Consider the following 41,374-nt stretch of genomic DNA (forward strand, 5'->3'; position numbering starts at 1 on the left):
CCGCCGCCATCGTCTACACCCACTACCAGCGCACGCTCAAGGCGTTCAACGCGGTGGACTTCGACGACCTGATCCTGCTGCCGGTGAAGCTGTTCGAGGAACACGCCGACATCCTCGAAAAGTGGCAGAACAAGGTGCGCTACCTGCTGGTGGACGAATACCAGGACACCAACGCCAGCCAATACCTGCTGGTGAAAATGCTGATCGGCAAGCGCAACCAGTTCACCGTGGTAGGCGACGATGACCAGTCGATCTACGCCTGGCGCGGCGCCCGCCCGGAAAACCTGATGCTGCTCAAGGACGACTACCCGTCCTTGAAAGTGGTGATGCTGGAGCAGAACTACCGCTCCACCAGCCGCATCCTGCGCTGCGCCAACGTGCTGATCTCCAACAATCCACACGAATTTGAGAAACAGCTGTGGAGCGAGATGGGCCATGGCGACGAGATTCGCGTGATCCGCTGCCGCAACGAAGACGCCGAAGCCGAGCGCGTGGCCGTGGAAATCCTCAGCCTGCACTTGCGCACCGACCGGCCCTACAGCGATTTCGCGATCCTGTACCGCGGCAACTACCAGGCCAAGCTGATCGAGCTGAAATTGCAGCACCACCAAGTGCCGTATCGCCTGTCAGGCGGCAATAGCTTTTTCGGACGCCAGGAAGTCAAGGACCTGATGGCCTACTTCCGCCTGATCGTGAACCCGGACGACGACAACGCCTTCCTGCGCGTGATCAACGTGCCGCGCCGCGAAATCGGCTCCACCACCCTGGAAAAGCTCGGTAACTACGCCACTGAACGCAAGATCTCGATGTATGCCGCCACCGACGAAATCGGCCTGGGCGAACACCTGGACACGCGCTTCACCGATCGCCTGTCGCGCTTCAAGCGCTTCATGGACAAGGTGCGTGAGCAGTGCGCCGGCGAAGACCCGATCAGCGCCCTGCGCAGCATGGTCATGGACATCGACTACGAAAACTGGCTGCGCACCAACAGCTCCAGCGACAAGGCCGCGGACTACCGCATGGGCAACGTCTGGTTCCTGATCGAAGCCTTGAAGAACACCCTGGAAAAAGACGAAGACGGCGAGATGACCGTCGAAGACGCCATCGGCAAACTGGTGCTGCGCGACATGCTCGAGCGCCAGCAGGAAGAAGAAGACGGCGCCGAAGGTGTGCAGATGATGACCTTGCATGCATCCAAGGGCCTCGAATTTCCCTACGTGTTCATCATGGGCATGGAAGAGGAAATCCTCCCGCACCGCTCCAGCATCGAAGCCGACACCATCGAAGAAGAACGTCGCCTGGCCTACGTGGGCATCACCCGCGCGCGCCAGACACTGGCCTTCACCTTTGCCGCCAAGCGCAAGCAATACGGCGAAATCATCGATTGTGCCCCCAGCCGGTTCCTGGACGAGCTACCACCGGACGATCTGGCCTGGGAAGGCAATGACGACACCCCCACCGAGGTGAAGGCCGTTCGCGGCAACACCGCCTTGGCGGACATACGCGCGATGTTAAAGCGCTAGAATCGACTACTTTTTAATCTACTTTCGGCGCGCACCGCGCCATTAGAGGAAGCTTTCCGTGGAAGCACTGCATAAGAAAATTCGCGAAGAAGGCATCGTGCTTTCCGATCAGGTACTCAAGGTCGACGCCTTTTTGAACCACCAGATCGACCCGGCACTGATGAAGCTGATCGGCGACGAATTCGCCGCGCTGTTCAAGGACTCGGGCATCACCAAGATCGTCACCATCGAAGCCTCGGGCATCGCCCCGGCGATCATGACCGGCTTGAACCTGGGCGTACCGGTGATCTTCGCGCGCAAGCAGCAATCCCTGACCCTGACGGAAAACCTGCTGTCGGCGACGGTGTATTCCTTCACCAAAAAAACCGAGAGCACCGTGGCGATCTCCCCGCGCCACCTGACCAGCAGCGACCGCGTGCTGGTGATCGATGACTTCCTGGCGAACGGCAAGGCGTCCCAGGCGCTGATTTCGATCATCAAGCAGGCCGGCGCGACCGTGGCCGGCTTGGGGATTGTGATCGAGAAGTCGTTCCAGGGCGGCCGTGCGGAGCTGGATGCGCAGGGATACCGAGTGGAATCCCTGGCACGAGTCAAATCCCTCGCCGGTGGTGTGGTCACCTTCATCGAGTAATTTGTTGCACCAAGTGAACACCGATCAAATGTGGGAGGGGGCTTGCCCCCGATCGCGGTGTATCAATCACCCAATGGGTTGGCTGACCCACTGCTATCGGGAGCAAGCCCCCTCCCACATTTGGTTTTGTGTTGGTTTTTAGTGTGTGGTGGCCTGGAGGCCGGCGAGCAGCAGCCGCTGATATAAATCTTCTTTCAAACCTTCCGGGTTATCCAACCGCATCCGCTTCAAATGCTCAGGAAACGCCTCCGGCTCCGGCGCATCCAACGCCGCCTTGCCCAATTCCAGAATCTCCGTGAGCTTGAACTTGCTCTTGAGCCAGTTCAGCGCGCGCAGCAAATCGCGCTCCTCATCCGTAAAGTCGCTGCCCAGCGGATACTCCGGAAACAGCCGACGATGGCGCGCTTGAATGGCCTGAAGCCGCTCCGGCGTGTTATCGGCGAAGCGCGGATCCAACTGGAAACCCTTGGGCAGCTTGCCGGCCTTTTGCGCCTGCTCAATCAAATCGTCCTGGAACCGTGAGTCGGTGATATTGAGCAACGCCTCGATCACCTTGGCATCCGTCTGCCCCCGCAGATCGGCAATGCCGTACTCGGTGATGACAATGTCCCGCAGGTGTCGAGGAATCGTGCAGTGCCCGTAGTCCCACACGATGTTGGAACTGACCTCCCCCGCCGACTCGCGCCAACTGCGCAAAATCAGGATCGACCGCGCGCCTTCCAGCGCATGGCCTTGGGCGACAAAGTTGTACTGCCCGCCCACGCCGCTGAGTACGCGACCGTCCTCCAGTTGATCGGCGACGCCGGCACCGAGCAATGTGACGATGATCGCGCTGTTGATAAACCGTGCGTCCAGGCGTTGCAGGCGCTTGAGTGCTTCCTGGCCGTACAGCTCGTTGATGTAGCTGATGCGGGTCATGTTGAATTCAAGACGCTTGGCGTGGGTCATTTCCTGCAGGCGCTGGTAAAAACTTCTTGGGCCAAGGAAGAATCCGCCGTGGATGGAGATGCCGTCGGGCTGTGCGGCGTCGTCAAGCGTGCCGGCGTTAGCCTGTTCCTGCGTTGCCACATCCGGGTAGACCTTGCGGCGGATAATCCCCGCGTCCGCCAGCACCAACAGGCCGTTGACGAACATTTCGCTGCAACCGTAGAGGCCGCGGGCGAAGGGGTCGACGCCGCCTTCTCGGCTGATCAACGGTGCCCATTGGTACACATCGAGGTCGGTCAGCAGCAATCGATAGGCTTCGTTGTCGGCCTGGCGCGCCAACAGCGCGGCCGTCAGCGCATCCCCCATGGAGCCGATGCCGATCTGCAAGGTGCCGCCATCGCGCACCAGGGTGCTGGCATGCAGGCCGATAAAGTGGTCTTGGAAACCCACCGGCATATTCGGCGTCGAGAACAGCGTGGTGCTGTCTTTTTCATCGAGCAGGTAGTCGAAGGCGTCCATGCCCAACTCGGCATCCCCTGGCATGTAGGGCAACTCGCTGTGGACCTGGCCGACGATCAGCACGGTTTCACCGGCCTCACGGCGCTTGGCGATCATGGGCAGCAGGTCGAGGGTGATATCCGGGTTGCAGCTCAGGCTCAGGCGATCAGGATGCTCGGCGCTGCTGGCAACCAATTGCGCCACCAGGTTCAAGCCGGCTGCGTTGATGTCGCGGGCGGCGTGGCTGTAGTTGCTGCTGACGTAGTCCTGCTGCGCCGACTCGCTATGGAGCAGGCTGCCGGGTTGCATGAAGAACTGCTGTACATGGATATTTTTTGGAAGCGTGTCTTTGTGCAGGTCGGCGAGGAAATCCAGCTCGGGGTAATCGCCAAACACCCGCTCGATAAAGGGTTCGAGAAAGCGTTTCTGCAAGCCATCGCCCAGCGTTGGCCGGCCCAGGCTCAAGGCGGTATAGATCGTCAGCGACCGCTCCGGCAATTTGGCGATGCGCCGGTACAGCGCGTTGGCGAACAGGTTCGGCTTGCCCAGGCCAAGCGGCATACCCATGTGGATATGCGCCGGCAACCGTTCCAGTACGTCGTCAACTGCTTGCTCGATTGAACACAACTGCACCATCCGACCCTCCTGAACATTCCATGATTAGGGGTTGGACCGAGCTTGCAGGGTCTTTGCTGCAAAGAACAGTGTTGAAACACAAATCGCGGCCACAAAAAAGCCGCCCGTAAGCGGCTTTTTGGCGAAGATTGGTTTATTTCAAACCCGACATCTTCTCGATCGCACCTTTCAGGTCATCATCCGAGCAATCAGAGCACGTGCCTTTTGGCGGCATGGCATTGATGCCCGTGATCGCCTTGGCCAGGATCCCATCCAGGCCGCCCTGATGGTCGGCGCGCTCTTTCCAGGCGGCGGTATCGCCGATTTTCGGCGCGCCCAACAGGCCCGTACCGTGGCAAGCGTTGCAGTGCTTGGCGATGATCTCATCCGGCGTCTTCGCCGCGCCGCCGCCGGCGGCTACCGCCACTTCCATGCCCTTGCATTCCTGGCCCTGGACGCAAACCTGACCCACAGGCTCCAGGCGCTTGGCAATGTCGTCGTTGGTCGCAGCTTGAGCGCTGACAGCCCATAGGGCCAGTACGGTTGCTGGTGCAGCCAGCATTTTCATAATTAGGTTCACGCGTTCACCCTCAATGGTGGCTATTCACGCCTGCGGCCACGGTTTCGCAGGCGGCGAAAGTATAACGGTTAGCCCGCCTGGCCGAAACAACCCTATTAAATAAAGGGAGATTCGGCCTCGCGGAATACAGCTGCGGGAACCTCTGCAACGCTGGCAGGGCGCCTCTATTCTTAAAAGTTCGCGGGCGTGGCTGCGCTGATTAGTCGCGCCGGCACATCGAACGGGTTGCGAAAACGATGCGGCTTGGTGCTTTCAAAGTAGTAGCTATCGCCGGCTTCGAGCACAAAAGTTTCAAGACCGACCACCAACTCCAGGCGACCTTCCACCAAAATCCCGGTTTCTTCGCCTTCGTGGGTGAGCATTTCTTCGCCCGTGTCGGCGCCCGGTGGGTAAATCTCGTTGAGAAATGCAATCGCCCGGCTGGGGTGCGCGCGGCCTACCAGTTTCATGGTGACGGCGCCGTCAGAGATATCGATGAGCTCATTGGCTTTATAGACGATCTGCGTCGGTATTTCCTGGAGGATCTCCTCGGAAAAGAACTCGACCATCGACATGGGGATGCCGCCCAGCACCTTGCGCAAGGAGCTGATCGAGGGGCTGACGCTGTTTTTTTCGATCATCGAAATGGTGCTGTTGGTGACACCCGCGCGCTTGGCGAGCTCGCGCTGGGAAAGACCCTTCAGTTTACGGATGGATTGCAGTCGTTCGCCGACGTCCAATGCAGGAGCCTCCTAGGATTCAGGCTTTGTTGTAATTGAGCGTTATCATGGCGACAGCGTTCAGTATTTACAACACTTGGGCCTAAATCCCAGGCGGTTGGGTTCGTACCTGGCGATCAAGCGCCGCAATAGAGCCTTGGCACGCGGCGCAGGTTGCAGAAAATCTGGTAGGGAATGGTCTCGGCGGCGGTGGCGATATCACTGGCGAGGATGTTTTTGCCCCACAACTCCACCGTGGCACCAAGGCCGGCCTGAGGCACGTCCGTCAGGTCGACACACAGCATGTCCATGGAGACACGGCCCAATAGCTGGCTGCGCTGCCCAGCGACCAGTACCGGCGTGCCGGTGGGGGCGTGACGCGGGTAGCCGTCGGCATAGCCCATGGCGACCACGCCGATGCGCATCGGTTTTGGCGTGATGAACTTGGCGCCATAACCCACCGGCTCACCGGCCGGCAGTTCGCGCACGCAGATAACCTTGGATTCCAGGGTCATCACCGGCTGCAAACGCGCGGCGAGGGCCTGGTCTTCGCCAAACGGCGTGGCGCCGTAAAGCATGATGCCCGGGCGCACCCAGTCGCTGGACACACTCGGCCAGCCCAGCACCGACGGCGAATTGCGCAAGCTGACCTCGGCCGAAAGGCCCTGGCGCGCCGCCTCAAACACCGCGACTTGTTCATCGCTGCTGACGCAATCGAGCTCATCGGCGCGGGCGAAGTGGCTCATCAACACGATCTTGGCCACTTTTCCGCTGGCCAACAGGCGCTGGTACGCCTCCTGGAAATCCTTGGGGTGCAGGCCGACACGGTGCATGCCCGAATCCAGCTTGAGCCAGACGGTCAGCGGCGCACGCAACTGCGCCTGCTCAATCGCTTCCAGTTGCCACAGCGAATGCACCACGCACCACAAATCGTGCTCGAGGATCAGCGGCAGCTCGTCGGCCTCGAAAAAACCTTCCAGCAGCAGCACCGGCGCACGAATCCCGGCGGCGCGCAGCTCCAAAGCCTCTTCGATGCACGCCACGGCAAACCCATCGGCGTCGGCTTCCAACGCCTGGGCCACGCGCACGGCACCGTGGCCATAAGCGTCGGCCTTGACCACGGCGAGGGCCTTGGCCCCCGTGACTTCACGGGCCAGTTGGTAGTTGTGACGCAGGGCTTGGAGGTCGATCAAGGCACGGGCAGGACGCATGGCGGCACGCTTCTAGGCAGCAAAGTGAAGAAAAAACCGGCACCCACCGACGGCTTCGGCACCGGAAGAAGGATCGTTGTTTAAGGCAAAGCCGCCACGACAGACAGCTCTACCAGGATTTCCGGTTCGCACAGCTTGGCTTCCACCGTGGCGCGGGCCGGGGCGACGCCTTTGGGCAGCCACTTGTCCCATACCGCGTTCATGCCGGCGAAATCGGCGTCGATGTCTTTCAGGTAGATCGTCACCGACAGCAATTTGGATTTGTCGGTACCGGCCAGGTCCAGCAAACGCTCGATATTGACCAGGGTTTCACGGGTCTGCTGCTCAATCCCGGCGCTCATGTCGTCGCCGACTTGGCCTGCCAGATACACGGTACCGCTGTGAACAACGATCTGGCTCATGCGCTCATTGGTGAGCTGGCGCTGGATTGACATGTTTTGCGGACTCCTGGTGGTTGCCATAACGGGAAATATCGAGGCCTTCGGCGCTGATCTGCGGGGTTTTCTTCGCCATCAGGTCGGCCAGCAAACGACCGGAACCACACGCCATTGTCCAACCGAGGGTGCCATGGCCGGTATTCAGGAACAGGTTCTTGAATGGGGTGGCACCGACAATCGGCGTGCCGTCGGGTGTGGTCGGGCGCAGGCCGGTCCAAAAGGTGGCTGCGGACAGATCGCCGCCCTGAGGATAAAGGTCGTTGACGATCATCTCCAGGGTTTCGCGCCGACGCGGGTTAAGCGACAGGTCAAAACCGGCTATTTCAGCCATGCCACCGACGCGAATGCGGTTGTCGAAGCGGGTGATTGCGACCTTGTAGGTCTCGTCGAGGATGGTCGACGTCGGCGCCATCGCCGAATGAGTAATCGGCACGGTCAGCGAGTAACCCTTGAGCGGGTATACCGGTGCCTTGATTCCCAGCGGCTTGAGCAGCTTCGGCGAGTAGCTGCCGAGGGCCAGCACGTAGCGGTCGGCGGTTTCCAGCTTGCCGTCGATCCACACGCCGTTGATGCGGTCGCCCGCGTAATCGAGGCGCTGGATGTCTTGTTCAAAGCGGAATTCAACGCCCAATTGCTTGCACATATCGGCCAGGCGGGTGGTGAACATCTGGCAGTCACCCGTCTGGTCGTTGGGCAATCGCAGGGCACCGGCGAGGATATCGGTCACGCTGGCCAGGGCCGGCTCAACGCGGGCAATGCCGGCGCGGTCGAGCAGCTCGAACGGCACACCGGATTCCTTCAACACGGCGATGTCTTTAGCGGCCCCGTCGAGCTGAGCCTGGGTGCGGAAGAGTTGGGTAGTCCCGAGGCTGCGGCCTTCGTAGGCAATGCCGGTCTCGGTGCGCAATTCGTCGAGGCAGTCACGGCTGTACTCGGACAGGCGCACCATCCGCTCCTTGTTCACCGCGTAACGGCTGGCGGTGCAGTTGCGCAGCATCTGCGCCATCCACAGGTATTGGTCGATATCGGCGGTGGCCTTGATCGCCAGCGGCGCGTGACGCTGCAGCAGCCATTTGATGGCCTTGAGCGGCACGCCCGGTGCGGCCCATGGCGAGGCGTAGCCTGGGGACACCTGGCCGGCGTTGGCGAAACTGGTTTCCATGGCAGCGGCGGGTTGACGGTCGACGACGACCACTTCAAAGCCGGCCCGCGCCAAATAGTAGGCACTGGTCACCCCAATGACACCGCTACCCAAGACCAGAACGCGCATTTTTATATCCTCATCGCGGGCATGGCCGCTGACGTGTGTTATTCGAGCAATGATGAGCGCAGTGTAAAAAACAATTGCCAGTGCATTTCACTATATAACTGCCTATATTTGGCGACAATTCTCGGCAAAAACCCTTTTCACAGAGGCGTATCCCCTATGCGTACCAACACCCAGACCAAGCGCGAGCTGGACAAGATTGATCGCAACATCCTGCGCATCCTGCAAACCGATGGACGTATTTCGTTCACGGAGTTGGGGGAAAAGGTCGGGCTGTCGACCACGCCGTGTACCGAGCGCGTGCGTCGGCTGGAGCGTGAAGGGATCATCATGGGCTACAACGCGCGGCTCAACCCCCAGCATTTAAAGGGCAGTTTGCTGGTATTTGTCGAGATCAGCCTCGATTACAAATCCGGCGACACCTTTGAAGAGTTCCGTCGTGCGGTACTGAAACTACCGCACGTGCTGGAATGCCACTTGGTGTCCGGGGACTTCGACTACCTGGTGAAGGCGCGGATTTCCGAGATGGCCTCGTACCGCAAATTGCTTGGCGATATCCTGCTCAAACTGCCTCATGTGCGGGAGTCGAAGAGCTATATCGTGATGGAAGAGGTGAAGGAGAGCCTGAACCTGCCGATCCCGGATTGAATCGAGCACAACCGTTAGACGAGTACCTGCCGGGTGCTGGCCATGTATTCATGGATCTGTTTTTCCACCCGCGGGTGAATCAGCTCAACAGGCCCACGCCCATTGGGGCACGGCAGGGTCTTTGTCGTGCCGAACAGCCTGCAGATCAGCGGACGCTCGTCATACACGGTGCAACCATTGGGCCCCAGGTGCACGCAATTCAACTCGTCCATGGCCGCGTCCTGCTCGGCCGCCGTCTTACGCGGCAGGCGCGACATTTCCTCGGGCGAAGTCGTCACTGGCCCACAGCAATCGTGGCAACCGGGAACGCACTCGAACGAAGGAATCTGCCTGCGCAGCGCGCTGATTTTCTGGCTGTTGCAACTCATCGAAACACGTACCGAACGGCGAATAGACGTGGATTCTGCCGCAAAACGCCCTGCGCAGACAGCTTCGTCCGACCGCTGTATCCTGCGTCAAATTTTCCAAACAGGGATTTTCCCCATGACCGCCAGCGCCCGGCACACCACTTCCTACTACGCGGCCAGCAGCGTGCCGCACCCCGATTACCCGGTACTGACCGGCGAGAACACAGCGGATGTGTGCGTGGTAGGCGGTGGTTTTTCCGGGCTCAACACGGCGCTGGAGCTGGCCGAACGCGGTTTCAGCGTGGTGTTGCTGGAAGCGCGCAAAGTCGGCTGGGGCGCCAGCGGGCGTAACGGCGGCCAGTTGATTCGCGGCGTGGGCCACGGCCTGGACCAGTTCGCCAACGTGATCGGGACCGAGGGCGTGCGCGAGATGAAGCTGATGGGCCTGGAAGCCGTGGAGATCGTGCGCGAGCGCGTCGAGCGCTTTCAGATCCCTTGCGACCTGACCTGGGGTTACTGCGACCTCGCCAACAAACCTCGCGACCTGCAAGGCCTGGCCGAAGACGCCGCAGAACTGCGCAGCCTCGGCTATCGCCATGAAGTGCGCCTGCTGCAGGCCAGCGAGATGAGCAGCGTAATCGGCTCCGACCGCTACGTGGGCGGTATGATCGACATGGGCTCCGGCCACTTGCATCCGCTCAACCTGGCCCTCGGCGAAGCCGCCGCGGCGCAGCAATTGGGCGTGAAGTTGTTCGAACAGTCCGAAGTCACGCGCATCGACTACGGCCCCGAGGTCAACGTGCATACCGCTCAGGGCAATGTACGCGCCAAGACCCTGGTACTCGCCTGCAATGCCTACCTCAATGACCTCAACCCACACCTGAGCGGCAAAGTGCTGCCCGCCGGCAGCTACATCATCGCCACTGAGCCGTTGAGCGAAGCCCAGGCCGCCAACCTGCTGCCACAGAACATGGCGGTGTGTGACCAGCGCGTGACCGTGGACTACTTCCGACTGTCTGCCGACCGCCGATTGCTGTTCGGCGGCGCGTGCCACTACTCCGGTCGCGACCCCAAGGACATCGGCGCGTACATGCGTCCGAAGATGCTGCAGGTGTTCCCGCAACTGGCCGATGTAAAAATCGATTACCAATGGGGCGGCATGATCGGCATCGGCGCCAACCGCCTACCGCAGATTGGCCGACTGGCCACCCAACCCAACGTGTATTACGCCCAGGCCTATGCCGGCCATGGCCTCAACGCCACGCACCTGGCGGGCAAGCTGCTGGCCGAAGCCATCAGTGGCCAACAACAGGCGCGCTTTGATCTGTTCGCCCAGGTGCCGCACCTCACCTTCCCCGGCGGCAAGCACCTGCGCTCGCCACTGCTGGCATTGGGGATGCTCTGGCACAGGCTCAAAGAGCGGGTGTGAATCAACTGCGCCAGAACGGTTTCACCCCTTCCTGGCGCGCCTGCTCCTCGGTCAGCCCGACGTCACGCAACTGCTCGCGGCTCAGGTGCAGCAACGCCCTGCGCGTGTGACGGCGGTGCCAGAACAGGCTCCAGCGGCTGATATCCCGCGGCGCCGTCGCGCGCGCTTGCCCTGCCTCCAACTCCTGACTGTGTAACGCCAGCCGCACATCACTCATACCGCTCATGGTGTTGCCCCTCGATTGCTTGTTGCTACGAGTGACAAGCATGAGTGCAGGGGCAAAAGCATTACAGATTCAACTTAACCTTATTAAATCCATACAGACACTGCCTGCGGACGCCTGAATCCTGTATTTTCCCCCTATCTGTACTGGTCTCTCGGGAGCGACCGCCATGACCCTCTACGTCAACCTTGCCGAACTGCTGGGTACACGCATCGAACAGGGCTTCTACCGCCCCGGCGATCGATTGCCTTCCGTACGGGCCCTGAGCGTGGAGCACGGGGTCAGCCTGAGCACCGTGCAACAGGCTTATCGATTGCTGGAAGACAATGGCCTGGCGATGCCCAAACCCAAGTCTGGCTATTTTGTGCCGGTCGGCCGAGCGCTGCCGGCCCTGCCCGAAATCGGTCGACCCGCCCAGCGCCCGGTGGAGATATCGCAATGGGACCAAGTGCTGGAGCTGATTCGCGCCGTCCCCCGCAAAGACGTCATACAGATGGGCCGTGGCATGCCGGACGTATTGTCACCTACGATCAAGCCTCTGCTGCGCAGCCTGGCCCGTGTAAGCCGGCGCCAGGACTTGCCGGGGCTGTACTACGACAACATCATGGGCTGTATGGAATTGCGCGAACAAATTGCGCGACTGTCATTGGATTCCGGCTGCCAACTGACCGCCGACGATATCGTCATCACCACCGGCTGCCATGAGGCGCTGTCCGCCAGCATCCATGCCATTTGCGAGCCGGGTGATATCGTCGCGGTGGATTCACCGAGCTTCCACGGCGCCATGCAGACCCTCAAAGGGCTGGGCATGAAAGCCCTGGAAATCCCTACCGACCCCATCACCGGCATCAGCCTCGAAGCCCTGGAGCTGGCACTGGAACAGTGGCCGATCAAGGTCATCCAGCTCACGCCCAACTGCAACAACCCCTTGGGCTACATCATGCCGGAAGCGCGCAAACGTGCGCTGCTGACCTTGGCCCAGCGCTTTGACGTGGCGATCATCGAAGATGACGTATACGGCGAACTGGCCTACAGCTACCCACGCCCGCGCACCATCAAGTCCTTCGACGAAGACGGCCGAGTATTGTTGTGCAGTTCGTTCTCGAAAACCCTGGCGCCCGGATTGCGCATCGGCTGGGTTGCTCCCGGCCGCTACCTGGAGCGGGTGCTGCACATGAAGTACATCAGCACCGGATCAACCGCCACGCAGCCGCAGATCGCAATAGCCGAATTCCTCAAAGGCGGCCACTTCGAGCCCCATTTGCGGCGGATGCGCACGCAATACCAGCGTAATCGCGACTTGATGCTTGACTGGGTCAGCCGTTATTTCCCGGCAGGTACGCGGGCGAGTCGCCCCCAGGGCAGTTTCATGCTGTGGATCGAACTGCCGGAAGGCTTTGATACGTTGAAGCTCAACCGTGTGCTGATGGAACAAGGCGTGCAGGTGGCCGTAGGCAGCATCTTTTCCGCATCGGGCAAGTACCGCAACTGCCTGCGCATGAACTACGCTGCCAAGCCAACCGCACAGATTGAAGAAGCCGTGCGCAAGGTCGGTGCCGCCGCCAGCAAAATGCTCGCTGAGGTGGCCGACTGACCTTTCGCGGGAAATTGCCGTCATATGCCGACAACCGCCCTGATCTGGAAGCAGCTCCCTTGATGATTCAACGGCTATTACCGTTTTTCCTGTTGGGAGCCCTGGCCCTGGGTGGCTGCGCCACGGTGAGCGTACCGCGCATCCCCAGCGACGCCCTGCCCGCCGCGCAATCGTCGTTCGGCCGGTCGATCCAGGCCCAGGCCGCGCCCTATCAAGGGCGCTCCGGTTTTCGCCTGCTGCCCAACAGCAGCGAGGCGTTCATGGCACGTGCCGAGCTGATCCGTAACGCCCAGACCAGCCTCGACCTGCAGTACTACATCGTGCACGACGGCATCAGCACCCGCATGCTGGTGGACGAACTGCTCAAGGCCGCTGACCGCGGCGTGCGCGTGCGTATCCTGCTGGACGACACCACCAGTGATGGCCTGGACCAGATCATCGCCACCCTCGCCGCCCACCCCAAGATCGAGATTCGCCTGTTCAACCCGCTGCACCTAGGGCGCAGCACCGGCGCGACACGGGCCATGGGCCGCTTGTTCAACCTGTCGCTGCAGCATCGGCGCATGCACAACAAGCTGTGGTTGGCGGACAACAGCGTGGCCATCGTCGGCGGGCGCAACCTGGGGGATGAATATTTCGACGCCGAGCCCAACCTGAACTTCACCGACATCGACATGCTCAGCGTAGGGCCGGTGGCTGAGCAGCTCGGCCACAGCTTCGACCAGTACTGGAACAGTGCCCTGAGCAAGCCCATTGATGACTTCGTGTCTATTGCGCCGACCCGAGGCGACCTGGCCGCCGCACGCGTGCGACTGGAAGCCTCGCTGGCCGAGTCGCGCCAGCAGAATCACGCGCTGTACAACCGCTTGCGCACCTACCAGACCCAACCGCGCATGGACATCTGGCGCCGCGAGCTGATCTGGGCCTGGAACCAGGCGCTCTGGGATGCGCCGAGCAAGGTGCTGTCCAAGGCCGACCCAGACCCTCGGCTGCTGCTCACGACGCAACTGGCGCCGGAACTCGAAGGGGTCAACCACGAGCTGATCATGATCTCGGCCTACTTCGTGCCGGGGCAACCGGGGCTGGTGTACCTGACCGGGCGCGCCGACGCCGGCGTGTCGGTCAGCCTGCTGACTAACGCGCTCGAAGCCACCGACGTGCCGGCTGTGCACGGCGGTTACGCGCCCTACCGCAAGGCCCTGCTGGAACATGGCGTGAAGCTCTATGAGCTGCGCCGCCAACCCGGGGACGGCGGCGGCAGCGGCCCACACCTGTTTCGGCGCGGTACCTTCCGTGGTTCGGACTCCAGCTTGCACAGCAAGGCGATGATTTTTGATCGGACGAAATCGTTTATCGGCTCCTTCAACTTCGACCCGCGCTCGGTGCTGTGGAACACCGAAGTGGGTGTGCTGGTCGACAGCCCGGAGTTGGCGGAACACGTGCGTAACCTGGCGCTGCAAGGCATGGCCCCGGCCTTGAGCTATGAGGCGAAATTGCAGGATGGCCAGATCGTGTGGGTCACCGAGGACAACGGCCAATTGCACACCCTGACCCGCGAGCCGGGCAACTGGTGGCGGCGGTTCAATGCGTGGTTCGCCACCAGCGTTGGCCTCGAGCGGATGCTTTAAGAAAGACGAGGCCCCACACGCGATTGCATGTCAGGTCAGGCTGGCTGTGCTGCGCCGAAGGCGCCTTGGCGCAGCAACAGCACCACCAGTCCCAGCGCGCCCGCCGCCATCAGCCACGGCAGCGCATGCCCGCTGACCCACTGGCTGCCGGCACCCGCAACCAACGGCCCGATCAGGCAGCCGATACCCCACAACTGCGCCACATGGGCATTGGCGCGCACCAGCGCATCGTCACGGTAACGCTCGCCGATCAGGATCAGCGACAGGGTGAACAAACCGCCGGCACTGGCGCCGAACAGCACCCACACCGGCCAGATCAGCGGCGTGTGCATCAACGGCGCAATGGCCAGGCTCGATGCCAGCAACAGCAGCGCACAGCCCAGGAACAACGTGCGTCGCGGCAGGTAGTCGGCCAGCGCACCGATGGGCAGTTGCAGCAGCGCATCGCCGACCACCACCGTGCTGACCATGGCCAGGGCAACTTCGGCGGTGAAGCCTTGCTGCAGGCAATACACCGGCAGCAACGTGAGGATCATCGCCTCGAATGCGGCGAACAGCGCCACCGCCCAGGCAATCGCGGGCAGGCTCAGGCAGAAGCGCCACAGTTGCGCGAAGGTCACGCTGAAGGACTCGGCGCTCGGTGCGCCGGAGCGTCCCAGCAGCAACAGCGGCGCCACCATCAGCAGGGCTACGCCCACCCAGAAACCATAATCATGGTCGGTACCGATCAGGCCCAGCAGCAACGGGCCCGACAGTTGGCTCAAGGCATAACTGCAGCCATACAGGGCCACCAGCCGGCCGCGCCACTGCTCCACTACCAATTGGTTTATCCAGCTTTCGCCGAGGATAAATACGATGGTGAGGATCACGCCGATCATCAGCCGCAACACCAGCCAGACCGGATAGCTGGGCAGGATCGCCAACAAGCCGATGGACACCGCGCCCGCCCACAGGCACAGGCGCATGAGGTTGGCCGTGCCGAGCCAGGAGGCCATGCGACTGGAGACCTTGGCGCCCAGCAGCACACCAAACGCGGGCATAGCCGCCATCACACCAATGGCAAAGCTGCCGTAGCCCCAGCTTTCAAGGCGCAGGGACACCAGCGGCATGCTGACACCCAGCGCCAGGCCGACGCTGAGTACCGAGGCCAGGACGGCGAAATAAGTCGCCCAACGCATTGCCACGCTCCTGTGGATAAGTTTTCGGGCTTGCAAAACGAACTGTAGGAGCGAGCTTGTGTGGGAGTCGGGCTTGCCCGCGATGCAGGCACCCAAGCGTGTCAGGCACACCTAGGTGATGCTATCGCAGGCAAGCCAGCTCCCACACAAGCTCGCTCCTACAGGGGATCAGCGGTGTGGCTTAGAGCTTGATCCAGGTCGACTTCAGCTCGGTGTACTTGTCGAACGCATGCAGCGACTTGTCGCGACCGTTACCCGATTGCTTGAAGCCACCAAACGGCGCAGTCATGTCGCCGCCGTCATATTGGTTGACCCACACGCTACCGGCGCGCAGGGCCTTGGCGGTCAGGTGCGCCTTGGAGATATCGGCTGTCCACACGGCGGCGGCCAAGCCATAGACGGTGTCGTTGGCGATCTTGACCGCTTCCTCGGCGCTGTCGAAGGTGATCACCGACAGGACGGGACCAAAGATCTCTTCCTGGGCGATCTTCATCGCATTGGTCACGCCGTCGAAAATCGTCGGCTCGACATAAGTACCGCCGGTTTCTTCCAAGGTGCGCTTGCCACCGGCGACCAACTTGGCGCCATCGGCATGCCCGGCTTCGATGTACGAGAGCACGGTGTTCATCTGCTGGGTGTCCACCAACGCGCCGACGTTAGTGGCCGGGTCCAGCGGGTTGCCTGGCTTCCAGCCCTTGAGGGCCTCGATCACCAGTGGCAGGAATTTATCCTTGATGGAACGCTCCACCAGCAGGCGCGAACCGGCGGTGCAGACTTCGCCCTGGTTGAAGGCGATAGCGCCGGCGGCGGACTCGGCGGCGGCTTGCAGGTCCGGTGCATCGGCAAACACGATGTTGGGGCTCTTGCCGCCCGCTTCCAGCCATACACGCTTCATGTTCGACTCGCCGGAGCGGATCAACAGTTGCTTGGCGATCTTGGTCGAACCGGTGAACACCAGGGTGTCGACGTCCATGTGCAGCGCCAGCGCGTTGCCCACGGTGTGGCCGTAGCCCGGCAGCACGTTGAACACACCTTTTGGAATACCGGCCTCAACGGCCAGGGCCGCGATACGGATGGCGGTCAGTGGGGATTTTTCGGACGGTTTGAGGATCACCGAGTTACCGGTGGACAGCGCCGGGCCGAGTTTCCAGCAGGCCATCATCAGTGGGAAGTTCCACGGCACGATGGCGCCGACGACGCCGACCGGCTCACGAGTCACCAGGCCCAGTTGGTCGTGCGGAGTGGCGGCGACTTCGTCGTAGATTTTGTCGATGGCTTCGCCGCTCCAGCTCAGGGCATTCGCCGCGCCGGGTACGTCGATGTTCAGGGAGTCGCTGATCGGCTTGCCCATGTCCAGGGTTTCAAGCAGCGCCAGCTCTTCGGCATTGGCCTTGAGCAACGCGGCGAAGCGGATCATGGTGGCTTTGCGTTTGGCTGGCGCCAGGCGCGACCACACACCGGAGTTGAACGTGGCACGCGCGTTTTCAACGGCGCGCTGGGCGTCGACGGCGTCACAGCTGGCAACAGTGGCCAGCAAGCGACCATCGACCGGGCTGATGCACTCGAAGGTGTCACCGGAAACAGCGGCGGTGTACTCGCCATTAATGTAGGCGCGGCCTTCGATCTTCAGATCCTTGGCGCGTTGTTCCCAGTCGGCACGGGTCAGGGTGGTCATGCGAGTGTCCTCCTCTTATGGAATACAAGGGCCAGGCGATGTCCCCCGGCAGCCTCAAAGAATGCGTGCCCCGCCAGCCAGCTGTTCGGCTCAAGGCAGCTGCCACCCTAAACCAGCGGCTGGGGATGTTTCAATATATTTGACATAACGTAGGAAAACGCCCTTGCGATGTTCATTTTAATAAACATAGACTTTGGGCTCTCCAACCGCAGGCCAGACGGGACACGCACATGAGCATCCAGGATATCGTCGACTTCAGCCAAGCCAGCACCGCCCCAGACCGCTACCGCCCCGCCGCCGAAAAAATCCTCAAGGGTGATCCCGAGCAAACGATCTACAACCACTACAACAGCCCGTGCGGCCAGATGAGCGCCGGGGTGTGGGAAGGTGAGGTCGGGCAATGGAAGGTCAACTACACCGAGCATGAGTACTGCGAGATTGTGCAAGGTGTGTCCGTGCTACGTGATGCAGACGGCAATGCCAAGACCTTGCGCGCGGGTGATCGCTTCGTGATCCCCGCCGGCTTCAGCGGCACCTGGGAAGTGCTGGAGCCTTGCCGCAAGATCTACGTGGTGTTCGAACAGAAAGCCTGACCGGCAAATCGCAGGCAAAAAAAAGCCCGGATCGTGAGATACGGGCTTTTTTTCACAAGGAGGAAAATCAATTACTTGATTTTGCCTTCTTTGTAGATCACGTGCTTGCGAACGCGCGGGTCGAACATTTTCTTTTCGAGCTTGTCCGGGGTAGTACGCTTGTTCTTGTCGGTAGTGTAGAAGTGACCAGTACCGGCGCTAGAGATCATTCGAATCAATTCACGCATGATAGAGCTCCTTAGATCTTGCCAGCGGCACGGATTTCGGCCAGCACGACAGTGATGCCACGCTTGTCGATAATGCGCATGCCTTTAGCGGATACGCGCAGACGGACGAAACGTTTCTCTTCTTCAACCCAGAAGCGGTGATGCTGCAGGTTCGGCAGGAAACGACGACGGGTTTTGTTATTTGCGTGGGAAATGTTATTCCCAGTCACCGGACCCTTACCGGTAACTTGACAGACTCTCGACATGCCTCAGCCCTCTAAAACCACATGCCCAACCCGGCATGGGTTGGCCGCTTAATCTCTCAGTCATTTGGCGCCAGGCGCCGCGTTTCTTTAGGGTCTTACCGGCTACACCTACAAGCGAAGGAACCGGGCCCCTAGAAAAGAGCGCTGCTTTATACCAGAAAGACCCCAGTGCAACAACAGCCCGCGTGTTTTTACTGGCGTAAATCTTGGCGACAGACGCCTGAACCGCTGCCAGGAGGGGCCGCTGTCATAGCCGACCGCTCGTCGCACAGAATGATTTACAGCGCGCGCGAACACCGTGAAGTGCTCGACGAAACGCGATGAGGCGCCATCAAAACAGCATTTGGGGCAAAAGCACAGCCAAAAATGGGCTAGTCATTTACCTATCAGACCACTACGGTAGGACTTTTCCAGACTGCACTCGCAGATGGGCCTTCGATCTGCAAAGGAAACCGAACATGCGCCTCGCTGCCCTACCGCTATTGCTAGCCCCTCTATTCATCGCCCCGCTGGCCTCTGCCGCCAGCAATTTGAGCGTCTGCACCGAGGCCAGCCCCGAAGGGTTCGATGTGGTGCAATACAACTCGCTGACCACCACCAACGCCTCGGCCGATGTGCTGATGAACCGCTTGGTGGACTATGACGCGACCAGCGGCAAACTGGTGCCCAGCCTGGCAGACAGTTGGGACGTCTCGCCGGATGGCCTGACCTATACCTTCAAGCTGCACCCGGATGTGAAATTCCATCGCACCGATTACTTCACCCCAAGCCGCACCCTGACCGCCGAAGACGTGCGCTTCAGCTTCGAGCGCATGCTCGACCCGGCCAACCCATGGCACAAGATCGCCCAGAGTGGCTTCCCCCACGCGCAGTCGCTGCAACTGCCGACGCTGGTGAAGAAAATCGACGCCCTCGACCCGCTCACCGTGCGCTTCACCCTGGACCATGCCGACTCCACCTTCCTCGCCGCCCTGAGCATGGGTTTTGCCTCGATCTACCCGGCGGAATACGCCGATAAACTGCTCAAGGCTGGCACGCCGGAAAAGCTCAACAGCCAACCGATCGGCACCGGTCCGTTCATCTTCAGCCGTTTCCAGAAAGACGCCGTGGTGCGCTACAAAGCCAACCCGGACTACTTCGCCGGCAAACCGGCTGTGGATAACTTGATCTTCGCCATCACCCCGGACGCCAACGTGCGCCTGCAGAAGCTGCACCGTGATGAATGCCAGATTGCCCTGTCGCCCAAGCCGCTGGACGTGGGCGAGGCCGAAAAAGACCCGGCGCTCAAGGTCGAGAAAACCGCTGCCTTCATGACCGCCTTCGTGGCCATCAACAGCCAGCACCCGCCCCTGGACAAACCTGAAGTGCGCCAGGCGATCAACCTGGCCTTCGACAAGGGCAGCTACCTCAAAGCCGTGTTTGAAGGGACCGCCGAGGCCGCCAATGGCCCTTACCCGCCCAACACCTGGAGCTACGCCAAGGACTTGCCCGGTTACCCGCAGGACCTTGCCAAGGCCAAGGCACTGCTGGACCGCGCCGGTCTGAAGGAGGGTTTCAAGACCACCCTCTGGACCCGCCCCACCGGCAGCCTGCTGAACCCCAACCCGAACCTCGGTGCCCAACTGCTGCAGGCTGACCTGGCCAAGGTCGGCATCCAGGCCGAGATCCGTGTGATCGAATGGGGCGAGCTGATCCGCCGCGCCAAAGCCGGCGAACACGACCTGCTGTTCATGGGCTGGGCCGGCGACAACGGTGACCCGGATAACTTCCTGACCCCGCAGTTCTCGTGCGCGGCAGTGAAATCCGGCACCAACTTCGCCCGCTACTGCGACCCAACGCTGGACAAGCTGATCAGCGCCGGCAAGACCACCAGCGAGCAAGGGGTGCGCAGCAAGCTCTACCAGCAGGCCCAGGCGCAGATCCAGCAGCAGGCACTGTGGCTGCCGCTCGCGCACCCTACGGCGTTTGCCCTGGCTCGGAAGAATGTCGAGGGCTACCAGGTGAGCCCATTCGGGCGCCAGGATTTCTCGAAGGTCAGCGTCAAGCCCTAAGCTGCACGCTGCAAGCCCACTTGAGGCTTGCAGCTTCACCCGTTCATTTGCTGCCTCTACAGCCACCCATATTCCGCCATCGACAACGGGTCGCCGTCCCCTACGATGATGTGATCGAGGACTCGCACATCCACCACTTCCAAGGCCTTTTGCAGCAACTTGGTCAATTTTCGATCAGCTGCGCTCGGCTCAAGGCTGCCGGAAGGATGGTTATGGCAAAGGATCAGCGCCGCCGCATTATAGGCCAGGGCGCGCTTGACCACCTGCCGGGGGTAAACCATCGCCGCGTCGATGGTGCCTTGGGACAAGGCCTCGAAACCCAGCACCCTGTGCCTTGAATCAAGGAACAGACAGCCGAAGATTTCGTGGGGCTCGTGCCGCAGCATGGCTTTGAGGTAATCGCGCACGGCCTTCGGGCTCTCCAGCACCGAGTCATGTCGCAGGCGTTCGGCCATGTGCCGCTTGGCCATTTCCAGTACCGCCTGCAACTGGGCAAACTTCGCCGGCCCCAAGCCCAATTGTTGGTTGAACAGTGCCTGACTGGCCTCCAACAACGGGCGCAAGCCGCCGAATTGCGCCAACAGATGGCGCGCCAGGTCCACTGCGCTCCTGCCGGAAACCCCTGTACGCAAGAAGATCGCCAGCAGCTCGGCATCCGACAGACTCGCCGCGCCCCATTCCAAAAGCTTTTCTCGCGGCCGCTCCGCCGCCGGCCAATCGCGAATACTCATCCCTGCTCCCTCTCCCTATACGCCATGTGCACCGCTGTTGACTCGCGGACGCTGTGTTATCGTAGGCCCTCTTTTTTGCATGTGATTTCCCCTGGGGAGGGGGCATCGCAGGCGTCACTGAACTGGCATCACTGAACTGGAAAGGCAAACCAATGCAGCGTCTGTATCGGAAACGCATCGTTCTCGGCGTTGGCGGCGGCATTGCCGCCTACAAGAGCGCAGAGCTGGTCCGCAGGCTCCTGGACCAGGGCGCCGAAGTGCGCGTGGTCATGACGCGCGGCGGCAGTGAGTTTATTACTCCACTGACCATGCAGGCGTTGTCCGGGCACCCGGTTCACCTGGACCTGCTGGACCCCGCGGCCGAAGCCGCCATGGGCCATATCGAGCTGGCCAAATGGGCCGACCTGGTGCTGATCGCCCCCGCCACCGCCGACCTGATCGCGCGACTGGCCCAAGGCATTGCCGATGACCTGCTGACCACCCTGGTACTGGCCACCGACGCCACCGTCGCCATCGCCCCGGCCATGAACCAGGCCATGTGGCGCGACCCGGCCACCCAGGCCAACACTCAACTCCTGCAAAGCCGTGGCCTCAAGGTGTTCGGCCCGGCGTCCGGCAGCCAAGCCTGCGGCGACGTCGGCATGGGCCGGATGCTCGAAGCCACCGACCTGGCGCTGTGCGCCGCCGAGTGCTTCCAGCACCTGGCCCTGACCGGCAAGCACGTGCTGATTACGGCTGGCCCGACCCAGGAAAACATCGACCCGGTGCGCTACATCACCAACCATAGCTCAGGAAAAATGGGCTTCGCCTTGGCCGAAGCGGCGGTCGAGGCAGGCGCACGTGTCACCTTGATCACCGGCCCGGTGCATTTGCCGACCCCTGATCGGGTCACGCGAATCGACGTAGTCAGCGCCCGCGACATGCTGGCGGCCTGTGAGGCCGCTATTCCGTGCGACCTGTTTATCGCCTCGGCAGCGGTTGCGGACTACCGCCCGGAAGTCGTCGCCCCGCAAAAACTCAAGAAAGACCCTACAAGCGGTGATGGCCTGCTCCTGCAAATGGTGCGCAACCCAGACATCCTGGCCACCATCGCCACGCGTCCGGACCGTCCGTTCAGCGTCGGCTTCGCCGCCGAGACCGAGCATTTGCTGGATTACGCCGCACGCAAATTGAAAGACAAAAACCTCGACCTGATCGTGGCCAATGATGTCGCCAACCCGAGCATCGGCTTCAACAGCGAGGAAAACGCCTGCAGCGTGATCGACCGCGAGCTGCACGCCACCCTTTTCGCCCAGACCAGCAAGGGCAAGATTGCCCGCCAACTGATCTCTTTTATCGCCCAACGGCTGAACCAGGTTTAATTTCCATGCACGCTTTGCAAGCCAAGATCCTCGATCCACGCATCGGCAACGAATTCCCACTGCCGGCCTACGCCACACCGGGCTCCGCCGGCCTCGACCTGCGCGCCATGCTCAAGGAAGACACCGTGCTTGAGCCGGGCCAGACCCTCCTGATCCCGACCGGCCTGTCGATCTACGTCGGCGACCCTGGCCTGGCGGCGCTGATCCTGCCGCGCTCCGGCCTGGGCCACAAACACGGCATCGTGCTGGGCAACCTGGTGGGCCTGATCGACTCGGACTACCAGGGCGAGCTGATGGTGTCGTGCTGGAACCGTGGCCAGACCGCGTTCAACATCGCCGTCGGCGAGCGAATCGCCCAGCTGGTACTGGTACCGGTGGTGCAGGCGCACTTTGAACTGGTAGAAGAGTTTGATGAGACCCAGCGTGGCGCAGGCGGCTTTGGGCATTCCGGCAGTCACTGACTAAGCTGAATCTGGCCGGGCGTCGTTGCCCGGCCCGACGCCACCGCAAGGCTTTTCAGGACGAAGAATGCGCGGACTTTATCAGCGAGATTTCCCCATAGAAATCAATGAATTACGTAAAAATCAGGACAAAGCCAGCACGCTGCTGGCACTTTTGCACCACGAACTCTCTGCCGAAAACACCGTCATACCCTTCAGTTTGAGCCTGCCGGTCAGCCACATTAAGGCCAGCCTTGCCCCCTTCAGATGGAGTTTCCCCCCGCGATGAGTACCGCAGCCCGAGTAGCCCCGACATTCCCCGACAGCATCTTTCGCGCCTACGACATCCGTGGCGTGGTGCCTAAGACGCTGACTGCCGAAACCGCCTACTGGATTGGCCGCGCCATCGGCTCACAGAGCCTGGCCCAGGATGAGCCCAATGTGTCGGTCGGCCGTGACGGTCGCCTGTCCGGCCCGGAGTTGGTGGAACAACTGATCCAGGGCCTGGCCGACAGCGGTTGCCATGTGAGTGATGTCGGCCTGGTGCCGACCCCAGCGCTGTACTACGCAGCCAACGTACTGGCCGGCAAGTCCGGGGTGATGCTCACGGGCAGCCATAACCCGTCGGACTACAACGGTTTCAAGATCGTCATCGCTGGCGACACCCTGGCCAACGAACAGATCCAGGCCCTGCACAACCGCCTGAAAACCAACGACCTGACCAGCGGTAAGGGCACCATCACCAAAGTCGACATCTTGCAGCGCTACTCTGACGAAACCACCCGTGACGTCAAACTTGAGCGCCGCCTGAAAGTGGTGGTGGACTGCGGCAACGGCGCGGCCGGCGTGATCGCCCCGCAGCTGCTCGAAGCCCTAAACTGCGAAGTGATCCCCTTGTTCTGCGAGGTCGACGGCAACTTCCCCAACCACCACCCGGATCCGGGCAAGCCTGAAAACCTGGTTGACCTGATCGCCAAGGTCAAGGAAACCGGGGCTGACGTCGGCCTGGCCTTTGACGGCGACGGCGACCGCGTGGGGGTGGTGACTGAAACCGGTGAAATCGTATTCCCGGACCGCCTGCTGATGCTGTTTGCCCGCGACGTGGTAGCGCGTAACCCAGGCGCCGAGATCATCTTCGACGTGAAGTGCACCCGCCGCCTCACGCCGCTGATCAAGGAATACGGTGGTCGCCCGCTAATGTGGAAGACCGGTCACTCGTTGATCAAAAAGAAAATGAAAGAAACCGGCGCGCTGTTGGCCGGCGAAATGAGTGGTCACGTGTTCTTCAAGGAGCGCTGGTTCGGCTTTGACGACGGCATTTACAGTGCCGCACGCTTGCTGGAGATCCTCAGCAAGGAAAAATCCACCGCCGAAGAGCTGTTCCAGACCTTCCCGAACGATATTTCTACGCCAGAGATCAATATCCATGTGACCGAGGAGAGCAAATTCAGCATCATTGACGCACTGCACGATGCGCAATGGGGCGAAGGCGCCAACCTGACCACCATTGATGGTGTGCGAGTCGATTACGCCAAAGGCTGGGGCCTGGTTCGCGCGTCCAACACCACACCGGTGCTGGTCCTGCGTTTCGAGGCGGATACCGAGGCTGAGTTGCAGCGCATCAAGGACGTGTTCCACGCCCAGTTGAAACGTGTTGCCCCTGATCTCCAATTACCGTTCTGATTTTTTACCGGAGCCCTGAATGACCCTCGAACGCGAAGCCGCTGCCAATACCGCCAAGGTCCTTTCCGAAGCGTTGCCTTACATTCGACGCTACGTCGGCAAGACGCTGGTGATCAAGTACGGCGGCAATGCCATGGAAAGCGACGAGCTGAAAACCGGCTTTGCCCGCGACATCGTGTTGATGAAAGCCGTGGGGATCAACCCAGTAGTGGTCCACGGTGGCGGCCCGCAAATCGGCGACCTGCTCAAGCGTTTGTCGATCGAGAGTCACTTCATCGATGGCATGCGCGTCACTGACGCGCAGACCATGGACGTGGTGGAGATGGTCCTCGGTGGCCAGGTCAACAAGGACATCGTCAACCTGATCAACCGCCACGGCGGCAGCGCCATCGGCCTGACCGGCAAGGATGCGGAGCTGATCCGTGCGAAAAAACTGACCGTGACCCGTCAGACGCCGGAAATGACCCAGCCGGAAATCATCGACATCGGCCAGGTAGGCGAAGTGATCGGTATCAATACCGACCTGCTGAACCTGCTGGTCAAGGGCGACTTCATTCCCGTGATCGCACCGATCGGCGTGGGCGCCAATGGCGAGTCCTACAACATTAACGCCGACTTGGTGGCCGGCAAGGTGGCTGAAGCGCTGAAGGCTGAAAAGCTGATGCTGCTGACCAACATCGCCGGCTTGATGGACAAGGAAGGCAAGGTATTGACCGGCCTGACGACCCAACAGGTCGACGAGCTGATCGCCGACGGCACCATCTACGGTGGCATGCTGCCGAAGATCCGTTGCGCGCTGGAAGCGGTGCAAGGCGGCGTGGGCAGCTCGCTGATCCTCGACGGCCGGGTGCCGAATGCGATCCTGCTGGAAATCTTCACCGATACCGGTGTGGGCACCCTGATCAGTAACCGCAAGCGTCCTTAAACGCCACACACAAAAAGGCCCTGCTCAATCTGATTGAGCAGGGCTTTTTTATACAGGCGATTAACTTGAGCCTTGCGGTGATCCAAATGTGGGAGGGGGCTTGCTCCCGATAGCGGTGGGTCAGTGCTGAAAAATACCAACTGATACACCGCCATCGGGAGCAAGCCCCCTCCCACACTAGCCCTCACACACAAGGGGGCTCTGTGTCAGACGCCGAACTGCTCGCGGTATGCACGCACCGCCGGCAAATGCTGCTTGAGCTGCGGGTCATCTTCCAGGAACTGCAGCACCTGGTTCAGCGACACGATGCTCACCACCGGAATACCGAAATCACGCTCCACTTCCTGGATCGCCGACAACTCACCGTTGCCACGTTCCTGGCGGTTCAGCGCGATCAACACGCCGGCAGCTTTGGCGCCGTCCTGGGAGGCGATGATCTGCATCACCTCACGGATGGCGGTGCCAGCGGTGATCACGTCGTCGATGATCAGCACGTCGCCGGTCAGCGGTGCGCCCACCAGGCTCCCGCCTTCGCCATGGGCCTTGGCCTCCTTGCGGTTGAAGCACCACGGCAGGTCCTGCCCGTGATGTTCAGCCAGGGCCACGGCTGTCGCGGCGGCCAGGGGAATGCCCTTGTAGGCTGGGCCAAACAACACATCAAAGGAAATACCGCTTTCAACGATGGCTGCCGCATAGAAACGACCCAGCTGAGCCAGGGCCGAACCGGAGTTGAACAAGCCCGCATTGAAGAAGTACGGGCTGGTGCGCCCGGACTTGAGGGTGAACTCACCGAAGCGCAAAACGCCGCGATCGATGGCAAAACGAATGAAATCGCGTTGATACGCCTGCATGAAAAAAGCCTCAGATACCACGGATTTAGCTAATTAGGTAGACGGCGTGTATCATACACGCACGCGATTTTTGGGGCCATTTATGCGGATCATCAGTGTGAACGTTAATGGTATTCAGGCTGCAGTCGAGCGTGGTTTGCTCAGTTGGCTGCAAGCCCAGAATGCCGACGTCATCTGCCTGCAGGATACCCGCGCCTCCGCCTTTGAACTGGACGACCCAGCCTTCCAACTGGATGGCTACTTCCTTTATGCCTGCGATGCCGAAGTGCCCACCCAAGGTGGCGTGGCTTTGTATTCGCGGTTGCAACCCAAGGCGGTCATCAGCGGCCTCGGCTTCGAGACAGCCGACCGCTACGGGCGCTACCTGCAAGCCGATTTCGATAAGGTCAGCATCGCGACCTTGCTGCTCCCTTCGGGGCAGAACGGCGATGAAGACTTGAACCAGAAGTTCAAGCTAATGGACGATTTCGCCCGTTATCTGGACAAACAGCGGCGCAAACGTCGCGAGTACATTTATTGTGGCTCGCTGTACGTGGCGCAACAGAAGCTGGATATCAAGAACTGGCGCGACAGCCAGCAATCTCCAGGCTTCCTGGCGCCGGAACGCGCCTGGATGGACGAGATTGTCGGCAACATGGGCTATGTCGACGCGCTGCGCGAAGTCAGCCGCGAAGGCGACCAGTACAGCTGGTGGCCGGATAACGAACAGGCTGAGATGCTCAACCTGGGCTGGCGTTTCGACTACCAGTTGCTGACCCCCGGCCTGCGCCGGTTCGTTCGCAGCGCACGCCTGCCGCGCCAGCCACGCTTCTCGCAGCACGCGCCGCTGATCGTGGACTACGACTGGACATTGACCATCTGAGGTCTTTTTCCAGGCACAAAAAAACCGACATCGCTGTCGGTTTTTTTGTGCCTGTTCATTATTTGATCACGCGCCAAGTCAGCGGATAGCGATAGGCGATCCCCTTGTTGGCCTTGATGCTACCAATGATGGTCAGCACCACCGTGGCGATCGCCAGGGCGAACATCAGGAAAAAGCCAATCACCGCGAAGGCCAGCACGATGCAAGCTATCCAGGCGATGGCCACGGTGATCTGGAAGTTCAGGGCTTCCTTGCCCTGATCATCAATGAACGGGTCCACTTCTTTCTTCATCTGCCACAGGATCAGCGGCCCCACGACACTGCCGAAGGGGAACACAAACCCCAGAAACGCCGCGAGATGGCACAACATTGCCCCCTGGCGCACTTCGTAGGAAGGCGTAGGCACTGGCATCTGGTTGTCATTCATGGCGTTTCTCCTTGAGGCCGACTCAGTCAGCCAGGGCGGCGTTCTGCAGTTCGAAAATCTCGGTCATGCCTTTCTGGGCCAGGGCCAGCATGGCGTTCAGGTCGGCCGGCTGGAATGGCGCACCTTCGGCAGTGCCCTGCACTTCGATGAAACCACCGGTGCTGGTCATGACCACGTTCAGGTCGGTCTCGGCGGCCGAGTCTTCCAGGTAGTCCAGGTCCAGCACTGGCTCGCCCTGGTACATGCCTACCGATACGGCAGCGATCATCTGCTTGAGCGGGTCGCCCGCTTTCAGGCCGCCGCGCTTCTTGATCACTTTCAGTGCGTCGACCAAGGCCACCATGGCGCCGGTGATGGACGCGGTACGGGTGCCGCCGTCGGCCTGGATCACATCGCAGTCGACGTAGAGGGTCACGTCGCCCAGCTTGGACATGTCCAGGGCTGCGCGCAGGGAACGGCCGATCAAACGCTGGATTTCCAGGGTGCGACCGCCTTGCTTGCCACGGCTGGCTTCACGCTGGTTACGCTCGCCGGTGGCGCGCGGCAGCATGCCGTACTCGGCGGTCAACCAACCCTGGCCCTGGCCTTTAAGGAACCGCGGTACGCCGTTTTCAACGCTGACAGTGCAGATAACCTTGGTATCGCCAAACTCGACCAGTACAGACCCCTCGGCGTGTTTGGTGTAGTTGCGGGTGATGCGGATCGAGCGGAGCTGATCGGCAGCGCGACCACTTGGACGTTTCATAGGGAGACACCTGTACTGAGGACGAAAAACTGCCGAGCATTATAGAGCCGTGAAACGGTTCGGGGCACTGCTAAAAAATCCGGTTACGAATGCTCGGTTTGGGCGCGCTCCTCCCACTGCGCTACAATCCTGCGCCTTCTTAACCATCAGCCCGTGTTTGCGGGACTGCAACGCGAGGTACCTCCATGGTGCACAGCATGACCGCCTTCGCCCGCGTCGAAAAAGCCGGCGTACAAGGCACCCTGAGCTGGGAACTGCGCTCGGTCAACAGCCGCTACCTGGAGCCGCACCTGCGCCTGCCGGAGTCATTCCGCGACCTCGAAGGCGCCGTGCGTGAAGCGCTGCGCCAGGGCATTTCCCGCGGCAAGCTGGAATGCACCCTGCGCTTTACCGAAGAAACCACCGGCAAGCCGCTGCAGGTCGACCGTGATCGTGCCGCGCAACTGGTGGCCGCCGCCGAAACCATCGCCGGCCTGATCAAGCAGCCGGCCGCGCTCAACCCCCTGGAAGTGCTGGCCTGGCCCGGTGTACTGGTGGCCGACGCCACCGACCCGCAGACACTCAATGCCGAAGCCCTGGCCCTGTTCAACCAGGGCCTCAAGGAGCTCAAGGCCGGCCGCGAGCGCGAAGGCGCCGAGCTGGCACGCCTGATCAACGAGCGCCTGACCTCCATCGAAGAAGACGTGGTCACCCTGCGTGAGCTGGTCCCGCAGATGCTTGCCACCCAGCGCCAGAAGGTGCTCGACCGCTTCGCCGACATGAAGGCCGACCTTGACCCGACACGCCTGGAGCAGGAAATGGTCCTGCTGGCGCAGAAGAGCGACGTCGCCGAAGAACTCGACCGCCTGAGCACCCACATCCTTGAAGTGCGCCGCGTGCTCAAGTCCGGCGGTGCCGCCGGTCGGCGCCTGGACTTCCTGATGCAGGAACTCAACCGCGAAGCCAATACACTGGGCTCCAAGGCTTTCGATCCGCGCAGCACCACGGCGGCGGTCAACCTCAAAGTGTTGATCGAGCAGATGCGCGAACAAGTACAGAATATTGAGTAAGGCAACCTCCATGACCCACAGCACCGGCACCCTTTACATCATTTCCGCCCCTTCGGGCGCGGGCAAGAGCAGCCTGGTCAAGGCCCTGACCGACGCTGACGAGCAGATCCGCATCTCGGTCTCCCACACCACTCGCGCCATGCGCCCGGGTGAGGTGAACGGCGTGCACTATCACTTCGTCGAGCGCACCGAGTTCGTCAAGATGATCGAACATGGCGACTTCCTCGAGCGCGCCGAAGTGTTCGGCAACCTCTACGGCACGTCGCAGAGCCACTTGCAGCAGACTCTGGACGAAGGCCACGACCTGATCCTGGAAATCGACTGGCAGGGCGCCGAACAAGTGCGCCAGTTGATGCCCAAGGCGCGTTCGATCTTCATCCTGCCGCCGTCCCTGGAGGCGTTGCACCAGCGCTTGACCAACCGTGGCCAGGACAGTGACGAGATCATCGAAGGCCGCATGCGTGAAGCCGTCAGCGAAATGAGCCACTACGTCGACTACGACTACCTGATCATCAACGACGATTTTGCCCATGCACTGGATGATTTGAAGGCGATTTTCCGCACCAATCAGCTCCAGCAAAAACGCCAACAGCAGCGTTTCGGCAAATTACTCGCCGAATTGCTCGGCTGATTGGCTCTTCCCAAAACCGCTGCAAGGGCTTTACATTGGCGCTTGTAGCGGTTTTGCGAGGGCCTGCGAAAAATCAGCGCTTCCCTAAACGCTGGTGATTTTTTAAACTGTTTAGTCCGCTCGCCCAACCGGGCAGCGCGCATCTTGCATTCGCTCCGAGGAATACCATGGCCCGCGTAACCGTTGAAGACTGCCTAGAACACGTGGATAACCGCTTTGAGCTGGTCATGCTCTCTACCAAGCGTGCCCGTCAACTGGCCACTGGCGGCAAAGAGCCGTTGGTCCAGTGGGAAAACGACAAGCCTACCGTTGTAGCCCTGCGTGAAATCGCTGAAGGCCTGATGAGCTACGAGTTCATCGCCAACGCTGAAATCGTTGAAGACGAACCGCTGTTTGCAGCGTTCGAGGACGAGTCCAACGAGGCCGTCTAAGCCTATGTCTGGTCGACGTAGCACGGCGCGGGGTCACAGCCAACGGCAGGAGTTCATCCTTTGCCGAGCATAGACGCCCTCGCCGATCGCTTATCGACCTACCTCGGCCCAGACCAGGTTAACCTGGTCCGCCGAGCGTATTTCTACGCCGAACAAGCCCACGACGGCCAACGCCGCCGCAGTGGCGAGGCGTATGTCACCCACCCTCTTGCGGTGGCAAATATTCTGGCCGACATGCACATGGACCATCAGAGCCTGATGGCCGCGATGCTGCATGACGTGATCGAAGACACCGGCATCGCCAAGGAAGCGCTCAGCGCGCAATTTGGCGAAACCGTGGCCGAACTGGTCGACGGGGTCAGCAAACTGACCCAGATGAACTTCGAGACCAAGGCCGAAGCCCAGGCGGAAAACTTCCAGAAGATGGCCATGGCCATGGCACGCGACATCCGCGTGATCCTTGTCAAGCTGGCCGACCGGCTGCACAACATGCGCACGCTGGAAGTGCTGTCCGGCGAAAAACGTCGGCGCATCGCCAAGGAAACCCTGGAAATCTACGCGCCCATCGCCAACCGGCTGGGCATGCACGCCATTCGTATCGAATTCGAAGACCTCGGTTTCAAGGCCATGCACCCGATGCGTTCGGCGCGCATCTACCAGGCGGTCAAGCGCGCACGGGGCAACCGCAAGGAAATCGTCAACAAGATCGAAGAGTCGCTGAGCCATTGCCTGGCGATCGACGAGATCGAGGGCGAAGTCAGCGGCCGACAAAAACACATCTACGGCATCTACAAAAAGATGCGCGGCAAGCGCCGGGCCTTCAACGAGATCATGGACGTGTACGCGTTCCGGATCATCGTCGACAAGGTCGACACCTGCTACCGTGTGCTGGGCGCTGTGCATAATTTGTACAAACCCCTGCCGGGCCGCTTTAAGGACTACATCGCGATTCCCAAGGCCAACGGCTACCAGTCGCTGCATACCACGCTGTTCGGTATGCACGGGGTGCCGATCGAGATCCAGATCCGCACCCGCGAAATGGAAGAGATGGCCAACAACGGCATCGCCGCCCATTGGCTGTACAAATCCAGCGGCGACGAGCAGCCCAAGGGCACTCATGCTCGCGCCCGCCAGTGGGTCAAGGGCGTGCTGGAAATGCAGCAACGTGCCGGCAATTCCCTGGAATTCATCGAAAGCGTGAAGATCGACCTGTTCCCGGACGAGGTCTACGTGTTCACGCCCAAAGGTCGGATCATGGAGCTGCCCAAAGGCTCCACCGCTGTCGACTTTGCCTACGCCGTGCACACCGACGTGGGCAACAGCTGCATCGCCTGTCGGATCAATCGCCGTCTCGCACCGCTGTCCGAACCGCTGCAAAGCGGCTCCACGGTCGAGATCGTCAGCGCTCCAGGCGCTCGCCCGAACCCGGCGTGGCTCAACTTTGTGGTTACCGGCAAGGCGCGCACGCACATCCGTCACGCCTTGAAACTGCAGCGCCGTTCCGAGTCCATCAGCCTGGGCGAACGCCTGCTGAACAAGGTGCTCAACGGTTTCGACAGTGCGTTGGACAAGATCCCGCAAGAGCGCGTGCAAGCGATGCTCCACGAGTACCGCCAGGAAACCATCGAAGACCTGCTGGAAGATATCGGCCTGGGCAACCGCATGGCTTATGTCGTCGCACGCCGCCTGCTCGGCGAAGGCGAACAGCTGCCAAGCCCGGAAGGCCCGCTGGCGATTCGCGGCACCGAGGGCCTGGTGCTCAGCTACGCCAAGTGCTGCACGCCGATCCCAGGCGACCCGATTGTCGGCCACTTGTCGGCGGGCAAAGGCATGGTGGTGCACCTGGACAACTGCCGCAACATCACCGAAATCCGTCACAACCCGGAAAAATGCATCCAGCTGTCCTGGGCCAAGGACGTCACCGGCGAATTCAACGTCGAGCTGCGGGTGGAGCTCGAACACCAGCGCGGCCTGATCGCCCTGCTCGCCAGCAGCGTCAATGCGGCCGACGGCAATATCGAGAAAATCAGCATGGACGAGCGCGATGGCCGTATCAGCGTGGTCCAGCTTGTGGTCAGCGTCCACGACCGCGTGCACCTGGCCCGCGTGATCAAGAAACTGCGTGCCTTGACCGGGGTCATCCGCATCACCCGCATGCGCGCATAGCGCTTCAGCGAGCCCACTTATTACAAGGAGTCATTCATGACCAAGACTGTTATCACCAGCGACAAAGCCCCTGCTGCCATCGGCACTTACTCCCAGGCGATCAAGGCGGGCAACACCGTCTACATGTCCGGCCAGATCCCATTGGACCCAAAGACCATGGAACTGGTGGAAGGCTTCGAAGCACAGACCGTACAGGTCTTCGAAAACCTCAAGTCGGTTGCTGAAGCCGCTGGCGGTTCGTTCAAAGACATCGTCAAGCTGAACATCTTCCTCACCGACCTGAGCCACTTCGCCAAGGTCAACGAGATCATGGGCAAGTACTTCGAACAGCCCTACCCAGCCCGCGCCGCCATCGGTGTTGCCGCCCTGCCCAAGGGTGCACAGGTTGAGATGGACGCCATTCTGGTCATCGAGTAAAACACCCGGCGCAGCCCGCACAGGCTGCGCCGACTTCGTTTCGAAAGGATTTCATGATGCGCAAAGCGCTTGTAGCCTCATCAATGCTCGCCCTGTTGCTTAGCGGCTGCGCCAGCAACCCTGCGGACCTGGATGTGAGCGGCACCTGGATCAACCAGGCCGCCATCGATGCGGCAGCCAAGGGCGGCCCTTTGCGTGAAGCCTTGCAGAGCTTTGGCCCGAACCTCGAGTGGGAGGTCAATTCCAAGGCCTCGCAAGCGCGCTATTACAACGGTTTTGAAGTGGCCGAAGGCAAGTTGCTGGGTGAAAAATCCGGCGCCTGGAGCGTGGACTTCTACGGCAGTTCCGCCACCGAACTCAAGCGCAAAGGCAAGCAACTGCTGCAAGTGGCCAACGACAACGAGCCTGAACAGCTGTTTGCCCGCGCCAAAGAGCCCGCGCCGGACGGTGCGCCCATTGGCGCCAACTTCGAACGCGCGCTGTACGCGGCCTACATGGGCGGCGACTGGAAGATCGCCGACGGCTTCGGCAGCGGCGCCATCGTACAGTTCCAGGCCGACGGCAAGGTCGCGGGCCTGCCGAATGTCGATCGGTACTCGCTGTGCCTGGCGGGTGACTGCGCCTCAATGAGCGGCGGCTACGACAGTATCTGGCTGCAACTGAATGGCCAGGGCAACCCGTGGATTTTCGTGCGCAAAGGCAAGCAACTGGAGATTTTCCAGGCGGTGAATACCGCGCAGGCCGACGAAGTACCGCAGTTCACCCCCGGCCCCCGTCAATGGCTGCTGGTAAAACAATAGCCGCCATGCCGCAAATCCAAATGTGGGAGGGGGCTTGCCCCCGATTGCAGTACATCAGCTAATACAACTGTGGCTGACACTCCGCTATCGGGGGCAAGCCCCCTCCCACATTTTTTGACTGCGTTTCAGCCCTTGAGGATCGCAGCATAGCCTTCGCGATAAGTCGGGTAGGTCGGCGTCCAACCCAACGCTTTCGCCCGGGCATTGCTGCACTGCTTGCTGCCCGCCCGCCGCACACTGGCGTCCTCAGCCCACTCGGTCACCCCAAGGAATTCGCGCAACCAGCCCACCACTTCGGCCAGTGGCGCGGGCGCATCATCAACGCCGATGTAGACCTTGTCCAACGCGCCGCCGCTTTCCACGTGCCGCAACAAAAACGCCAGCAAACCCGCTGCGTCCTCCGCGTGAATGCGGTTGCCATATAAAGGTGGGTCGACTGCTACACGGTAGCCTTGGCGGACCTGGGTCAGCAGCCATTCGCGGCCCGGACCGTAGATGCCGGTCAGGCGGACAATGCTGGCCGGGATGCCGCTGTTAAGCGCCACTTGCTCGGCCTCCAACATCACTTGCCCGGAATACCCCTTCGCCTGAGTCTCCGACGTTTCGTCGACCCACTCGCCATTCTGCTGCCCGTAGACGCTGCTGCTGGAGACAAACAGCAGGTGCTTGGGCTCCTGGCCATAGTCGCCCAACCACTCCAGTACATGTTTCAGCCCTTGTACGTAAGCGGCGCGATAACCGGCTTCGTCGTGATCCGTCGCGGCGGCGCAGTACACCAGGTAATCCACCCCGCCGATCGGCCAGGTGTCAGGGCAATCTTTCTTGAACAGGTCGCCGGCGATGCCAATCACGCCGTCGGGAAGCCGCGAAACATCGCGGCGCAGGCCATGCACCTCCCATCCGGAGGCGAGCAACTGGCTGGCCAGCCGACTCCCCACATCGCCACAACCCGCAATCACAACCGAAGGCGCTGACATCACAAAACTCCCTACTGAAAGGTCTAGGTTAGCCTTCGCAGATGACCGTCGGCCAGAAAAAGGGCAAATAAAGTTACTGTATTACTTCTGTTAACAAGAATTACTTGCAATAATAACCGCCCATTTGTCCTCGACCCCTGGGTCTGGAAGGACGATCACTCATTTTTTTACTCAGGTCCGGCCAGCATGACACGTAATACAACCCCCGCTTCGCCAACCAAGCGTCACAGCCCATCCCGCGCCTGGCGCGCGATTGCTGCGCTGCTGTTCAGCGTACTGCTGGCACCGACCGCCGCCTTCGCTGATGCCACCGCCCCCGCTACCCCGCCTGCAGCCGCAGCACCGGCAGCGCCTGCTACAGCGCCCGCTGCCACCGACCCGGCCCAGGCTGCTGATCCAGCCTCCGCCGACGACACCGGTGTGGTGCTGGAAGAAGACAACACCCTGGGCATGGCCCACGACCTGTCGCCATGGGGCATGTACCAGAACGCTGACGTGGTGGTGAAAGCCGTCATGATCGGCCTGGCCATCGCCTCGATCATCACCTGGACCATCTGGATCGCCAAAGGCTTCGAGCTGCTGGGCGCCAAACGCCGTCTGCGTAACGAAATCGTCCACCTGAAAAAGGCCACCACCCTCAAGGAAGCCAGCGAAAGCGCGACCAAGAAAGGCACCCTGGCCAACACGCTGGTGCACGACGCGCTGGAAGAAATGCGCCTGTCGGCCAACGCCCGCGAAAAAGAAGGCATCAAGGAACGTGTGGCCTTCCGCCTGGAGCGCCTGGTGGCGGCCTGCGGTCGTAACATGAGCAGCGGCACCGGCGTGCTGGCGACCATTGGTTCCACTGCGCCCTTCGTCGGCCTGTTCGGTACCGTGTGGGGCATCATGAACAGCTTCATCGGCATCGCTAAAACCCAGACCACCAACCTCGCCGTCGTTGCCCCCGGCATCGCCGAAGCCCTGCTGGCGACCGCCCTGGGCCTGGTTGCCGCGATTCCTGCGGTGGTGATCTACAACGTCTTTGCCCGTTCGATTGCCGGCTATAAGGCCCAGGTATCGGACGCGTCGGCGGAAGTCCTGCTGCTGGTCAGCCGCGACCTCGATCACCTGCCTACCGAGCGCAGCTCGCAACCGCACATGGTGAAAGTGGGGTAATCGGCCATGGGCCTGCATTTGAATCAAGGCGACGACGAACTCGTCGAGAACCACGAAATCAACGTCACACCGTTTATCGACGTGATGCTGGTGCTGCTGATCATCTTCATGGTGGCGGCACCGTTGGCCACCGTGGACATCAAGGTTGACCTGCCCGCGTCCAGCGCCAAGCCGGCACCGCGACCAGAGAAACCGATCTTCCTCAGCGTCAAGGCGGACCAACGCCTGTTCCTGGGCGAAGAGGAGGTCAAGGCTGAAACCTTGGGGCCGGTGCTCGACGCCAAGACCCAAGGCAAAAAAGACACGACGATCTTCTTCCAGGCCGACAAGGGCGTGGACTACGGCGACCTGATGAGCGTGATGGATGCCCTGCGGGCAGCCGGCTACCTCAAGGTAGGCCTGGTCGGACTTGAGACGGCAGCCAAGAAATGATCACGACGCGCCACAAACTGACGCGTTATGGCACCAGCCTCGCCGTCGTACTGGGCGTGCATGCCATCGCGATTGCTATCGCGCTTCATTGGTCGGCGCCGCGCACGGTGCAGTTGCCACCGGCCGCCATGGTCATCGACCTGGCCCCGATGCCAGCGCCACCACCGCCGGCACCGCCCAAAGTGGTAACGCCGCCGCAACCGCCTGCACCGGTAGAAGAGCTGCCCCTGCCGAAACTGGCCGAGGCCCCCAAGCCGACAATCCAGGTGCCCAAGCCGGTCAAGCCCAAGCCTAAACCGCAGCCGCCCAAGCCGGTGGAGAAGAAGATCGAGCCGCCCAAGGAGAAACCCTCCGAGGACCCGCCGAGCGACGCTCCGCCGACCCAAGCGCCGGCTGAAAAATCGGCCCAACCGGTACCTGGCCCGTCGCCACAACAGATCGCCGCCAAAGCGTCCTGGGAAGGCACCCTGCTGGCACACTTGCAGAAGTACAAGAAATACCCGCCAGGTGCCCAGGCCCGTGGCAAGGAAGGCTTGAACCGCCTGAAGTTCGTGGTGGATGCCGACGGTAACGTGCTGTCCTACGAGTTGGTGGGCCGCTCCGGCAACGCCGACCTGGACCGTGCCACGCTGGACATGATCCGTCGTGCCCAGCCGCTGCCCAAGCCGCCGGCGGACATGCTCAAAGGTGGCAGCATCGAGATCGTTGCACCGTTCGTGTACAACATCGAGAAACGCCGCCGCTAAAGGCACACAGGAAGCAATGTGGGAAGGGGCTTGCCCCTCCCACATTTTGGTTGCATCGCACAAGAAAATTCCCGACTACTCCCCGCTCAATCCCTACCAAACTTCTGATAACGTGCGTCTATCGATTGCAGCCGGTATGCTTGGCCCGCAACCTCATGGACGCCCGCTATGACTCTTACAGAATTACGCTACATCGTTACCCTCGCCCAAGAGCAGCATTTCGGCCACGCGGCCGAGCGTTGCCACGTCAGCCAGCCGACGCTGTCGGTGGGCGTGAAAAAGCTTGAAGACGAACTCGGTGTGCTGATTTTCGAGCGCAGCAAGAGCGCCGTGCGCCTCACCCCGGTGGGTGAAGGTATTGTGGCCCAGGCACAGAAGGTGCTGGAGCAAGCACAGAGTATTCGCGAGCTGGCTCAGGCGGGCAAGAACCAGCTGACCGCACCGCTGAAAGTCGGCGCCATCTACACCGTCGGCCCGTACCTGTTCCCGCACCTGATTCCGCAACTGCACCGCGTCGCGCCGCAGATGCCGCTGTATATCGAAGAAAACTTCACCCACGTGCTGCGCGACAAACTGCGCAACGGCGAGCTGGACGCAATCATCATCGCCCTGCCGTTCAATGAAGCCGACGTGCTGACCCTGCCGCTCTACGACGAGCCGTTCTACGTGCTGATGCCGGCCTCCCACCCGTGGACGCAGAAAGACACCATCGACGCCGGCCTGCTCAACGACAAGAGCCTGCTGCTGCTCGGCGAAGGTCACTGCTTCCGCGACCAGGTCCTCGAAGCCTGCCCGACCCTGACCAAAGGCAACGACGGCGCCAAGCACACCACCGTGGAATCCAGCTCCCTGGAAACCATTCGGCACATGGTCGCGTCGGGCCTGGGCATCTCGATCCTGCCGCTGTCTGCGGTGGACAGCCATCACTACGCCCCCGGCGTGATCGAAGTGCGCCCACTCACGCCGCCAGTGCCGTTCCGCACCGTGGCGATCGCCTGGCGCGCCAGCTTCCCACGGCCAAAAGCCATTGAGATCCTCGCCGACTCGATCCGCCTGTGTTCGGTGGCCAAGCCGCCTGCTGCGAGTTAAGCAAGGGTATGACAGAGCTGTCGCAGGTGTCGGTGACGGCACTCAAGGGTGTCGGTGAAGCCATGGCCGAGAAGCTGGCCAAGGTCGGCCTGGAGAACCTCCAGGACGTGCTGTTCCACCTGCCCTTGCGCTATCAGGACCGCACCCGCGTAGTGCCCATCGGCCAGTTACGCCCTGGGCAGGATGCGGTGGTCGAAGGCACCGTCAGCGGTGCCGACGTGGTCATGGGCAAACGCCGCAGCTTGGTCGTGCGACTTCAGGACGGTACCGGCGGCCTCAGCCTGCGTTTCTACCATTTCAGCAACGCGCAGAAGGAAGGCCTCAAGCGCGGCACCCGCGTGCGCTGCTACGGCGAAGCGCGGCCCGGTGCGTCAGGCCTGGAGATCTATCACCCGGAATACCGCGCCATCACCGGGGATGAACCGCCTCCGGTCGACACCACGCTCACCCCGATCTACCCGCTCACCGAAGGCCTGACCCAGCAACGCCTGCGCCAGCTGTGCATGCAGACGCTGACGATGCTCGGCCCGAAAAGCCTGCCCGACTGGCTGCCTGAGGAACTGGCTCGCGACTATCAATTGGCGCCGCTGGACGATGCGATTCGCTACCTGCATCACCCGCCCGCCGACGCCGATGTCGACGAACTGGCCCTCGGTCATCACTGGGCCCAGCACCGCCTGGCCTTCGAAGAGCTGCTGACCCATCAACTGTCCCAGCAACGCCTGCGCGAAAGCATGCGCTCCCTGCGCGCGCCAGCGATGCCCAAGGCCACGCGGCTGCCCGCGCAGTACCTGGCCAACCTCGGTTTTGCCCCGACCGGCGCCCAGCAGCGCGTGGGTAACGAGATCGCCTATGACCTCAGCCAGAAAGAACCGATGCTGCGCCTGATCCAGGGCGACGTCGGCGCGGGCAAAACCGTGGTCGCCGCCCTCGCCGCGCTGCAAGCGCTGGAAGCCGGTTACCAAGTGGCGCTGATGGCGCCGACCGAGATCCTGGCCGAGCAACACTTCATCACCTTCAAGCGCTGGCTCGAACCGCTGGGCCTGGAAGTCGCCTGGTTGGCCGGCAAGCTCAAAGGCAAGAACCGCGCAGCCGCACTCGAACAGATCGCCGGCGGCGCACCGATGGTGGTGGGCACCCACGCGCTGTTCCAGGACGAGGTGCAGTTCAAGAACCTGGCCCTGGTGATCATCGACGAACAGCACCGCTTCGGCGTGCAGCAGCGCCTGGCCCTGCGCCAGAAAGGCGTGGGCGGGCGCATGAACCCGCACCAGTTGATCATGACCGCCACACCGATCCCGCGCACGCTGGCCATGAGCGCCTACGCCGACCTCGACACCTCGATCCTCGACGAACTGCCGCCTGGCCGTACGCCCGTCAACACCGTACTGGTCACCGACACCCGGCGTGTCGAAGTGATCGAACGCGTGCGCGGCGCCTGTGCCGAAGGTCGCCAGGCCTACTGGGTCTGTACGCTGATCGAAGAGTCCGAAGAGCTGACCTGCCAGGCCGCCGAAACCACCTACGAAGACCTGACCAGCGCCCTCGGCGAGCTTAAGGTCGGGCTGATCCACGGGCGCATGAAGCCTGCGGAAAAGGCTGCGGTAATGGCCGAGTTCAAGGCCGGCAATCTGCAACTGCTGGTGGCCACCACGGTGATCGAAGTAGGCGTGGACGTGCCCAACGCCAGCCTGATGATCATCGAAAACCCCGAGCGCCTCGGCCTGGCGCAGTTGCACCAGTTGCGCGGACGTGTCGGCCGGGGCAGCGCGGCCAGCCATTGTGTGCTGCTCTACCACCCGCCACTGTCGCAGATCGGTCGTCAGCGCCTGGGCATCATGCGCGAAACCAACGACGGTTTTGTCATCGCCGAGAAGGACCTCGAACTGCGTGGGCCCGGCGAAATGCTCGGCACCCGCCAGACCGGCCTGCTGCAATTCAAGGTCGCCGACCTGATGCGCGACGCCGATTTACTGCCCGCCGTACGCGATGCCGCGCAAGCCTTGCTCGAACGTTGGCCGGAGCATGTCAGCCCGTTGCTGAATCGCTGGTTGCGCCATGGGCAGCAATACGGCCAAGTGTGACGCCTGACTCACTTAACCGACCAACATAGGTAGCAAGCTGGTTATACTCCAATGACTGTAAGAAATTGGATCAGGCCATGTCAGAAGTTGCCCTCGCCACAGCCCCACTGACCGCCCCGCCGGTCATTCGGGCTCTGCTCGCAAAACTCGCCATCCCCTATACGGAAGTCGCGGATCTACCGGGCCTGAATCCTGCGCGAAAGGTCCAGGCTGTGTTGCTGGAAGATGCGGTGGGCGCACTGATGGTGCTGTTCCCGCAGAACCAGTTGCTCGACCTCAACCGCCTCACCGAACTGACCGGTCGCCGCCTCATTGCCGTGTCGCCGGAGCGTGTCGCGCGCATGCTGGGCAAGCATGACCTGAGCCTGCTGCCAGGCCTGCCGCCCCTCACCAGCTCACCGTGCCTGTACGAAGGCAGCCTGCTCAATGAGCCGAACCTGCTGGTGCATTCGGGCGAAGCCGGGCTGCTGCTGGAAATCGCCAGCGACGACTTCAAGACCATGCTGACCAAGGCCAGCGCCGCTCAATTCGGCGAGCCGCTGAGCAACATTCGCCCGAACCTCGACCGCCCAAACGACGACCGCGAGGAAATCACCCAGGCGATGCAAGCGTTCACCGCGCGCCGCATCCAGCAACGCCTGGAAGCGACCATCGAGATTCCACCGCTGGCCGACACCGCGCAGAAGATCATCAAGTTGCGCGTCGACCCCAATGCCACCATCGATGACATCACCGGCGTGGTCGAGACCGACCCGTCCCTGGCCGCGCAAGTGGTGAGCTGGGCCGCGTCGCCCTACTACGCGTCGCCGGGCAAGATCCGCTCCGTGGAAGATGCCATCGTACGCGTGCTGGGCTTTGACCTGGTGATCAACCTGGCGCTGGGCCTGGCCCTGGGCAAAACCCTGAGCCTGCCCAAGGACCACCCACACCAGGCCACGCCATACTGGCACCAGTCCATCTACACCGCCGCCGTGATCGAAGGCCTGACCCGCGCCATGCCCCGCGCCCAGCGCCCGGAAGCCGGCCTGACCTACCTGGCTGGTCTGCTGCACAACTTCGGTTACCTGCTGCTGGCCCACGTGTTCCCGCCGCACTTCTCGCTGATCTGCCGCCACCTGGAGGTCAACCCGCACCTGTGCCACAGCTA

42 protein-coding genes and 1 pseudogene are annotated in these 41,374 nt (G+C 61.5%); 26 read left to right on the forward strand and 17 right to left on the reverse strand.

Annotated features, from left to right (window positions below):
• A partial coding sequence (locus AC3ZU9_RS26655; protein ID WP_490091568.1) for a 3'-5' exonuclease occupies positions 1-1,523 on the forward strand: 1,523 nt, incomplete at its 5' end.
• Between the two features lie 58 nt (positions 1,524-1,581).
• On the forward strand, positions 1,582-2,154 hold the full coding sequence (locus tag AC3ZU9_RS26660; protein WP_003195447.1) for a xanthine phosphoribosyltransferase: 573 nt from the start codon (positions 1,582-1,584) through the stop codon (positions 2,152-2,154).
• Positions 2,155-2,292: 138 nt separating this feature from the next.
• Here the strand turns inward: AC3ZU9_RS26660 and AC3ZU9_RS26665 are convergent, their stop codons facing one another.
• From AC3ZU9_RS26665 to dadA, 6 genes are all read right to left on the reverse strand, one after another.
• Entirely contained in the window at positions 2,293-4,215 is a 1,923-nt protein-coding gene (locus tag AC3ZU9_RS26665; RefSeq protein ID WP_490091569.1) for an acetyl-CoA hydrolase/transferase C-terminal domain-containing protein, read from the reverse strand.
• A 133-nt stretch (positions 4,216-4,348) separates the two neighbouring features.
• Positions 4,349-4,762 (reverse strand): c-type cytochrome, encoded by a 414-nt coding sequence (locus AC3ZU9_RS26670; protein WP_016975909.1) that lies wholly within the window; start codon positions 4,760-4,762, stop codon positions 4,349-4,351.
• Between the two features lie 182 nt (positions 4,763-4,944).
• Positions 4,945-5,493, reverse strand: a complete 549-nt coding sequence (locus tag AC3ZU9_RS26675) for a cupin domain-containing protein (RefSeq protein ID WP_003176893.1) — start codon at positions 5,491-5,493, stop codon at positions 4,945-4,947.
• A 116-nt stretch (positions 5,494-5,609) separates the two neighbouring features.
• Complete coding sequence (alr, locus tag AC3ZU9_RS26680; RefSeq protein ID WP_102061201.1) at positions 5,610-6,683, reverse strand: alanine racemase; 1,074 nt, start codon at positions 6,681-6,683, stop codon at positions 5,610-5,612.
• Between the two features lie 80 nt (positions 6,684-6,763).
• Complete coding sequence (locus AC3ZU9_RS26685) at positions 6,764-7,117, reverse strand: RidA family protein (protein ID WP_046034864.1); 354 nt, start codon at positions 7,115-7,117, stop codon at positions 6,764-6,766.
• Positions 7,089-8,390 carry a D-amino acid dehydrogenase gene (gene dadA / locus AC3ZU9_RS26690; RefSeq protein WP_102061202.1) on the reverse strand — a complete coding sequence of 434 codons (1,302 nt, stop codon included), beginning with the start codon at positions 8,388-8,390 and terminating at the stop codon, positions 7,089-7,091. Before dadA ends, AC3ZU9_RS26685 begins: the two co-directional genes overlap by 29 nt.
• 156 nt (positions 8,391-8,546) lie before the next feature.
• Between dadA and AC3ZU9_RS26695 the strand changes: the two genes are divergently transcribed.
• Positions 8,547-9,035, forward strand: coding sequence for an Lrp/AsnC ligand binding domain-containing protein (locus tag AC3ZU9_RS26695; protein WP_003176896.1), 489 nt, complete (start codon positions 8,547-8,549; stop codon positions 9,033-9,035).
• Positions 9,036-9,049: 14 nt separating this feature from the next.
• Here AC3ZU9_RS26695 and AC3ZU9_RS26700 read toward each other — a convergent pair whose 3' ends face one another.
• Complete coding sequence (locus AC3ZU9_RS26700) at positions 9,050-9,403, reverse strand: YkgJ family cysteine cluster protein (protein WP_003176897.1); 354 nt, start codon at positions 9,401-9,403, stop codon at positions 9,050-9,052.
• Between the two features lie 115 nt (positions 9,404-9,518).
• Between AC3ZU9_RS26700 and AC3ZU9_RS26705 the strand changes: the two genes are divergently transcribed.
• Positions 9,519-10,811 carry an NAD(P)/FAD-dependent oxidoreductase gene (locus tag AC3ZU9_RS26705; protein WP_490091570.1) on the forward strand — a complete coding sequence of 431 codons (1,293 nt, stop codon included), beginning with the start codon at positions 9,519-9,521 and terminating at the stop codon, positions 10,809-10,811.
• Position 10,812: 1 nt separating this feature from the next.
• Here AC3ZU9_RS26705 and AC3ZU9_RS26710 read toward each other — a convergent pair whose 3' ends face one another.
• A complete protein-coding gene (locus tag AC3ZU9_RS26710; protein WP_490091571.1) occupies positions 10,813-11,037 on the reverse strand; it encodes a DUF1127 domain-containing protein in 225 nt (74 codons plus the stop codon).
• 166 nt (positions 11,038-11,203) lie between these two features.
• Here AC3ZU9_RS26710 and AC3ZU9_RS26715 point away from each other — a divergent pair, with 166 nt between their 5' ends.
• Positions 11,204-12,628 carry an aminotransferase-like domain-containing protein gene (locus tag AC3ZU9_RS26715; protein WP_064053255.1) on the forward strand — a complete coding sequence of 475 codons (1,425 nt, stop codon included), beginning with the start codon at positions 11,204-11,206 and terminating at the stop codon, positions 12,626-12,628.
• Between the two features lie 62 nt (positions 12,629-12,690).
• Entirely contained in the window at positions 12,691-14,256 is a 1,566-nt protein-coding gene (locus AC3ZU9_RS26720) for a phospholipase D family protein (protein WP_064053254.1), read from the forward strand.
• A 35-nt stretch (positions 14,257-14,291) separates the two neighbouring features.
• Here AC3ZU9_RS26720 and AC3ZU9_RS26725 read toward each other — a convergent pair whose 3' ends face one another.
• Complete coding sequence (locus AC3ZU9_RS26725; protein ID WP_015886525.1) at positions 14,292-15,434, reverse strand: MFS transporter; 1,143 nt, start codon at positions 15,432-15,434, stop codon at positions 14,292-14,294.
• Between the two features lie 181 nt (positions 15,435-15,615).
• Positions 15,616-17,109, reverse strand: coding sequence for an aldehyde dehydrogenase (locus AC3ZU9_RS26730; protein WP_015886526.1), 1,494 nt, complete (start codon positions 17,107-17,109; stop codon positions 15,616-15,618).
• Positions 17,110-17,339: 230 nt separating this feature from the next.
• Between AC3ZU9_RS26730 and AC3ZU9_RS26735 the strand changes: the two genes are divergently transcribed.
• Positions 17,340-17,702 carry a cupin domain-containing protein gene (locus tag AC3ZU9_RS26735; RefSeq protein WP_015886527.1) on the forward strand — a complete coding sequence of 121 codons (363 nt, stop codon included), beginning with the start codon at positions 17,340-17,342 and terminating at the stop codon, positions 17,700-17,702.
• A gap of 71 nt (positions 17,703-17,773) precedes the next feature.
• On the opposite strand, the gene rpmG is transcribed toward AC3ZU9_RS26735, so the two are convergent.
• Together rpmG and rpmB are read right to left on the reverse strand one after the other, a co-directional pair.
• Positions 17,774-17,929, reverse strand: coding sequence for a 50S ribosomal protein L33 (gene rpmG, locus AC3ZU9_RS26740; RefSeq protein WP_003176906.1), 156 nt, complete (start codon positions 17,927-17,929; stop codon positions 17,774-17,776).
• Between the two features lie 11 nt (positions 17,930-17,940).
• Positions 17,941-18,174, reverse strand: a complete 234-nt coding sequence (gene rpmB / locus AC3ZU9_RS26745) for a 50S ribosomal protein L28 (protein WP_003176907.1) — start codon at positions 18,172-18,174, stop codon at positions 17,941-17,943.
• A 458-nt stretch (positions 18,175-18,632) separates the two neighbouring features.
• Here rpmB and AC3ZU9_RS26750 point away from each other — a divergent pair, with 458 nt between their 5' ends.
• Positions 18,633-20,225 carry an ABC transporter substrate-binding protein gene (locus tag AC3ZU9_RS26750; RefSeq protein WP_093542657.1) on the forward strand — a complete coding sequence of 531 codons (1,593 nt, stop codon included), beginning with the start codon at positions 18,633-18,635 and terminating at the stop codon, positions 20,223-20,225.
• A 56-nt stretch (positions 20,226-20,281) separates the two neighbouring features.
• Here AC3ZU9_RS26750 and radC read toward each other — a convergent pair whose 3' ends face one another.
• On the reverse strand, positions 20,282-20,956 hold the full coding sequence (gene radC, locus AC3ZU9_RS26755; protein ID WP_015886529.1) for a RadC family protein: 675 nt from the start codon (positions 20,954-20,956) through the stop codon (positions 20,282-20,284).
• Positions 20,957-21,108: 152 nt separating this feature from the next.
• Between radC and coaBC the strand changes: the two genes are divergently transcribed.
• The 5 genes and pseudogenes from coaBC to argB all read left to right on the forward strand — a co-directional run bounded on the left by coaBC (position 21,109) and on the right by argB (position 25,365).
• The gene (gene coaBC, locus AC3ZU9_RS26760; protein WP_015886530.1) at positions 21,109-22,317 is read left to right on the forward strand and encodes a bifunctional phosphopantothenoylcysteine decarboxylase/phosphopantothenate--cysteine ligase CoaBC; all 1,209 of its coding nucleotides are present in this window, start codon (positions 21,109-21,111) and stop codon (positions 22,315-22,317) included.
• A 5-nt stretch (positions 22,318-22,322) separates the two neighbouring features.
• Positions 22,323-22,778: a dUTP diphosphatase gene (dut, locus tag AC3ZU9_RS26765; protein WP_010207501.1), complete on the forward strand. Its 456-nt coding sequence runs from the start codon at positions 22,323-22,325 to the stop codon at positions 22,776-22,778.
• Between the two features lie 67 nt (positions 22,779-22,845).
• Positions 22,846-23,046, forward strand: coding sequence for a hypothetical protein (locus AC3ZU9_RS26770; protein ID WP_490091572.1), 201 nt, complete (start codon positions 22,846-22,848; stop codon positions 23,044-23,046).
• Positions 23,019-24,440, forward strand: a pseudogene (locus AC3ZU9_RS26775) (phosphomannomutase/phosphoglucomutase); the annotation flags it as partial. The gene AC3ZU9_RS26770 and the pseudogene AC3ZU9_RS26775, both read left to right, overlap by 28 nt.
• A gap of 19 nt (positions 24,441-24,459) precedes the next feature.
• A complete protein-coding gene (argB, locus tag AC3ZU9_RS26780; protein ID WP_015886532.1) occupies positions 24,460-25,365 on the forward strand; it encodes an acetylglutamate kinase in 906 nt (301 codons plus the stop codon).
• A gap of 206 nt (positions 25,366-25,571) precedes the next feature.
• Here the strand turns inward: argB and pyrE are convergent, their stop codons facing one another.
• Entirely contained in the window at positions 25,572-26,216 is a 645-nt protein-coding gene (gene pyrE / locus AC3ZU9_RS26785) for an orotate phosphoribosyltransferase (RefSeq protein WP_003195489.1), read from the reverse strand.
• Positions 26,217-26,298: 82 nt separating this feature from the next.
• Here pyrE and crc point away from each other — a divergent pair, with 82 nt between their 5' ends.
• A complete protein-coding gene (crc, locus tag AC3ZU9_RS26790; RefSeq protein ID WP_003195493.1) occupies positions 26,299-27,078 on the forward strand; it encodes a catabolite repression control protein Crc in 780 nt (259 codons plus the stop codon).
• A 58-nt stretch (positions 27,079-27,136) separates the two neighbouring features.
• Here the strand turns inward: crc and AC3ZU9_RS26795 are convergent, their stop codons facing one another.
• Positions 27,137-27,505 carry a DUF4870 domain-containing protein gene (locus AC3ZU9_RS26795; RefSeq protein WP_046034853.1) on the reverse strand — a complete coding sequence of 123 codons (369 nt, stop codon included), beginning with the start codon at positions 27,503-27,505 and terminating at the stop codon, positions 27,137-27,139.
• A gap of 22 nt (positions 27,506-27,527) precedes the next feature.
• On the reverse strand, positions 27,528-28,250 hold the full coding sequence (gene rph / locus AC3ZU9_RS26800; RefSeq protein ID WP_010207511.1) for a ribonuclease PH: 723 nt from the start codon (positions 28,248-28,250) through the stop codon (positions 27,528-27,530).
• A 185-nt stretch (positions 28,251-28,435) separates the two neighbouring features.
• Here rph and AC3ZU9_RS26805 point away from each other — a divergent pair, with 185 nt between their 5' ends.
• The 6 genes from AC3ZU9_RS26805 (at position 28,436) to AC3ZU9_RS26830 (ending at position 33,744) form a co-directional block, all read left to right on the forward strand.
• Positions 28,436-29,299: a YicC/YloC family endoribonuclease gene (locus tag AC3ZU9_RS26805; protein WP_490091573.1), complete on the forward strand. Its 864-nt coding sequence runs from the start codon at positions 28,436-28,438 to the stop codon at positions 29,297-29,299.
• 10 nt (positions 29,300-29,309) lie between these two features.
• Positions 29,310-29,930, forward strand: coding sequence for a guanylate kinase (gmk, locus tag AC3ZU9_RS26810; protein WP_010168203.1), 621 nt, complete (start codon positions 29,310-29,312; stop codon positions 29,928-29,930).
• 167 nt (positions 29,931-30,097) lie between these two features.
• Entirely contained in the window at positions 30,098-30,361 is a 264-nt protein-coding gene (rpoZ, locus tag AC3ZU9_RS26815; protein ID WP_003176920.1) for a DNA-directed RNA polymerase subunit omega, read from the forward strand.
• A gap of 60 nt (positions 30,362-30,421) precedes the next feature.
• Positions 30,422-32,527, forward strand: a complete 2,106-nt coding sequence (spoT, locus tag AC3ZU9_RS26820) for a bifunctional GTP diphosphokinase/guanosine-3',5'-bis pyrophosphate 3'-pyrophosphohydrolase (RefSeq protein ID WP_015886535.1) — start codon at positions 30,422-30,424, stop codon at positions 32,525-32,527.
• 36 nt (positions 32,528-32,563) lie between these two features.
• Positions 32,564-32,944, forward strand: a complete 381-nt coding sequence (locus tag AC3ZU9_RS26825; RefSeq protein WP_003176922.1) for a RidA family protein — start codon at positions 32,564-32,566, stop codon at positions 32,942-32,944.
• 56 nt (positions 32,945-33,000) lie between these two features.
• Positions 33,001-33,744, forward strand: a complete 744-nt coding sequence (locus tag AC3ZU9_RS26830; RefSeq protein WP_093542663.1) for a hypothetical protein — start codon at positions 33,001-33,003, stop codon at positions 33,742-33,744.
• 125 nt (positions 33,745-33,869) lie between these two features.
• On the opposite strand, the gene AC3ZU9_RS26835 is transcribed toward AC3ZU9_RS26830, so the two are convergent.
• Complete coding sequence (locus AC3ZU9_RS26835; RefSeq protein ID WP_043206063.1) at positions 33,870-34,721, reverse strand: SDR family oxidoreductase; 852 nt, start codon at positions 34,719-34,721, stop codon at positions 33,870-33,872.
• A 186-nt stretch (positions 34,722-34,907) separates the two neighbouring features.
• Between AC3ZU9_RS26835 and exbB the strand changes: the two genes are divergently transcribed.
• The 6 genes from exbB to AC3ZU9_RS26865 all read left to right on the forward strand — a co-directional run.
• Positions 34,908-35,876, forward strand: a complete 969-nt coding sequence (exbB, locus tag AC3ZU9_RS26840; protein WP_046034851.1) for a tonB-system energizer ExbB — start codon at positions 34,908-34,910, stop codon at positions 35,874-35,876.
• Positions 35,877-35,882: 6 nt separating this feature from the next.
• Positions 35,883-36,308 (forward strand): TonB system transport protein ExbD, encoded by a 426-nt coding sequence (gene exbD, locus AC3ZU9_RS26845; RefSeq protein ID WP_003195519.1) that lies wholly within the window; start codon positions 35,883-35,885, stop codon positions 36,306-36,308.
• Positions 36,305-37,054 carry a TonB family protein gene (locus AC3ZU9_RS26850; RefSeq protein WP_015886539.1) on the forward strand — a complete coding sequence of 250 codons (750 nt, stop codon included), beginning with the start codon at positions 36,305-36,307 and terminating at the stop codon, positions 37,052-37,054. Before exbD ends, AC3ZU9_RS26850 begins: the two co-directional genes overlap by 4 nt.
• A gap of 168 nt (positions 37,055-37,222) precedes the next feature.
• Entirely contained in the window at positions 37,223-38,143 is a 921-nt protein-coding gene (locus tag AC3ZU9_RS26855) for a hydrogen peroxide-inducible genes activator (protein WP_015886540.1), read from the forward strand.
• An 8-nt stretch (positions 38,144-38,151) separates the two neighbouring features.
• Positions 38,152-40,227 (forward strand): ATP-dependent DNA helicase RecG, encoded by a 2,076-nt coding sequence (gene recG, locus AC3ZU9_RS26860; protein WP_064053279.1) that lies wholly within the window; start codon positions 38,152-38,154, stop codon positions 40,225-40,227.
• A 77-nt stretch (positions 40,228-40,304) separates the two neighbouring features.
• Positions 40,305-41,374: aminoacyl-tRNA deacylase and HDOD domain-containing protein (locus AC3ZU9_RS26865; RefSeq protein WP_490091574.1), on the forward strand; the 1,070-nt coding region annotated here is incomplete at its 3' end.

This window comes from Pseudomonas sp. A39 (assembly GCF_058145955.1).

What these genes read in the sequence shown, in the direction of transcription:
- AC3ZU9_RS26665 (WP_490091569.1), bottom strand. Translation starts at nt 4,215, where the DNA reads ATGGTGCAGTTGTGTTCAATCGAGCAAGCAGTTGACGACGTACTGGAA.
- AC3ZU9_RS26670 (WP_016975909.1), bottom strand. Translation starts at nt 4,762, where the DNA reads ATGAAAATGCTGGCTGCACCAGCAACCGTACTGGCCCTATGGGCTGTC.
- alr (WP_102061201.1), bottom strand. Translation starts at nt 6,683, where the DNA reads ATGCGTCCTGCCCGTGCCTTGATCGACCTCCAAGCCCTGCGTCACAAC.
- AC3ZU9_RS26685 (WP_046034864.1), bottom strand. Translation starts at nt 7,117, where the DNA reads ATGTCAATCCAGCGCCAGCTCACCAATGAGCGCATGAGCCAGATCGTT.
- dadA (WP_102061202.1), bottom strand. Translation starts at nt 8,390, where the DNA reads ATGCGCGTTCTGGTCTTGGGTAGCGGTGTCATTGGGGTGACCAGTGCC.
- AC3ZU9_RS26695 (WP_003176896.1), top strand. Translation starts at nt 8,547, where the DNA reads ATGCGTACCAACACCCAGACCAAGCGCGAGCTGGACAAGATTGATCGC.
- AC3ZU9_RS26700 (WP_003176897.1), bottom strand. Translation starts at nt 9,403, where the DNA reads ATGAGTTGCAACAGCCAGAAAATCAGCGCGCTGCGCAGGCAGATTCCT.
- AC3ZU9_RS26705 (WP_490091570.1), top strand. Translation starts at nt 9,519, where the DNA reads ATGACCGCCAGCGCCCGGCACACCACTTCCTACTACGCGGCCAGCAGC.
- AC3ZU9_RS26710 (WP_490091571.1), bottom strand. Translation starts at nt 11,037, where the DNA reads ATGAGCGGTATGAGTGATGTGCGGCTGGCGTTACACAGTCAGGAGTTG.
- AC3ZU9_RS26715 (WP_064053255.1), top strand. Translation starts at nt 11,204, where the DNA reads ATGACCCTCTACGTCAACCTTGCCGAACTGCTGGGTACACGCATCGAA.
- AC3ZU9_RS26720 (WP_064053254.1), top strand. Translation starts at nt 12,691, where the DNA reads ATGATTCAACGGCTATTACCGTTTTTCCTGTTGGGAGCCCTGGCCCTG.
- AC3ZU9_RS26725 (WP_015886525.1), bottom strand. Translation starts at nt 15,434, where the DNA reads ATGCGTTGGGCGACTTATTTCGCCGTCCTGGCCTCGGTACTCAGCGTC.
- AC3ZU9_RS26730 (WP_015886526.1), bottom strand. Translation starts at nt 17,109, where the DNA reads ATGACCACCCTGACCCGTGCCGACTGGGAACAACGCGCCAAGGATCTG.
- AC3ZU9_RS26735 (WP_015886527.1), top strand. Translation starts at nt 17,340, where the DNA reads ATGAGCATCCAGGATATCGTCGACTTCAGCCAAGCCAGCACCGCCCCA.
- rpmG (WP_003176906.1), bottom strand. Translation starts at nt 17,929, where the DNA reads ATGCGTGAATTGATTCGAATGATCTCTAGCGCCGGTACTGGTCACTTC.
- rpmB (WP_003176907.1), bottom strand. Translation starts at nt 18,174, where the DNA reads ATGTCGAGAGTCTGTCAAGTTACCGGTAAGGGTCCGGTGACTGGGAAT.
- AC3ZU9_RS26750 (WP_093542657.1), top strand. Translation starts at nt 18,633, where the DNA reads ATGCGCCTCGCTGCCCTACCGCTATTGCTAGCCCCTCTATTCATCGCC.
- radC (WP_015886529.1), bottom strand. Translation starts at nt 20,956, where the DNA reads ATGAGTATTCGCGATTGGCCGGCGGCGGAGCGGCCGCGAGAAAAGCTT.
- coaBC (WP_015886530.1), top strand. Translation starts at nt 21,109, where the DNA reads ATGCAGCGTCTGTATCGGAAACGCATCGTTCTCGGCGTTGGCGGCGGC.
- dut (WP_010207501.1), top strand. Translation starts at nt 22,323, where the DNA reads ATGCACGCTTTGCAAGCCAAGATCCTCGATCCACGCATCGGCAACGAA.
- AC3ZU9_RS26770 (WP_490091572.1), top strand. Translation starts at nt 22,846, where the DNA reads ATGCGCGGACTTTATCAGCGAGATTTCCCCATAGAAATCAATGAATTA.
- argB (WP_015886532.1), top strand. Translation starts at nt 24,460, where the DNA reads ATGACCCTCGAACGCGAAGCCGCTGCCAATACCGCCAAGGTCCTTTCC.
- pyrE (WP_003195489.1), bottom strand. Translation starts at nt 26,216, where the DNA reads ATGCAGGCGTATCAACGCGATTTCATTCGTTTTGCCATCGATCGCGGC.
- crc (WP_003195493.1), top strand. Translation starts at nt 26,299, where the DNA reads ATGCGGATCATCAGTGTGAACGTTAATGGTATTCAGGCTGCAGTCGAG.
- AC3ZU9_RS26795 (WP_046034853.1), bottom strand. Translation starts at nt 27,505, where the DNA reads ATGAATGACAACCAGATGCCAGTGCCTACGCCTTCCTACGAAGTGCGC.
- rph (WP_010207511.1), bottom strand. Translation starts at nt 28,250, where the DNA reads ATGAAACGTCCAAGTGGTCGCGCTGCCGATCAGCTCCGCTCGATCCGC.
- AC3ZU9_RS26805 (WP_490091573.1), top strand. Translation starts at nt 28,436, where the DNA reads ATGGTGCACAGCATGACCGCCTTCGCCCGCGTCGAAAAAGCCGGCGTA.
- gmk (WP_010168203.1), top strand. Translation starts at nt 29,310, where the DNA reads ATGACCCACAGCACCGGCACCCTTTACATCATTTCCGCCCCTTCGGGC.
- rpoZ (WP_003176920.1), top strand. Translation starts at nt 30,098, where the DNA reads ATGGCCCGCGTAACCGTTGAAGACTGCCTAGAACACGTGGATAACCGC.
- AC3ZU9_RS26825 (WP_003176922.1), top strand. Translation starts at nt 32,564, where the DNA reads ATGACCAAGACTGTTATCACCAGCGACAAAGCCCCTGCTGCCATCGGC.
- AC3ZU9_RS26830 (WP_093542663.1), top strand. Translation starts at nt 33,001, where the DNA reads ATGCGCAAAGCGCTTGTAGCCTCATCAATGCTCGCCCTGTTGCTTAGC.
- AC3ZU9_RS26835 (WP_043206063.1), bottom strand. Translation starts at nt 34,721, where the DNA reads ATGTCAGCGCCTTCGGTTGTGATTGCGGGTTGTGGCGATGTGGGGAGT.
- exbB (WP_046034851.1), top strand. Translation starts at nt 34,908, where the DNA reads ATGACACGTAATACAACCCCCGCTTCGCCAACCAAGCGTCACAGCCCA.
- exbD (WP_003195519.1), top strand. Translation starts at nt 35,883, where the DNA reads ATGGGCCTGCATTTGAATCAAGGCGACGACGAACTCGTCGAGAACCAC.
- AC3ZU9_RS26850 (WP_015886539.1), top strand. Translation starts at nt 36,305, where the DNA reads ATGATCACGACGCGCCACAAACTGACGCGTTATGGCACCAGCCTCGCC.
- AC3ZU9_RS26855 (WP_015886540.1), top strand. Translation starts at nt 37,223, where the DNA reads ATGACTCTTACAGAATTACGCTACATCGTTACCCTCGCCCAAGAGCAG.
- recG (WP_064053279.1), top strand. Translation starts at nt 38,152, where the DNA reads ATGACAGAGCTGTCGCAGGTGTCGGTGACGGCACTCAAGGGTGTCGGT.